This is a genomic window from Hydrogenophaga sp. (genome assembly GCF_018780385.1).
Taxonomy (GTDB): Bacteria; Pseudomonadota; Gammaproteobacteria; order Burkholderiales; family Burkholderiaceae_C; genus Hydrogenophaga.
Genome location: NZ_JADMJO010000041.1, coordinates 56,456 through 112,753, shown reverse-complemented (window position 1 = coordinate 112,753; position 56,298 = coordinate 56,456). Strand labels below are relative to the sequence as shown.

Here is a 56,298-nt window from a genome sequence, read left to right as displayed (position 1 = left end):
AGCTGACCACCGACCCGATGGCTCCCGTACATGGTCCATTCGAACTGGTTCTCAGAGAGGAAGTCGAAGACGTAGAAGCCGTTGGCGGGCGCATCGTATTGCAAGGCGGTGGGGCAACAGAAGGCGCGCATGTGCTCGGAGCGTCCCACCATCGGCGCAGTGGCGGGCGCCGCTGAACCCGGATCTGACAATCGGGTCACCAGGCGCTGATACGGATAGTGCTGATGCCCGAACAGAATCAGCTGCACGCCGCAGTCGGAGCAGCACTCGAGGAACGCGTCGGAGTTCTCCATCGCCATGTTTGCGGCCGTTTTCTCTGCGGTGTACTTCTCCACCGGGTCAAACACCAACGCTTTGAGGCGTTCCCCGAGTGTGGGCGCGGCCGAAGCGGGCTGTGGAAGAACGAACTTGGTCACCGGGTGGTGGTGCAGCAGTGCGATGCGAATGGTCTTCAAAGGGTCAAACTTGAGCGTTCCGCCCCCGATGCGTTCCACTTCTCCCGCTTCCACGGTGGCCTTCATCAGCCTGCGGGCCTCCGTCAATTCGGCGTCCTTCACATCACCTTTGGCCAGCGCGCGAAGCCAAGCTTTGGCATTGAATCTGGAGCCGTCTCTGCCTGCCTGAAGGTTCGAGTCGAAGACCAGGAAGAGCAGCGCAAACGAGTCGTCCCCACGGTCGTGTGGCCTGTAACCGAGCAGGTAGGGGTACAGGCGCGGAGTTTGAAGAACCTCCTCGCAGGTGAAGTCCAGCCGCTGGCCGGGAAAATCCTGCTTTGCATAACGATCGTGGTTTCCTGGCAGCAGGATTCGCTGGGATCTGGATGCGTTCAGACCATAAGCCGCGATCCGCATCGGATTCGCACCGGTGATCGATCCGCTCTGGACGTACTGCAGAACCGTCTCGAACGACCCGCGCGCTCCGTCCGTGGTGAGGTCGCCCGTCGCGACCAGCGCGTCGTAGCGTGGCTGCAATGATGCGACCGCCGACGCCACGTATCGCGCGGCCTCGAAGCTGTGCGTGGGTGTCAGCAGCGGCTTGACCAGCTTTCGACCTGCCTCATCCAGCTCCGCGATCAAGTGCAAATCCGAGACATGGAGCAGTCGGATCCCATCATGAGCCCGTGGTGCCGCGAGCAGGGGTTCGACCAGATGGCGGTCGACGGTGATTCTGTACGGGGCGGCGGTTCGCAGCGTTGCACTGAGTTGAATGGTGTCGACCAGCACGCGTATGCCAGCGGGCTTTCGTTTTTTAGCGAATGCAGACCAGACAGAAGGTTTGTCGTCGGCGGCGCCCCGCATGGCTGGCGCAAGAATCGACCGGCACCAATCAGCGCCATTCGCGGTCTTCTCGTCGGACCCTCGCGAGAATTCGATGCCGGCAATCTTGAAAGACGCGCCACCCTGCAAACGAAGGTCGATCTGTGCCTCGATCAACAGCAAGGCGATCTCGATCAACGTGGTGTCGATTGTGGGATTGCCCTGTGTCAGCTCGACATTCGACTGCAACTGCTGGACCAATGCCGCCCGGGAAAGATCCGAACCAGAGAGCCGGTCTTCGGTCCTGAGCGAAACGGGCTCCAGGTTTCCTGACACCGGGGTTTGACCCAAGGGAGCACCCTGGGGGCGAAGCGCATTCGAGGTCTGCGCACGGCAGTACATCGCCGCCGCATGGACGATGCCGTTCTCAATGCCCTTGACGATGTCCTCCCGAAACAGCGTTCCCGAGCGCTTGACCTCGAAATAGTCAAGGACCTGATCGAACAGCGGAGGAAGAAGATCCGTGTTGGTGACGTACATCCGCAGTCCCTCCAGCTCATCCAAAGTCGGTTGAGGGCGGATTGTCGCCTTCGCCTTTTCTTGTGTCCATCCCGAAGTGACGTTCTGAAAATTGCCCGCGGGCGCGGGGAGAACCTCCGCAGTTTTTTGGATGACAAGCTTCAGGCATCGGCAGATGACGCGCGGCATCGCGGCACTCGAAGCGGGCGTGCACGATTACATCCGCTACTACAACCACGAGCGCATCAAGCTCGGATTGCAAGGGCTCAGCCCGGTGGAATACCGGCTGAGAAACACCGCCTGATTGGCGGGATGGCGATCGTCCAACTTCTGGGGGTCAGTTCAAACCCGGGGCGGTTCAAGCTGTAGACCCTGCACATCTTGCGTCATGGATGCCTCTGCTGTTCATTGGCGCATGCAGGCCAGTTCGCATATGTGAACAGAATGTTTTTTTGCCCTGCCTGATCAGTCCTCCAGCACCCGCACCTTCACACTTTTGCCCTTGATGCGCCCGTCGTTGAGCCGGCTGGCCACCTGCTCGGCAATGTTGCGGTCCACCGCCACATAGGTCGACCATTCGTTCACGTTGATCTTGCCCACCTGTTCACGGGTGTAGCCCAGGTCGGCGGTGAGCGCGCCCAGCACGTCACCGGGACGGATCTTTTCCTTGCGGCCGCCCTGGATGTGCAGCGTGACCATGGGCGGCACGAGCGGGCCTTTGCCGGTGGGCACGAGTTCGCTCAAGGGTTGCCACTTCGACTCGCGGCCCTGCAGCTGCTCGATCTTGCCCACGCTGCCCATCTCGTCCATGCTGACCAGGTTGAGCGCCAGGCCGCTTTCGCCCGCGCGGCCGGTGCGGCCGATGCGGTGGATGTGCACCTCGGCGTCCGGCGTCACGTCCACGTTGATCACGGCGGCCAGGCTGGTGATGTCCAGGCCGCGCGCGGCCACGTCGGTGGCCACCAGCACCGAACAGCTCCGGTTGGCAAAGCGCACCAGCACCTGGTCGCGCTCGCGCTGTTCCAGTTCGCCAAACAGCGCGAGCGCGCTGATGCCCTGGGCTTGCAGCACGGCCACGAGGTCGCGGCACTGCGCCTTGGTGTTGCAGAAGGCCAGCGTGCTCGCAGGGCGAAAGTGGGCGAGCAGCTTGCTCACGGCGTCCAGGCGATCGGTGTCTTTCACCTCGTACCAGCGCTGTTCGATCTGCGCGCCCGCGTGCTGCGCCTCGACCTTCACCGTGACCGGTTCACGCATGAACTGCGCGCTCAGCTTGGCGATGCCTTCGGGATACGTGGCAGAGAACAGCAAGGTCTGCCGTGTCTTCGGGCACTGCTTGGCCACGGTCACGATGTCGTCGAAGAAGCCCATGTCGAGCATGCGGTCGGCTTCGTCGAGCACCAGGGTGTTGAGCGCGTCCAGCGGCAGGCTGCCGCGTTCCAGGTGGTCCATGATGCGGCCCGGTGTGCCCACCACGATGTGCGCACCGTGCTCCAGCGTGGCCAGCTGCCCGCGCAGCGGCACACCGCCACACAGCGTGACGACCTTGATGTTGTCTTCGGCGCGCGCCAGGCGGCGGATTTCGGTGGTCACCTGGTCGGCCAGCTCACGCGTGGGGCACAGCACCAGCGTTTGCACTGCAAAGCGGCGCGCGTTCAGGTTGGCCAGCAGGGTGAGGGCAAACGCGGCGGTCTTGCCGCTGCCGGTCTTGGCCTGGGCAATGATGTCCTTGCCCAGCAGGGCGGGTGGCAAGGCGGCGGCCTGGATCGGCGTCATTTCCAGGTAGCCGAGCTGCTCCAGGTTGGCCAGCGAGGCGGGTGAGAGGGGGAGTGTGCTGAAAGCGGTCGGGGATGCGGAAGTCATCCCCGATTATCGGGGGTCAGGCTTGGTGCATGGCGGTCAGCTCGGCGTCGCTGAAGCCTGCCGCCCGTCGCGCCGGCTCGTTGAACGGTGGCTTCAGGCGCGGCGCCGAATGCTCGCGCGCCAAGCGCCGGTAGTGCGCCAGCGGCTCAATGCCCTGCCGCTCGCACAGCCAGCCGTACCAGCGGTTGCCCACCGCCACATGGCCGATCTCGTCGCGCAGGATCACATCAAGAATTTCCACCGCCCGCAGCGCCGCGGGCGTGCCCACCTTGCGCAGGCGCGCCTGCATCGGCGGCGTGGCGTCCAGGCCGCGCGCCTCCATGGTGCGTGGCACCAGGGCCATGCGGGCCGTCACGTCGTGTTGTGTTCGCAGGCACATCTCCCACAGGCTGTTGTGCGCCGCGAAGTCGCCGTAGTCGTGGCCCAGGCTTTGCAGGTGCGTGCGCAGCAGGCCGAAGTGGATGGCCTCTTCGTGCGCCACCTGCAGCCAGTCGGTGTAGTACTCGGCGGGCATGTCGGGGAAGCGCCAGACGGCATCCAGGGCCAGATCGATTGCGTTGAATTCGATGTGCGCCACCGCGTGCAGCAGCATCGCAAAACCTTCGGGCGTGAACGCCGAGCGTTGCGGTACGTCGACCGGGGCAATGAGCACGGGCCGCGCTGGTCGCCCGGGCAGGGGCCGGGTGGTGTCGGGCGTCAGGCGCTCGGCGGTGTCCAGGTGGGTGTGGCCCGCCCGCAAGGCCTCAAAGAGCGCGTGGGTGGCATGGACCTTGTCATCTGGTTCGCTGGTGCTCAGGGCCTGCAGCGCCTGCGCTCGCAGGGAAACGAAAGGTGCGGGGGACAGGGCGGCGGGGGCTTGCATCCCTACAATTCTAGGAAGCATCCCCAAATCAGCCAACGGAGACAACAGACATGGCCCTTTACGAACTCGACGGCACCGCGCCCCGCGTGGCCGAATCGGCCTGGGTGGCCGACAACGCCCAGGTGATCGGCAACGTGGTGCTGGGTGAAGACAGCAGCGTGTGGTTCGGCGTCACGGTGCGTGGCGACACCGAAACCATCACGATCGGCCGCGGCAGCAACATCCAGGACGGCAGCGTGCTGCACGCCGACGTGGGTCTGCCGCTGAACATCGGCGAAAACGTGACCGTGGGCCATCAGGTGATGCTGCACGGCTGCACCATCGGGGACGGTTCGCTGATCGGCATTGGCGCGGTGGTGCTCAACGGCGCGAAGATCGGCAAACATTGCCTGGTGGGCGCCGGCTCGCTGGTGACCGAAGGCAAGGAATTCCCGGACGGCACCATGATTCTGGGCAGTCCGGCGCGCGTGGCCAAGACGCTCTCGCCCGAGCAGATCGAAGGCCTGCGCATGAGTGCCCAGCATTACACCGACAACGCCGCGCGTTTTCGCAAGACCTTGAAAAAGATCGGCTGACCCCGATCTGCCACGATTGCGTTTTTTCGAACGATCCCTGAAAGCCCCGCTTGTCCGAACTCCACAAATTCGTCTTTGAAGGCATGCCTGTGCGCGGCATGCTGGTGCGCCTGACCGACGCTTGGCAGGAGATCCTGCAGCGCCACCGCGACGGCGGAGGCTACCCCACGGCCGTGACCGAACTGCTGGGCGAAATGACGGCTGCGGCCACGCTGATGCAGGCCAACATCAAGTTCAACGGCGCACTCATCATGCAGATCATGGGCGACGGGCCAGTGAAGCTGGCCGTGGCCGAGGTGCAGCCAGACCTGACCCTGCGCGCCACCGCCACCGTCATGGGTGACGTGGCCCCCGACGCGCCGCTATCGCACATGGTCAACGTGACCAACCAGGGCCGTTGCGCCATCACGCTCGACCCCAAGGACCGCCTGCCCGGCCAGCAGCCCTACCAGGGCGTGGTGCCTTTGTATGGCGACCAGCGCGAGAAACTGGAGAAGCTGAGTGAAGTGATCGAGCACTACATGCTGCAGAGCGAGCAACTCGACACGCGGCTGGTGCTCGCGGCCAACGAACACGTGGCCGCCGGCTTGTTGATCCAGCGCTTGCCGCTGCAGGGCAGTGGCAACCTCGCGGGCCAATCGGGCGCGCGTGACGAAGACCAGATCGGCTTGAACGAGGACTACAACCGCATCGCCATCCTGGCGTCCAGCCTCAAGCGTGAAGAGCTGCTGACACTGGACGCCGACACGATCCTGCACCGCCTGTTCTGGGAAGAAGACGTGCGCCGCTTCGAACCCATGACGGGCGAAAACGGCCCGCGTTTTGCCTGCACCTGCTCGCGCGAACGCGTGGGCAACATGCTGCGCAGCCTGGGTCGCGACGAGATCGATTCCATCCTGAGCGAGCAGGGGCAGGTGGAGGTGGGTTGTGAATTCTGTGGCGCTCAGTACCAGTTCGATCCGGTGGATGCGGCTCAGGTGTTTCTGCAGCCAGCGCAGCAGGCACCTGCGAGCGACCAAAAACACTGATCAACCCGGCCGGTTCGTCACGAGCCGGCTGAACAGCCGCCGTTCGCACTCCGGGTCGCTGCAGTTCTCGCAGGTCCAGCGGCCTGTGCCCGCTTCCAGCTGCGGGTCACGCGCCACCAAGGGGCGGCCCAGCAACACGCCCACCGCGCGCAGCGCGTGCTGCAAACGTGCCGCTGCCGGCCCGTAGACGGTCTGGAATGGAATGCCCGCCGCCTGCAGTTCGCGGCGGAGCACTGTGTCGATGCCGGCCCGTGCCGCCGGGCCCTCGCGAAACAGGCCATCGGCGCGCCAGGGCAAGTCCAGACCCATCAGCAAGGTGAGCTGGATCCGACCTTGTTGCGCCAGCGAAGGCCCGTGCAGCGAGGTGTCGTTGAACACCCGTTCGCTGTAGGCCGAGACCACCAGCGCCGTGGTGTCGGCCACGATCACCTGAGCCGTGCCGTTCGCGGCGGCCTCGATCCATCGGGTTTGTTCTTCGGCGATGCCTGCCTGCTCGTGCGCCAGCGGCGCACGGCCTTCGTGTTCACACCACGCGCGCAGATGCTCGGGCACGAGCGTGGTCGGCACGCCCAGGGAGTTGAGGTGGTCGGTGATGGCCAGGCCCAGTGTGGTCTTGCCGCTGGACTCGCCACCGAGCAGCGCCACCGTGACGGCCGCCATGGCGTCAGCGCTTGTTCTGCGCGATCTGCACGAAGATTTCGTTGGGCTTGACCATGCCCAGTTCCGCGCGGGCGAGTTCCTCGACCATGTCCAGGCCCTCCTGCAGGTCGCGCACCTCGCTCATCAGCTGGTCGTTGCGCTGCTGCGCGTCGCGGTTGGCCTGCTCCTGCGCGACGAACTGCTGCTTCATGCTCGTCACCCGCGGCACACTGCCCCGCCCGAACCACAGCTGGGCGTGCAGCACCAGCAGCAGTGCGATCAGCAGGGCGGGGATGAGGCGGTGGGCCATGGGTCAGAAATCAGCGCAGATTGTAGAAAGCGGCGCGGCCGGGGTACACGGCCACTTCACCCAGATCTTCCTCGATGCGCAGCAACTGGTTGTATTTGGCCATGCGGTCGGAGCGCGAGAGCGAGCCGGTCTTGATCTGGCCGGCGTTGGTGCCCACGGCGATGTCGGCGATGGTGCTGTCTTCGGTTTCACCCGAGCGGTGCGAGATGACGGCGGTGTAGCCCGCGCGCTTGGCCATTTCGATCGCGGCGAAGGTTTCGGTCAACGTGCCGATCTGGTTGATCTTGATCAGGATCGAGTTGCCGATGCGCTTGTCGATGCCTTCTTTCAGGATCTTGGTGTTGGTGACGAACAGGTCGTCGCCCACGATCTGCACCTTCTTGCCCAGGCGGTCGGTCAGCAGCTTCCAGCCGTCCCAGTCGCCTTCGGCCATGCCGTCTTCGATGCTGATGATCGGGTACTTGTCGACCCAGGTGGCGAGGATGTTGGTCCAGTCTTCGGCGCTCAGCACCAGGCCTTCGGCCTCCAGGTGGTACTTGCCGTCCTTGTAGAACTCGCTGGCGGCGCAGTCCAGGCCCAGGGCGATCTGCTCACCGGCGGTGTAGCCGGCGTTGCTGATGGCTTCCAGAATCATCTGGATCGCGGCTTCGTGGTTGGCCACGTTGGGGGCAAAGCCACCTTCGTCGCCCACGGCGATGCTCATGCCCTTGTCGTGGATGATTTTCTTGAGCGCGTGGAACACCTCTGCACCCCAGCGCACGGCTTCGCGGAAGCTCGGTGCGCCCACGGGAATGATCATCAATTCCTGCAGGTCGAGGTTGTTGTTGGCGTGCGCGCCACCGTTGACCACGTTCATCATGGGCACGGGCATCTGCACCGCGCTCATGCCGCCGAAGTAGCGGTACAGCGGCAGGCCGGCTTCTTCGGCCGCGGCGCGGGCCACGGCCATCGAAACGGCGAGCATGGCATTGGCGCCCAGGCGGCCCTTGTTGTCGGTGCCGTCGAGGTCGATCAGCGTCTTGTCCAGGAAGGCCTGCTCGGAGGCGTCCAGGCCCAGCACGGCTTCAGAGATTTCGGTGTTGATGTGCTCCACCGCCTTGAGCACGCCCTTGCCGAGGTAACGGTTTTTGTCGCCGTCGCGCAGCTCGATGGCTTCGCGTGAGCCGGTGGACGCGCCCGAGGGCACGGCCGCGCGGCCCATCACGCCGCTCTCCAGCAGCACGTCGCATTCGACGGTGGGATTGCCGCGGCTGTCCAGGATTTCGCGGCCAACGATGTCAACGATTGCACTCATGGGTTCAATACCTTTGGGTCAGGAACAAGGAAAGAGAAATCAGGCGGTGAAGTGGTCTTCGAGAAAACCGTTCTTCTTCGTCACGGCGTCCAGCGCCAGCAGCGTTTCCAGCAGCGCTTTCATGTGTTTGAGCGGCACGGCGTTGGGGCCGTCGCTCATGGCCTTGGCCGGGTCGGGATGGGTTTCCATGAAGAGGCCGGCCACGCCCACGGCCACAGCCGCGCGCGCCAGCACCGGCACCATCTCGCGCTGGCCGCCACTGCTGGTGCCATGCCCGCCGGGCAACTGCACGCTGTGGGTGGCGTCGAACACCACCGGCGCGCCGGTCTCTCGCATGATCGAGAGCGAACGCATGTCGCTCACAAGGTTGTTGTAGCCAAAGCTCGCTCCGCGCTCGCAGGCCATGAAGTTGTCTTCATTCAGACCCGCTTCTTTGGCGGCTGCCCGCGCCTTGTCGATCACGTTCTTCATGTCGTGCGGTGCAAGAAACTGGCCCTTCTTGATGTTCACGGGCTTGCCGCTTTGCGCCACGGCGCGGATGAAATCGGTCTGGCGGCACAGGAAGGCGGGCGTCTGCAGCACGTCGACCACGCGCGAGGCGTCTGCGATGTCGTCTTCGCTGTGCACGTCGGTGAGCACCGGCACGCCCAGTTCACGCTTGACCTTGGCCAGGATCTCCAGGCCCTTGTCGCGGCCCGGGCCGCGGTAGCTGGTGCCGCTGCTGCGGTTGGCCTTGTCGAAGCTGCTCTTGAAGATGAAGGGGATGCCCAGGCTGCCGGTGATTTCCTTGAGCTGCCCTGCCACGTCCATCTGCAGTTGTTCGGACTCGATCACGCAGGGACCGGCGATCAGGAAGAAGGGCTGATTCAGCCCGATGTCAAAGCCGCAAAGTTTCATGGTGTGTATTCGATCAGGCGGTGGCCACAGCGTCGGCCGTCTGGCCCTGCTGGGTCAGCGCGGCCTTCACGTAGGCGTTGAACAGCGGGTGCCCGTCCCACGGGGTGGACTTGAACTCGGGGTGGAACTGCACGCCGACATACCAGGGGTGCACGCTCTGCGGCAGCTCCACCATTTCGGTCAGCTGCTCGCGCTGGGTGAGCGCCGAGATCACCAGGCCAGCCTTGCGCAGCTGGTCGAGGTAGTTCACGTTGGCCTCATACCGATGGCGGTGGCGCTCGGTGACCACCGGGCCGTAGATCTGGTGGGCCAGGGTGCCGGACGCCACGTCGGAGCTTTGTGCGCCCAGACGCATGGTGCCACCCAGGTCGGAGTTGGCGTCGCGGAGTTTGATGCTGCCGTCGGCGTCTTTCCACTCGGTGATGAGCGCAATGACGGGGTGCGGCGTGTCGGCCTCGAACTCGGTGCTGTTGGCGTCTTTCAGGCCGGCCACATGGCGTGCGTATTCGATGGTGGCCACCTGCATGCCGAGACAGATGCCCAGGTAAGGCACCTTGTGCTCACGCGCGAAACGGGCCGCGCAGATCTTGCCTTCGATGCCGCGCTTGCCGAAGCCGCCGGGCACCAGGATGGCGTCGAAACGGCCCAGCACCTTGTCCACGTTGGCCGGGTTGATGGTTTCCGAGTCGATGTAGTCGATCTGCACCTTGGCGTGGTTCTTCATGCCGGCGTGGCGCAGCGCTTCGTTGAGCGACTTGTAGCTGTCCGACAGGTCGACGTATTTGCCGACCATGGCGATGTGCACCGTGGACTTGGGGTGGTCCACCTCGTAGACCAGATCGTCCCAGCGCTTGAGGCTGGCCGGTGGCGTGTTCAGGCGCAGCTTGTCGCAGATCAGGCCGTCCAGGCCCTGCTCGTGCAGCATGCGCGGCACCTTGTAGATGGTGTCCACGTCCCACATGGAGATCACGCCCCACTCGGGCACGTTGGAGAACAGCGAGATCTTGGCGCGCTCGTCGGGCGGGATCGGGCGGTCGGCGCGGCAGACCAGCGCGTCGGCCTGGATGCCGATCGCGCGCAGCTCCTTGGCGGTGTGCTGCGTGGGCTTGGTTTTCAGCTCGCCGGCGGCGGCGATCCAGGGCACGTAGCTCAGGTGCACGAAGGCCGAGTTGTTCGGGCCCATGCGCAGACTCATCTGGCGCACGGCTTCCAGGAATGGCAGGGACTCGATGTCACCCACGGTGCCGCCGATCTCGACGATGGCCACGTCCACCGCGTCGGGCGTGCCGATACCGGCGCCGCGTTGGATGAACTCCTGGATCTCGTTGGTCACGTGCGGGATCACCTGCACGGTCTTGCCGAGGTAGTCACCCCGGCGCTCCTTCTCCAGCACCGACTGGTAGATCTTGCCGGTGGTGAAGTTGTTGGTCTTCTTCATGCGCGTTTCGATGAAACGCTCATAGTGGCCCAGGTCCAGGTCGGTTTCGGCGCCGTCGTCGGTGACGAAGACCTCGCCGTGCTGGAAGGGGGACATGGTGCCCGGATCCACGTTGATGTACGGGTCGAGCTTGATGAGGGTGACTTTGAGGCCGCGGGACTCAAGAATCGCGGCCAGGGATGCGGAGGCTATGCCTTTGCCCAGAGAGGACACCACACCGCCGGTAACGAACACAAATTTGGTCATGTCTCGGGCGAGCCAGATGCTCGCAGGAGGTGGAAATGGCGATTATAAATGCCGCCCCCATCTGCCATCCGTCCGCCCCACCCGGCGGACCGTGCGGACAGGGCCCAACTGCTACATTGCGCCCATGAACGAACTCACTGGAAAACACATCGTCCTGGGTCTCTCGGGCGGTATTGCCTGCTACAAGGCCGCCGAACTGTGCCGGGCGCTGGTGAAAGAGGGCGCCACGGTGCAGGTCGTCATGACCGAGGCGGCCGAGCAGTTCATGACCGCGGTGACGATGCAGGCGCTCTCGGGCCGCCCGGTCTTCACCTCGCAGTGGGACGCGCGCACCTCGGGCGGCGCCGACAACAACATGCCGCACATCAACCTCAGCCGCGAGGCCGACGCGATCGTGGTCGCCCCGGCCAGCGCCGATTTCATGGCCAAGCTGGTGCACGGCCGGGCCGACGAACTGCTCTCGCTGATGTGCCTGGCGCGCCCCATCGATAGCGTGCCGCTGATCCTGGCGCCCGCCATGAACCGAGAGATGTGGGCGCACCCCGCCACGCAGCGCAACATCGATCAGCTGCGCGCCGACGGCGCCACCGTGCTTGACGTGGGCGCGGGCGATCAGGCCTGCGGCGAAACCGGGGACGGCCGCATGCTGGAGCCCGACGAGCTCCTGTACGACCTGGTCCGCTTCTTCAAGCCCAAGGTGCTCGCGGGCCAACATGTGCTGGTGAGCGCCGGCCCCACCTTCGAAGCCATCGACCCGGTGCGCGGCCTGACCAACCTCTCCAGCGGCAAGATGGGTTTTGCCATCGCCCGCGCCGCGCACGAAGCCGGCGCCCATGTGACGCTGGTGGCCGGCCCGGTGGGACTGCCCACGCCGCGCGGCGTGGGGCGCATCAATGTGAAGTCGGCGTTGAACATGCAGAAAACGCTGGACCACCTGGCCCAGGCCGCCACCGTGTTTGTCTCGGCCGCCGCCGTGGCCGACTGGCGCCCGGCGCAGATGATGGACCAGAAGATCAAGAAAGACGGCTCGGGTGAGGTGCCCACGCTGTCGTTCGTGGAGAACCCCGACATCCTGGCCGGCATCGCCGGTGGGGAGCGCGCGCAGAGCGGCGCGCTGTACTGCGTGGGCTTTGCCGCCGAGAGCCACGATCTGCTGACCCACGCCCAGGCCAAGCGCGCGCGCAAGGGTGTGCCGCTGCTGGTGGGCAACATCGGCCCCGACACGTTTGGGCAGGACGACAACGCGCTGCTGTTGGTGGACGCGCACGGCACGCTTGAGTTGCCGCGGGCGTCGAAGCTGGTGCTGGCGCGTCAGCTGATCGATGAGATTGCTCGGCGGCTCAAGAGCTGAGCGGAAGCAAAGGGAGCAGCGAGGTTTGGGTGAGGCTTCGACAGGCTCAGCCCGAACGGTATTTTTTGTTCAGTCCCACCAAGGGAGCAGGCGCTTCATGGCGGCCACTTCGCCGCAATGGTCGGGCACATAGCCCGGCAGGCCCGCCAACTGGTCGTGCCATGCGCGGCTGCGCAGGCGTTGCAGCAGGCGCTGCACGGCAGGCTGCTCCAGCGCGGTCTTCAGGCACACCAGCAAGTAACGCTCTTCGGTGAGCGGCACAAAGCCCAGACCCTGGGTGCGGGCGGCGTACTCGGTGCCCAGGCCCACATCGGCTGTGCCACTGGCCACCGCCTGGGCCACCGCGGCGTGTGAACTCTCCACATGGTCGAAACCGGTGATGTCTTCCGGCATCAGCAGGGCCTGTGTGAGCAGTTCGTCCATCAGCAAGCGCGTGCCGGTGCCCAGCGCGCGGTTGACGAAGCGAACCTGCAGGCGGGCCACGTCGTTCATGTCTTGCAGCCGCAGCGGGTTGCCGGGGGCCACCATCAGGCCCTGGGCGCGGCGCGCGAAACCGATGATCTTGTGCAGCCCGGGCTTGAGCAGCGGGCGGTAGGTGCGCGCGCTCTGGCTGCCCGAGGCGGCAAACGGCTGGGTGTGAAACCCGGCCAGGGCGCAGCGGCCTTCGTTGAGCGCGCGAATGGCGTCCACGCTGCCGCAGAAGCGGATGTCCAGGTGCAGACGGCCTGAGTCCTTGGCCCCCGGTGTGCGGGTGGAGGCAAATTCCTGCAGGGCGCTCAAGGCGTGGTCGTGGCTCGCGTAAAGCGTCAGCACCTCGCTGTCGCCTTCCTCGCCGGCGTCGTCGAAGGCGCGGGCAAAGGCGTGCTCCAACTCGGCGCGCAAGCTTTCGATCTGCGGCCCCAGCCGGGCCTGGGCCAGCCGCTCGGCCATCAGCAGGCGCTCACCAAACGGCGTCAGGCGCGCTGCCTGGCCGCGTTCCCAGAACACCAGCGCCTGCCCCAGGGCCGTTTCCCAATCCTTGAGCTGCCCCCAGACATGGCGGTAGGACAAGTCCAGTTGACGCGCAGCGGCCGAGATGGAGCCGCTCGTGTGAACCGCTTGCAGCACATCCATCATCGGATTGCGCAGCAGCGCATGGCCGCTGGAGCGGTCCGGCGCGCGAGCGGCAAACGCGTACGACAACTGGATCTGTTTCATGGTCCGCGAGTGTGCCCCAAGCGCGCAATGCCGCCGACCGGCCCGATGCCCAGAGCACGGCACCCTATGCAATGAACTGCCTATGCACGGGGGTTCATACCGCGTCAGTACGTAGTTGTCCCGGGGGGTGTTGCCCCTATGCTTTGCGCCCACATGAACACCTTTACCGATAGCGTCACCACCGCACTGCAACTGGTGGTTTCGGGCGATCCGGGTCTGTGGGCGGTGGTGAGCCGGTCCCTGGCGGTGAGCGCCATGGCGTGTGCGCTGGCATGCAGCCTGGGCCTCGTGCTCGGCGCCTGGCTGGCGGTCTCGCGATTCACGGGGCGCGGTGTCGTGCTCACCCTGCTCAACACCTTCCTGGCCGTGCCATCGGTGGTGGTCGGCCTGGTGATCTATCTCTTGCTGTCACGCTCGGGTCCCTTGGGATTCCTCGGTTGGTTGTTCAGTTTTCAGGCCATGGTGCTGGCGCAGGCCTGCCTGGTGCTGCCCTTGGTCACGGCGCTCACGCGCCAGGTGGTGGAAGACGCCGACCGCAGCCATGGCGAGCAACTCTCGTCCATGGGCGCGGGGCCGGTGTTGCGCAGTCTGCTGCTGGCCTGGGACGACCGCTACGCCCTCATCACCGTGTTGCTCACGGCGTTTGGCCGTGCGGTGTCTGAAGTGGGCGCGGTGATGATCGTGGGCGGCAACATCGAGGGCTTCACCCGCGTGATGACAACCGCGATCGCGCTGGAAACCAGCAAGGGCGATCTGCCGCTGGCGCTGGGTCTGGGCCTGGTGTTGCTGGGTGTGGTGCTGGTGCTCAATGCCCTGGTGTCGCTGCTGAGCCGCTGGCGCGAGCGCACCGACAGCGCTGATGCGACGCGTTTGAAGCTGGTGACCCCATGACCGGCCTGCCCCTGAACGCAGTGGTGCCCGCGGTCTGTTTTGACCTGCGCAACGTGCAGGTGCACCTGGGCCCCGCCGGACGGCTGCATGCCCTGACCGATATTTATCTGCGCATCCAGGCCGGCGAGCGCGTGGCACTGGTGGGCGCCAATGGCAGCGGCAAGAGCACGCTGCTGCGCACCTTGCACAGCCTGCAACGCATCAGCGGCGGCGAACTGCATGCCTCTAGCCAGCAGCGCGTGGCCATGCTGTTCCAGCGGCCCCACATGCTGCGGCTGAGCGTGCGGCTGAACATCCAGCTCGGACTCTGGCTCCAGGGCATCGCCTGGCGCGAGACGCGGGCCCTGGCGCTGGCTGCGCTGGACCGTGTGGAGCTGGGGCATCTCGCCGAGCGCAATGCCCGAGCGCTCTCGGGCGGGCAGCAGCAGCGCGTGGCACTGGCCCGCGCCTGGGCCTTGCGGCCCGACGTGTGGCTGCTCGACGAACCCACCGCCAGCCTGGATCCGCATGCCAAACGCGAGGTGGAGGCGCAGATCGCCGAGTTCACCTTGGGCCATCCCCACCCGGCGGGCGAGCGCCCGCCCACGTTGGTCTTCAGCAGCCACAACCTCGGCCAGGTCAAGCGCCTGGCCAGCCGCGTGATTTACATCGAACAGGGGCGGCTGCTGGCCGACCTGCCGGTGGCCGATTTTTTCAACCACGACCTGCTGCGCGCGTTGTGCCCGCAGGCCCATTTGTTTGTTCAAGGAGAAAGCGTGTGAATGTGTTGCGCCGTCTGACCCTCTCTGCCACCCTCGGCGCCGTCTTGCTGGCCAGCGCCGGCGCCATGGCGCAAAGCATCGTGGTGGCGTCCACCACGTCCACCGAGCAGTCAGGGCTGTTCTCTTACCTGCTGCCCGAATTCAAGAAAACCAGCGGCATCGACGTGAAGGTCGTTGCTCTCGGCACAGGCCAGGCCATCGACATGGCGCGCCGCGGCGATGCCGACGTGCTCTTCGTGCACGACAAGGTGGCCGAAGAGAAGTTTGTCGCTGATGGCTTTGCTGCCAGGCGCCAGGAGGTCATGTACAACGACTTCGTGCTGATCGGCCCCAAGACCGACCCTGTGCAGGCCAAGGGCAACGACATCGTGGCCGCCATGAAGAAGGTCGCCACGGCCAACGCGCCTTTCATCTCGCGCGGCGACAAGAGCGGCACGCACGCGGCCGAGCTGCGCTTCTGGAAGATGACCGACACCGACGCCAACAAGGGCACGGGCTACAAAGAGTGCGGCTGCGGCATGGGCCCGGCACTCAACATCGCGTCCAGCGCCGGCGGCTACGTGTTGGCCGATCGTGGCACCTGGCTCAACTTCAAGAACCGCGCCGATCTCGTGGTGCTGGTGGAGGGCGACAAGCGCCTGTTCAACCAGTACGGCGTGATGCTGGTGAGCGCGGCCAAGCACCCGCAGGTCAAGACCGCCGACGGCCAGAAGTTTGTGGACTGGGTCACCGGCCCGGCCGGGCAGACAGCGATTGCTGGCTACAAGATCGGCGGGGAGCAGCTCTTCTTCCCCAATGCCAGCAAGTGAAGCGCGATGCGCCGCGCCAGCCTGACGGTCATCGCCCTGGCCACGCTGGTCGGCTGCGCATCGCCTGACACGAGCGAGATGAAAGTACCTTTGCAGGTCTACGCCGCGGGCAGCCTGCGCGAGGTGCTCACCGAGATCGCGCGCGATCACGAGGCGAGCACAGGGCAGAAGATCGCGCTGACCTTCGGTGCTTCGGGCCTGCTGCGCGAGCGCATCGAAAAAGGCGAGGGCGCACAGGTGTTTGCCTCGGCCGACACCCAGCACCCGCAGCGCCTGGCCGCTGCCGGGGGATGGGCGCCGCCCACCGTGTTCGCTCGCAACAGCCTGTGTGCGCTCACGCAGGCGAGCGTGAATGCCACGCCGCAGGACTTGCTCGACACCCTGCTCGATCCTGCGGTAAAGCTGGGCACCTCCACACCCCAGGCCGACCCCTCGGGCGACTACGCGTGGGAGCTGTTCCGCAAGGCCGAGATTGTGCGCAGCGGCGCCTACGCCGCGCTCGACGCCAAGGCGCTCAAGCTCACGGGGGGCCCCGATTCACCCAAGCCGCCTGCTGGCCGAGGCACTTACGCGTGGGTCATGGACCAGGGCCAGGCCGACGTGTTTCTCACCTACTGCACCAACGCCGTCGCGTCGCAAAAAGAGGTGCCGCGCCTGAAGGTGGTGCAGGTGCCCGCAGCCTTGCAGGTGGGGGCGTCTTACGGCCTCACTGTGCGGCGCGGTGCGCCTGCGCCGGCCGAGGCCTTCGCAAAGGCATTGCTGACACCCGCCGCACAGACCACGTTTGCGCGCTATGGCTTTGGCCCACCCTGATGATTCGGGTCTGCGTCGGCGCGACCTGCTGATCGCGTCGGGCGCACTCGCTGGACTGCCGGCGTGGGGCCAGGCCCGCAGCATCATCGACGGCGCGGGGCGCCGCGTCACCGTGCCGGCCAGGGCGCAGCGCATCTTCCCCGCCGGCCCGCCCGCCGCCATCTGGCTCTACACGCTCGCACCCGATGCGCTCATCGGCTGGCCGCGCGCCAACCGTGGCCCCGAGCTTGAGTTTTTGTTGCCCGGCATCGGCAGCCGGCCCGAGGTGGGGCGCCTCACCGGGCGCGGCAACACCACCAACCTCGAACAACTGCTGCTCAGCAAGCCCGACCTGATCGTGGACGCGGGCTCGACCCGCCAGACCTTCGCCGAGCTGGCGGACCGCGTGCAGTCACAAACCGGCATTCCGTACGCGCTGCTCGACGGTCGACTGGCCGCCGTGGCGCAGGGCTACACGCTGCTGGGTGAACTCACCGGCCGGCAGGAGCGCGCAGCCGTGCTGGCGCGCTATGCGAGCGACACCTTGCGCACGGTGCGCGAGCGTGCGGCCCGGGCGCCATCGCAGCCTCGTGTGTATTGCGCGCGGGGTCCCGACGGGCTGGAGACCGGGCTGGGCGGTTCGATCAACGTGGAAATTCTTGACGCCATGGGCATCCGCAACGTGGCCGCCGAGCTGCAGGGCGGCCTGGCCACGGTGTCGATGGAGCAGGTGCTGGCCTGGGACCCGGAGGTGATCGTCACCATCGACCAGAGCTTTGCGCAGACCGTGCGCGGCAACCCGCTGTGGCGCAGCGTGAGCGCGGTCAAGAACGGGCGTGTGCACCTCTCGCCCAAGCTGCCGTTCGGCTGGATCGACTTTCCACCCAGCGTCAACCGCCTGCCCGGTCTGTGGTGGCTGGGCAGCAAGGTGCACCCGGCGCTGTTTCCCGAAGACCTCGACACGATCACGCGCGACTTTTACAAGTTGTTCTACCAGGTCGATCTGAATCCGGAACAGGTGCAGCGCGTGCTGGCCGGCAGGGACTGACCCCATGCGCAGCGGTGCCTTCTGGGCGGTGGGCGTGCTGCTCGCGGGTGTTCTGGTGGCCTTCTCCCAGGGTCGCACGCCGCTGGCGCTCTTCGATCTGTGGCAGCTGGCGTGGGCGGTGCTGCAGGGCGCGCCCCCGCCCAACGAGCAGACGCAGACCATCGTGCTGCAGATCCGTGGCCCGCGCGTGCTGGCCGCTATCGCGGTGGGTTCGGCGCTGGCGGTGGCGGGTGCGGCGTTTCAAGGGCTGTTTCGCAACCCGCTCGTGTCGCCCGACATCCTGGGCGCTTCGGCCGGTGCAGCGCTGGGCGCGGTGCTCGGCATCTATTTCTCCATGGGCGTGTTCGGCATCCAGATGGCGGCGTTCGCCGGTGGTCTGCTGGCCGTGGCGCTGGTCTATGGCGTGGGCTCCACCGTGCGCAACAGCGACCCCGTGCTGGTGCTGCTGCTGGCCGGCATCGTGATCGGCTCGCTGCTGGGCGCGGGCATCGGCATGGTGAAGGTGCTGGCCGACCCTTACAACCAGCTGCCCGCCATGACCTTCTGGCTGCTCGGCAGCCTCTCGGCCGCGCACGCGGACGACCTGCCCGCACTCATCGTGCCCGTGGCGCTGGGCACGGTGGTGCTCCTGCTGCTGCGCTGGCGCATGGACGTGATGTCGCTGCCCGAGGAAGAAGCCCGATCGCTGGGCGCGCGCACCACCGCCCTGCGCTTGCTGATCGTGGCCGCGGCCACGTTGGTGACGGCCGCGAGCGTGGCGGCCGCCGGCATCGTGGGCTGGGTCGGGTTGGTGGTGCCGCACCTGGCGCGCTTTCTGGTGGGGCCTTCGTTCGTGCGCCTGCTGCCCACGTCGGCCGTGCTCGGCGGCGGGCTGCTGCTGTTCATCGACACGCTCGCGCGCACCGTGGCGCCGGTGGAGATTCCGCTGGGCATCCTCACCGCGCTCATCGGCTCGCCGTTTTTCATCTTTCTGCTGCGTCGCGCTTCCAGAGGATGGACATGACGGCCATGTTGGAAGCCACCGACCTGAGCGTGGGCTATCCGGGCCGCGTGGTGGGTTCGGGCCTCTCTCTCACGTTGCCGGCTGGCGAAGTGCTTGCGCTGCTCGGCCCCAACGGCTGCGGCAAGACCACGCTGCTCAAGACCCTGCTCGGCCTGCTGCCCGCGCTCGGTGGTGCGGTGCATCTGCAGGGCAAGCCGCTGGCGCAATGGCCGCTGGCCGAGCGCGCGCGAGAGCTGGCGTATGTGCCGCAGGGTCAGGCCAGCACCTTCGGCTTCACCTCGCTGGAGATGGTGCTCATGGGCCGCACCGCGCACCAGGGGCTGATCGCCCGCCCCACCGCGCACGACCGCGATGTTGCCCACGGCGCCCTGCATCGCGTGGGCATGGTGCAGTTGGCTGATCGGTCGGTGCACCACATCAGCGGCGGCGAGCGCCAACTGGTGTTGATCGCCAGGGCGCTGGCGCAGCAGCCGCGCGCTGTGCTGCTCGACGAGCCCACCGCCAGCCTCGACTTTGGCAACCAGGGGCTGGTGATGCGGGCCATCCGCACGCTGGCCGCGGAGGGCTTGGGCGTGCTGTTCACCACGCACGACCCCAACCAGGCGCTGCGCTGCGCCGACCGCGCCGTGCTCATGCGCGAAGGCCGCGTGCTGGCCGAGGGCGCGGTGCATGAGGTGATCGAGGCCGAGGGCCTGCGGGCGTTGTACAGCGCCGGTGTGATGCAGCTCCACGATGCTGCGGGTGGCCCGCCGGCTTTCCTGCCCGATTTCGTCGGGTGAGCATCTGTTACCTGTCGCACATACGCATGTGCGACCATATTGGCTCGCATTTGAATTCCAACCGTCACCACCTCAAGGAGCATCTCATGGGTCTCTTCAGCAACATCCTCGAAAAACTCGGCATGGGTTCCCCCAAGGTGGTGCCACAGCCACCGGCTGCAGCACCCGCGCCTTCGGCTGCACCGGCACCCGCAGCGGCGCCAGCGCCCGCACCTGTGGCCTCCATCACCATGGTCGACGTGGTCGCCCTGATGGAGCAGAAGGCTGCGGCCAACCCGCAAAAACTCAACTGGCGCACCTCCATCGTTGACCTGCTCAAGTTGCTCGACATGGACAGCAGCCTTGACGCGCGCAAAGCGCTGGCCAAAGAGCTCTACTGCCCCGACGAACTCATGAGCGACTCGGCCAAGATGAACGTGTGGCTGCACAAGAACGTGTTGGCGCACATCGCGGCCAATGGCGGCAACATCCCCAAAGAACTGCTCGATTGATACTTTCGATGCTGGGATGAACCCGAGGCAGGGCCTGAAACCCGCCTCGGCGCATTGACAGTGTTTGCCTGCTGACCTTCAATGAATTTTTTCATTCATGGAGATCTGCATGCGCACCATCTGGTTGGGTTCCTGGGCCCTGGCGGCCCTGCTGCCTCTGACTTCGTTCGCCGAAGGCGCGAGTTGCACGGCATCCGCCACCGAGAAAAAACTCGCCGGCGCGGCCAAGACTTCGTTCATGAAAAAGTGCGAGAAAGACGCCACCGCCACCTGCGATGCCGCCGCCGTCGAGAAAAAGATCTTTGGCGCTGCCAAGACCAGCTTCACCAAAAAATGCGTGAAGGACTCCGTGGGCGCGGTGGGTTGACCTTCTGGTGTCAACGCACCATTGCCACACCCTTGATCTGCGCAAACACCGCCTGACCCGGCGTTATGCCCAGGCGGCGCGCCGAGAGCTGGCTGATGCGTGACAGCAGGCGCACCGGCCTCGGGCCGTGGCCCAGCTGCAGCCCCACCAGCACCTGACCAGGTGTGTCGTCCATCACATCGACCACCGTGGCGCTCAACACGTTGAGCACGCTGCTGTGCTCGGGTGCCTGCAGCGACAGGCTCACGTCGCGCGCCTGAATGCGCACGCGCACCGGCGTGCCCTTCGGCAGAGCGGCGCTGCTGGCTTGCGGCAGCAGCAGGCGCCCGCCATCAAACTCCAGCTCACTCAGACTGTCGGCGGTTGAGTGGGCGAGCGTGCGCGCTTCGATCAAGGCGGCGGCCGCGTCGCCGCGCGCCAGCGGCATGTCCAGCCGCGTCATGAGCTCCGTCACCGGCCCGCTGCACAGTGCGCGGCCATCACTGAGCAGCACCACGTGATCGGCCAGGCGCGCCAGCTCGTCGCTGGAATGGGTCACGTACACCACGGGGGTGTCCAGCCGCGCGTGCAATTGCTCCAGCCACGGCAGGATCTCGTTCTTGCGCGCCGCGTCGATGGCCGCCAGCGGCTCGTCCATCAGCAGCACGCGCGGGCTCGTGGCCAGCGCCCGCGCGATCGCCACGCGCTGGCGCTCACCGCCCGAGAGCTCGTGTGGCCTGCGGTGCAGCAGGTGGGCAATGCCCAGCAGCTCCAGCCCGTGGTCCCAGGCGTGGCGGCGCTGGGCGGGCGGTGTGCGCTTGAAGCCGAACATCAGGTTGTCGCGCACGCTCAGGTGCTCGAACAGGCTGGCCTCCTGGAACACATAGCCCAGCGCGCGCTGGTGCACCGGCAGCATCACTTGCTGCGCGCTGTCCTGCCACAGCTCGCCATCCACGCGCACCACGCCTTGGGCCATGGGCTCCAGGCCCGCGAGCACGCGCAGGCATGAAGTTTTGCCCGAACCCGACGGGCCGAAGAGCACCGAGACGCCGCGGGCGGGCAGGCGCAAGTCCACGTCGAGCAGGAAGCCGGAGCGCTGCAGGCGTGCGGTGAGTTGCAGATCCCCGCTCATCGAAGGCCCCTGCGCTGGCGGTGGTTGTAGAACTGCAGCGCCAGCAACACCACGAAAGAGAAGCCCAGCATCACCGCCGCCAAGCGGTGCGCATCGCTGTACTCCAGCGCCTCCACGTGGTCGTAGATCTGCACCGACACCACGCGCGTCACACCGGGGATGTTGCCGCCCACCATGAGCACCACGCCGAACTCGCCCACCGTGTGCGCAAAACTCATGATGACGCCGGTGACCAGGCCCGGCCGGCACAGCGGCAGCACCACCGAGAAGAAGGTGTCCAGCTTCGAGGCGCGCAGGCTGGCCGCGGCCTCCAGCGGGCGCTCACCGAGCGCCTGCATGGAGTTCAGCACCGGCTGCACCATGAACGGCAGCGAATAGAACACCGAGGCGATCACGAGGCCCGCGAAGCTGAAGGTGAGCACGCCCAGGCCAATCGCTTGCGTGAGCCCGCCCACCGGGCCGTTGGGCCCCATCAGCACCAGCAAATAGAAGCCCAGCACCGAAGGCGGCAGCACCAGCGGCACCGACACCAGCGCGCCCACCGGCCGGCTCCACACCGAGCGGCTGCGCGCCAGCCACCAGGCCAGCGGCACCCCCAGCACCAGCAGGATGGCGGTGGTGAGCGCGGCGACTTGCAGCGTGAGGCCGATGGCCTGGAGATCGGAAGGTGTCAGGAGCACGGGTTAAAGGTCGTATCCGTAGGAACGGATGAGTGTCTTGATATTTGGGCTCTGAAGCAATTTCATCAGCGCCTGCGCAGCTTCGTTGCTGGCGCCGGTTTTCAGCAGCACCGCGTCTTGCCGGATGGGTGCGTACAAGTTTTGCGGCACCACCCACATCGAGCCGCTCTTGAGCCGACCACCTTCAAGCACCTGCGACATCGCCACGAACGCGATCTCGGCGTTGCCGGTGTAGGCGAAGTTGTAGGCCTGGCCGATGCTCTCGCCCTGCACCAGTTTCGGCGTGAGCGTGGACGAAAGGCCGAGCTTGTCGATCACCTCCACCGCCGCCGCGCCATACGGCGCCGTCTTGGGATTGGCGATGGCCAGCTTGCGAAAGCCATCGGTCTTGAGCACCGCGCCCTGGCCGTCCACCTTGGCCGCATCCGCCGACCACAGCACCAGCTTGCCGGTGGCGTAGGTGAAGCGGCTGCCGGGCTGCGCCAGGCCATCGGCCTCCATCTGCGCGGGCGCATGGGTGTCGGCCGAGAGCAGCACGTCAAACGGCGCGCCGTTCCTGATCTGCGCAGTCAGCCGGCCAGTGGAACCCACGGTGATCCTGAGCTTGTGGCCGGTGGTCTTTTCCAGCACCGCGGCAATGGCCTTGATGGGCTCGGCGAAGTTGGCCGCCACCGCCACCTGGGTCTCGGCGGCGTGCAGCGCGCCGACCATGAAAAACAGCCATGCGAACAGCAGTGAACGTGCGAACATCGGAGCGATCCTCTCAAAAATATCGCTATTCCAATTCAGAATAGCGGTGAGTATAGACGGCACCTCAAAACCCTATGGCTTCCAGAAAAGACACCCCTCGTGCGCCCAACGCTCTGCCCCAGGCCCTGGCTGATGCCAGCGCCGACAAGCGCCTGGACGTGTTGCGCCACGTGGCCGCCGGTTGCTCCATCTCGCAGGCGGCGCGCCAGGTCGGCATCAGCTACAAGGCAGCTTGGCAGGCCATCGACACGCTGAGCAACCTCAGCGGTGTGCCGCTGGTGGAGCGCACCGTGGGCGGCGTGGGCGGCGGCGGCGCGCGCATCACCGCCGACGGCCTGCAACTGCTCGCGCTCGCTGCCGAGCTGGCGCGCGCACGCCAGCAGGTGCTGGCCCGCTTTGCCGTCGGCGCCATCGGAGAAGGCGGTCTGGGCCTGCGCACCAGCATGCGCAATCAGTTGCGCTGCCGCGTGCTGCGTTGCGCACCGCTGGCCCCGGGCGATCCGACGGTGGAGGTGACGCTGGTCACACCGGGCGGTGCACAACTGGTGTCCAGCATCACACAGGAGAGTGCGGACCTGCTGGGCCTGGTGCCGGGGCTGGCCGTGCTGGCCTTGTGCAAGGCGACGGCGGTGGAGGTGTCACTCGCTGCTTCAAACGCTGCCGCTGGCGCACTCACCGGCCGCATCGAGCGCTGTTCGCCCGGTGCCCGGCAAGACGAGGTGGTGTTGGCGCTCGATGGCGGCGGGCATTGGGTGGGGTTTGCGCGGCATCCGTTCAAGGGGCGGGCGGGGGATGCGGCTGTGGCTGCTTTGTTGCCGGCGGCTTTGGTGATTGGACTTGCGGGTTGAGATGACCGTGCTGCTGGGAAGAATGGTTTCTTGTTCCCAATGCCCTCAGTAGAAGCGCTACCAGGTATGGACCATCTCAGCGCACTCCACCGGCTCGGCAAAGCCTTTCAAAGCGAGCGAAGGCAGGGGCCGGACCTGGAGGACCTTGGCGATGTTGCTCGCCACCACACTGCAAATGATGGTTTGCCCGCCCTGGGCCTGCGAGCAGAGCCGTGCGGCCAGGTTTGTCACATTGCCGATGGCGGCGTAATCACGCCGCCCTTCGAAGCCGATGGCGCCAATGGTCGCCACGCCCTGGGCAATGCCCACACCCAGGGACAGGCTGTAACTGCGCGTCTCCCAAGCGGTTTGCAAATTCGCAAAGCGCGACTGCATTTCCGTTGCCATGCGGCAGGCCTTGACGGCTGGGTCCACCACCTCGACCGGGTCGTTGAAAAAGATCATCATTCCGTCCCCTGCAAAACGCTCCAGCGTGGCGCCGTGCGCCGCGATGAGTTCCCCCATCACCGCATGGAACTCGGCCAGCATCCGCATCACTTCGTCGGCGCCATGCTTCTGGGTGAAGCTGGTGTAGCCGCGCAGATCCAGAAACAGCACCACGATCTCGCGTTGGTGCGGGCGGTACAGATCCTCATTGGGTGCCGAGAGCAGCCGGTCGGCCACGGCGGGGGAGAAGAAGCGCCGCAAACGCTCCAGACGGTTGACCCGTGAGATGCGTTCGGCCAGCGCCAGCGACAGCATGATGGCGTCCACCAGCATGCCAAAGTCAACGGCGCGGAAGGTGGCGAAGGTGTAAGGCAGGATGCCAAGCACCGTCAGCGCCGTGGTGGCGGAACCCACCAGGCCGGCCAAGGTGGCCGCCAGATAGTATTTGGCAGCACCGTTGCCTTGCTTCATGGAAATGAAGCCGAGACACAGGACGAAGACAGAGTAGATGACGATCCAGTAGACCGCATTGCGCGCATGCAAGCCGTAACCGAAGGGAAGCGTCGCCAGACAGCCCAGCACAAACACGATCAGGAATCCCTGCCATGCTTTGTAGGCGCGCGGAAGCTTGTTTTTCAGGTCCAGGAACACGCTGGCAAACACCAGCCCTGACAGAGCAAAGAGGTAGGAAAACGTGGAATGCGCCCAGTTGGACAGCTCGGGCCACTCCCGATACAGCAGGCCGAAGGCGTGGCCGTTGTACACCGAGTGCAGTGCCACAAATGCACCCACATAGGCACAGTACGCCAGGTACATCGGCTCTCGCACCGAGAGGTACAGCATGAGGTTGAAGGCGATCAGCGCAAGCAACGCGCCATAGAAAAAACCAAAATAAGCCGCTTCACCAGAAGCCAATGGATTGAACGCGCTCCGGTCCAGCAAGGACATGACCACAAACAAGGTGTCCCGGCTGGTGACGCGCACGACCAGCGTGCTTGGGCCGGGCGGCAACACCAGGTTGAAGTTGATCTGCCGGCGCTGTTCCGCGCGCTGAGCAAAAGGCAGGGTGTCGCCGCCGATCTGGGTCTGCAGATGCCCGTTGGCATCGACCAGGGTGACCTGCACTTCGTCGAGCCAGGTGGGCTCGAACAGCAGCAGGCGTTCCAGCGGGTTCTTGTCGGGGTTGTCCACGGGGACAACCAGCCAATAAGCCGCATCCGTGAAACCAAAATTGATCGCGCCACTGCCAGGGCCCGACGGCGCCCCCAAGGGCGACTTCAGGATTTGCTCGACGGTCTTGTTCTTGTCGGCGTCCTCGACAACGTGCACCCACGGGTTCAAGGCCACTTCTTTTGTGCTGGACGACACGATGAGCCTTGCGTCTTGTGCCGCGGCGGGTGGCGCGCACCAGGGCAAAACCAACAGGGCGATCCAGAGAACGCGGGCGAGCAGGGCAGCCATGGGATTGGAAGGAAGGCTGAAACGCCTACTTTAAGGGCAAGGGCAGCTCAGGCTCACCAAAGAGATCGGGCAGCCTGCCTTCAGGGTATGCTCGGCAACCGATCGCCAAACCGCCGGGGTCACTCATTGAAACTTTGAGGAGACTCCGTATGGACAAGACCTTGTGTGGCCAGCCCGAGCTGCCCGCCGATCAGTTTCTCTACGAGCGCCGCGGCCCCTGGCCCCAGCCCAGCCCCTCGTACCCCCTGGCGAATGCACCGGAAATCCTGAACGTCCCGCCGGTCGAAACCATGATCTGGACACAGGCCATCGGTTCGCGCTACTTCCAGACAGAGATTGGCTTCCCCGGCGCGGCGGCGGCCAACGCGGTGGTGGGCGGCCAGCTGGAGATCCCGTCCGATGCCGAGTTCGTCCGCATGATGACCAATTCGGTGTTCGCGCGCTCGCTCAGGCCGGTGGCGGGCAGCAACACCTGGATCTCCAACTTCCATGCCATGGAGTTGATGGAAGGCGACACGGTGCCCGGCACCTTTGTACGGCGGGTCAGTTGTGTGTTCGAGCGCAACGCCGGCCAGTTTTCCTGCACGAGGATCGACGTGGCGAACCCGACCGGGAGGCCGCTCGAAGTGTCGCCTTCCGATCCGGCCTGGAACCTGGCCAAGGCCTATGCCCTGCAAGGGGCCTCCTACGTCGGCATGTTCGTGGTGCACCCGGCCCTGCATTTTCCGATGGACACCGTGAACGCGATCACCAAGACCGCTGTGCCACGCAACCACCCGCTGTTCCAGCTGCTGCATCCGCACAGCGCTTATGCATTGGCCGTGAACAACGCTGTTCTTGAAACGGAAGACGGCGTCCTCAGCAGCAACCCGCAAGGCACCTGGTTCGACCCGCTCACCGCCACGGGTCTGGTGATCAAACGTCTGTTCGGCGCCGGCTACGCGGGTCTTCCGAATCCCCCGGGCCTGTACCCGCAATACGACTACATGAACCCATGGATGGATGGCAGCCTGCCCTACGGACACTGCCTGCGTCTGTATTTCGATGCGTTCCTGGGCTTCTGCGAAACAGTGGAGAAAGAGATCCTGGGAGCCTGTCCAAACGACATCTACGTGGAGCGTTGGGCGAACTACATCAGCGCACAGCTTCACGGATTTCCCGATGGAAAGGCGATTTTCCAGCCCGGTGTCCTGACCAGGGCGCTGGCGGTCTACATGTGGGACGTGACGGTATCGCACGCCGCCGATCACTACAGCTATACCCACGACGTCACCCCCGCAAAGCCCCCAACGCCCCCCGTTGTAGGCACCACCCTGGCGGCCTGGAAGTTCCTCCGGCTGCGGGTGCCACCGCCCCAACACCTGTCCGATGGCGCTGCCGTGAAACTGGTGGGTGACGTGTGCCCCCCCGATGATCTGTACCGGGCCGAGATGACGCAGGAACTGTTCTTGAAGCCCGCAACGATCTATCCGAACCTGGTGCAGACCACGTACGCTTTCACCTCGCTGCCGTTGCTGCAGGCGCAAGAGAAGTTCCATGCGGATTTGCGCCTGGTCGCGGCCAAGGTCGCTGCCGTGATGCCCAACTTCATGCCGCTTGAGGTTTCGGACACCATGAAAGACTATTCCCGCACCATCTCGGCCAGCGTCCAGTACTAGCGCACAAGGCGATTTGCGCAAGCCCCTGGCACAAGCAGATGCTGAAACCTTTCACCACCGGGCTTGAAACCCTGGGCAGCAGCCTCCCCGTGACCCTGGGTGCGCTGGGATTCATGGCCTACAAGATCGGTCCCGAGATGACGGCGCCCCTGATGCTGGCGATGTTCGGGGCGATCGCGATCACCAACCTGTGCGCCGCTTTCTCGCAGCGTCCCCTGACGTACTACACGCGCTTCTTCGAGGTTTCGCTGCTGGCGGGCTTCATCGACAGCTTTGTGCCGCGGCTGGAGGCATGGGGCTTGGCCGACACACCGGTGACCCGCCTCACGCTGGTGGTGATGGTCTGCATTGGTGCGGCAGTGCTGCAGCCCGTGTTCTACGCGTTCCGGCTCCAACGCATGACGCGCTTCATACCGGCGCCGGTGTTCGCTGGATTCCTCAACGCCACCGCGCTGATCCTGCTCCTCACGCAGGGAGGGCTGATCCTGGCCTTGCTTGCCGGCCCGTACGGCGCGGCCTGGCCTTCGCTGGTGATCGCCGCGGTGTGTTTCGGTGTCGCTTACGCGGCGCGCAGCTTCAACCGCAAGCTGCCCGCCGGTGTGCTGGGCCTGGCGGCGGCCAGCGCAGTGGCCTACGTGCTCACGCGATGGGGGCATCCGTTGCCATCCATCCTCCCTTCCGACACGCAATGGGTCTTGCCTGTCGCCTTGCTGGACTGGAGCGTTCTGGATCCGTCCCGGGGCGCCCTCGGTTCCGTGCTCCTGCACATGGTGGTGGCGAGCACCTTGCTGGGGGTGGTGGTGTTCCTGAACACCATCACGGCCGTCGAGACAGTTTCACAGGCGGACGACAAGCCGCTGCCGGACAGGCGGCAGCTGATGCTCCTGTCCGCGGGACAAATCGTCAGTGCCTGCCTGGGTTCCGCGCCCATGAGCGGCACCCCGAGCGCGGCCATGGTCGCCATGCGGTCGGGCGGACTGAGCACAGGATCACTGTTCGTGTTTTCGGTGCTGGCACTGCTGTTTTATGGCCTCGGCTTTCTTTCGTGGGTGCCCGCCGCGGCTGTGATCGGCTTGCTGCTGTTTCTCGTCCAGGACTTGGTGGACGCACCCAGTGTGGCGCTGGCTTGGCGCTATCTGTTTCAGCCCCGCGCGCGCCAGGCCATCGGTGCCCTGCAGCGTGAAGACCTGTTGATCGTCGTTCTGGTCACGCTTTTGGGTGCGATGGTCAACATGGTGGCTGCCTTGCTGGCCGGCATGGTGCTGGGCCTCATTTTGTTTGCCAGGCGCAACGGGAAAAGCCCGATCAAGGAGGTGAAGGATGGCCGGGCCTGGCGCTCCAACTGCGCGCGCTCTGCCAGTGACTCCGCGTTGCTGATGCAGCATGGCGAGCGCATCCTGTGCCTGCGGCTGCAGGGGGCGCTGTATTTTGGTGTGGCGCGAAGCCTGCGCGCTGAAATCGAGGCCCTGTTGCCGCACCGGGCGCAGCCGCAGTGGCTGATCCTGGACTGGCGTGCCGTGGTCTCGCACGACACCACGCTGGCGCTCATGCTGGAGCGCTTCGAGAAATCCGTGGCGCTGCGAGGCGTTCGTGTGCTCCACTGTGCCCGCGCGGGCGACAACAGGGCGTATGCCGACATGGATCGCGCCCTGGAAGTTTGCGAGAACCAGCTGCTGGACGAACAGCGCCCCAGCGCGGATGCGCAGGACAGCGATGTTTCGCACCTGCACGCCCTGGTCGGCGACCTGGACCCCACTGCGCAGGCCTTGGTGCTGGACTGTTTTGCGCGCCGCCACTACGCAGCCGGTGAGCATGTGTTGACCATGGGGGAGACAACGCGTGATCTGCATGTGGTGGCCAGCGGCCGGGCCGATGTGCTGATACAGGGCGGCACGATTCGCCTGGCTGGTGTGAACAGCGGCGCCATTCTCGGCGAAATGGGGTTTCTGGATGCCACGCCCCGCGCTGCCGATGTGGTGGCTGTCGAGCCCCTGGTCTCGCTGGCGATGAGTCGGGAAAGGTTCGAAGTTCTCAGCCAGCAGCACCCTGAAGTGGCGCAGCAAATCATGCAGAGCCTTTGCACCGAATTGGCCAGCCGCCTGCGTCTGCTGCACCAGCTTATCTCGCGTGAGCGCGCGTAACGCGACGTCGCGCACTACGCAGCAGGGAACGTCCACGCCCACTCCCTCCCACTGCCATCACCCGAACACGGTCATGTCCGTCGCCATTCTTTACAGCGGGCATGGTGTTCAAAGTTGAAGTTGGAACGGGAACGTTGAATACGCAAGCAATTTTCCCATTGGCATCCAAGTTGCTCGCGTTCCAGAATCTTCAATCAGAACAAGGATGATCTTCATGAAACGTACCCTCACGACCTTGATGTTGCTGCTCGGCCTGTGTACCGGCGCCCAGGCGGCTCTGGTCTATTCGTTCACCTCGAACCCGGTCGAGTTCAAGTTCACGACAACCGATTTCCTGACCTCCCCCACAGTCCTGCAGTCCGCAGACTTGTTCGATGTGATCAACAACCTGGCGGATGAAACGCTGGACTCGGTGAACTTCATGTCCCCAGGATTTGTGGTGTCAGGCATCGAGATGAATTTCCCCGGAGGATCGCCGCTCATCTCGATCATTTATTCATTCGTTGGCCCCTTCGACCATCTGGGCACTTACATCAGTTATGGGTTGACCGGCCCCAGCGATGCGATATTGACGATCACCGAAGCAGCGGTGGAAGTGCCCGAGCCCGGCTCGCTGTTGCTGTTGGCCGCTGCACTCGCCGCGCTCTCACTCACTTTGCATCGGAAGCCCGCTCGGCAGCGCGCGGGCTCGTGAAGACCGGGGTGGCTGGCTGAAGCGTGGTATCCACGCGGTGGCGCGCACACGGGGCCTGTGCTTGCCAGACCCCCGTTTCACGCATCTGTCATCGCTTTGCCAAGGCAGTTTCATCTTGGGCTTGCAGCATGTTCTCCAACCAACGGAGAACAGCCATGAAGATCGCAGTGGTGGGTGCAGGGTATGTGGGTCTGGTCACCGCGACCTGCCTGGCGGAGCTGGGCAATGACGTCATCTGCGTGGATCGCGACCACGGACGTGTCGCGGTGCTGCAGGCCGGCGGTGTGCCGATATTCGAGCCCGGTCTTGAGGATCTGTTGCAGCGAAACTGCAACGCCGAACGTCTGCGCTTCACCACGTCCATCGCGGTTGCGGTGCGGCATGCCGAGGTGATCTTCATCGCGGTGGGAACGCCACCGCAGGAAGACGGATCGGCAGATCTGCAGCATGTGCTGGCTGTGGCCGCGCAGATCGGTCAACACATGACCGACTTCAAGGTGGTGGTCAACAAATCGACCGTCCCGGTGGGCACCGGAGGGCGTGTGGAGCAGGTCCTGCGCAGCGCGCTGGCAGCCAGGGGCCTGGATGCGCTGGATTTCGCTGTTGTGTCCAACCCGGAGTTTCTCAAGGAGGGTGCTGCGCTGGACGACTTCATGCGCCCGGACCGCATCGTCATCGGTCTGCCCCCCGGAGAGGCCGGCGAAGCGGCCCGGCGCCTGATGACCCGGCTCTATGCCCCGTTCAACCGCCATCACGAGCGCAGTCTGTGGATGGATGTGGCGAGTGCTGAAATGACCAAGTACGCCGCCAACGCCATGCTGGCGACGCGGATCTCGTTCATGAACGAAATGGCGCATCTGGCCGACGCCCTGGGCGCCGACATCGACTCCGTGCGCCGGGGCATCGGATCCGACAGCAGGATCGGCCACGGCTTCCTGTACGCCGGCACGGGCTATGGGGGCAGCTGCTTTCCCAAGGACACCCGCGCGCTGATCCACGAAGCGGCCGCGCATGGCTTGCGCATGCGCGTGGTCGAGGCCACCGAGTCGGTGAACCATGAGCAGAAGCAGGTTCTGGTGGATCGGGTCTGCGCGCACTTCGGCTCGGATTTGCGCGGGCTGCGCCTGGGTGTGTGGGGGCTGGCCTTCAAGCCCAACACCGACGACATGCGCGACGCGCCCAGCCGCATCGTGATCCCCGAGCTGCTGAGTCTGGGTGCCGAGGTTCTGGTGCACGACCCGGTGGCTTCGAGCGAGGCACAGCGCGCGCTCAGCGCCGATCTGGGGCGACCGGTGGGCGAGATGGATGGCCTCAAATTTGTCGATTCCCCACTCGAAGCTGTGGCCGACGTCGATGCCCTGCTGGTGCTGACGGAGTGGAAGTGTTTCCACAACCCGGACTTCGATGCCATGGCCCGCAGCATGCGCGGACGTGTCATCTTCGACGGCCGAAACCTCTACGACCCGGCCCTGATGGATGCGCTCGGCTTCGTTTACCAGGGCATCGGGCGGCGCGGTCTCCTCAAGCCCGCGCAGCCGAGTGACGCGCGGCCACCATGTGGTGCCACACACCCTCAACCTGGCGCACGATCTGCTCCCAGTCTTGCGTGAGCGTGGTGGCGCGGCCGCGCTCGCGCAGTTGCCGGACAAGCCCGGGGTTGCTCATCAGTTCAACAGCGTTCCGAAGGAATGCCGCCTCATCGCCACGGGGGGCCAGCAAGCCGTTGTCGCCATGCCGGATCAGTTCGGCCGCGGCGGCATAGTCGAAGGCCAGCACCGCCAATCCGCTGGCGAGTGCCTCGGGTGTGACATTGCCGTAGGTCTCGGTCACGCTGGGGAAGACGAACAGGTCGGCGCTGGCGTAGTGTCGAGCCAGCCCGTCGCCACTCTGCGCTCCCACCATCAATGCGTCGGGGCAGGCTTGTGCCAGGGCGTTGCGTGAGGGTCCGTCACCCACCACCACCAGCTTGAGATCGGGCCGCACGGCGCGCATCGCGTTCCAGCTGCGCGCCAGCAGATCGAGGTTCTTTTCGCGGGCGAGCCGGCCCACCGAGAGCAGCACCGGCTGATCGGGCGTGACGCCCCACTGCGCGCGCAGGGCCTCGCTGCGGTGCACGGGTGAGAATCTGGCGGCGTCCACACCTCGGGCCACCACCATCAGCCGCTCGAAGCCTTGGGCCGACAGGTCTTGCAGCAGGTCGCTCGACGGCACCATCGTGCAATCCGCCAGGTTGTGAAATTTGCGAAGGTAGGCGGCGATCGGCTTGCGAAGCCAACCGATGCCGTAGTGCTGGCTGTAAGCGTGGAAGTTGGTCCGGAAGTCGGTGCTCAGCGGCAGCCGGAGCTTGCGAGCGGCCTGCACGGCCGACCAGCCCAGAGGACCTTCCGTGGCCACATGCACCAGGTCGGGCCGTTGCCGCGTCCATTGCGCGAGCAGTGCGCGCTTGATCGGCATGCCCAGGCGAAGCTGCGGATACCGGGGAATCTCCAGCCCCCGAACCAGCAGTTCATCCGAGGTGGCATCGCGATCCTTGTCGGTCAGGGGCTGGCGTGGTCGGATCAACTGGATCTGGTGGTTGCTGGCCTGCAGCCGCTGCACCAGTTGCTGCAACGTGACAGCCACACCATTGACCTCGGGCGGATACGTCTCGGTGACCACGGCAACCCGCAGGCTGGGTCGTGGCACAGGCAGGTGTTCGACCAGCAGGGCGTCGCAGACGTCGGATGTGTTCATGGGGAAGATGTTCATCGCTTGCGATAACAGTTGCGTGACAGACTGCGGCCAAACAACAACCTGAGAAGTCATCGGAATGTCTCGGTTGATGTCACCGTCGTTTCATTTAGACGCCCGACCATCCAATGCAGGTTCGTTCATTGTGATCGGGCCTCTCCGTGACTGAACAAGAGGAATTGAATGAACACGTTTTTCAAAGAGCTCGAGACACAGCGCTGGGACGACCACCGCTATTACCACCACAGCCGCATCAACCAGAGCCTGCACCTGCTCAGCGCGTTGAGCTTCCTGGTGGCCTACGCCTTGTTGTTCACCGATCCAGCGTTGGCCGCCTTGGTGGCCTGGCTGGTGTCCATGGTGAGCCGCCAGGCGGGCCACTTCTTTTTCGAACCCAAGGGTTACGACGAGATCAACCAGGCCACGCATGCGTACAAAGAGGCCGTCAAGGTGGGCTACAACCTCCAGCGCAAGGTGGTGTTGATGGTGATCTGGGCAGCGTCGCCGCTGCTCCTGGTGGCGCAGCCTGACCTCTTCGGCCTGATGGAGCCCCACACCGACTTGTTTGGCCTCGCGCACAACGTCGGCTGGATGTGGCTCTGGGTGGGTGTTGGTGGTCTGGCATTCCGCGTCATGCAGCTGTGGGTGTTGAAGGATCTGCGCACGGGTCTGGTGTGGGCCAGCAAGATCGTGACCGACCCGTTTCACGACATCATGCTGTACCACCGCGCGCCGCTGCAGTTGTTGCGCGGTGAGTGGATGGAGCCGGGACCGCGGGCCAGCTGAATCCCTCAGGCGCGTCCGCTCCAGCGGGCGCGCCACATTTCCTTGACCACCTGCCGCTGCAGGTCCCGGGCCGTTGCCCCGGTGGGGTTGGCCCACCAGCCGTCCTCGGTCATCCGCTGGCAGGCCAGCACAAAGCGCCGAAGCACCTCGGCCATGTCCTGGTCGCTGTAGTTCAGGCTGAAGACCATGCGGCCGGTGCCAACCCAGCTCAGCGCCAGCCCCTGCTCGCGCAGGTAGAACTGCAGCATCCAGTGGTAGCGCGAAGGTGCCGTGAAGTTCACGGTCCAGATGCTGGAGAGCCCGGCCACCCGAACCGGCACATCGGCCTGCTGCAGCGCGTGGTTGAAACGGGTGAGGTGGTTCTGCCAGCGTTCGTCCAGTCCGTCGTAAATGGCTTGGACTTCAGGCGTCTCCAACCGTCGCAGGAAGGCGTTCATCGCGCCCATGACGTAGGGGTGCGCATTGAAGGTGCCGCGGGCGAAGCAGATGTCGGCCGGGCGTTCGGGGCGAAACCGCTGCATCCAGCCGGCCTTGCCACAGACCACGCCCACCGGCAGGCCGCCACCGAGCGTCTTGCCATAGGTGACCAGATCGGCCTGCACGCCATAGTGTTCCTGGGCCCCGCCGCGCGCGAGCCGGAATCCCACGAAGACCTCGTCGAAGATCAGCGCAATGCCGCGTTCGGTGCAGACCTCGCGCAAACGCGCCAGCCACTGTGCATAGGCCTTCTGATCGGCGGGATCGCTCTGGCGTGCGGTCATCACCGTCGAGTCGCCCGGTGCATTGCGGTTCGGGTGCAATGCCTGAAGCGGGTTCACCAGCACGCAGGCAATGTCCTTTCGGGTCCGCAGCACGTTCAGGCTGCGTTCGTCCATGTCTTTCAGCGTGTAGGTGTGGCCCGGCGGCATCGGGTTGCCGGGGCCAGGCTGCACGTCGTCCCACCAGCCGTGGTACGCGCCGCAAAAGCGCACCAGCTTCTTGCGGCCGGTGTGAAAACGCGCCAGACGCACCGCCTGCATCACCGCTTCGGTGCCGGACATGTGGAACGACACGGCATCCAGGCCCGAGATGGCTTTCAGCCGCTCGACGTTGTCGGCCACGCAGGGGTGGTAACCGCCCAGCACCGGCCCCAGCGCGGCGCCCAGTTCGGCGCCTTCGGCCATGGTGGCCTTGTAGAAGTCGACACCGAAGACGTTGACGCCGTAGGAGCCGGTCAGGTCGAAGCAGTGGTTGCCGTCGATGTCGGTCAGACCAACGCCGGCGGCCTGCGCCCAGAACGCGGGCAGCGCCAGGTGTTGACGCACCAGTTCGCTGAACTGGAACGGCACGCGGTACCGGCCGGTGAACTGCAGGTCCGGCAGTCCACTGCGAAGCTGTGCGGTGAGTGCCAGCCCCTGCGGAGCCTTTGCGTTCAGCTGAGCCGACAGCCGATAGAAGGCCGCCTTGCGCTGGGCCGCCACACCGGGCGGTGCACCGTCGGCCGCGAAGAAGCGGTCCTCGGCGTAGCTGTAGCCGGGCAACCAGCGCGCCAGGCGCTTGGCCATGAGCGAATGCCCCGCCAGCGAGCGGTGCTTTGCCCGCGACAGCTGGATGCGCTGGTGCACGAAAGGAAAGGAAGCTGCCAGTGCGCTGGCTGAAAGAACCCATGCGGTGGACATCTGACACACACCTGAAAAGTGAAGGTGTGACATTTGTAGATCATTCCTTTGACAGAACCATGAACAAAAACGTCTGGCGCGAAAAATTCCTTCTCAACGAAGATCTCAACTTCCTCCTCACCAACCGGATACCGCGCGTGGCGGCCACCCGTTTCATGGGCTGGTTCAGCCGCATCCAGAGCCCTGTGCTCACGCGGCTCTCCATCGCGGTGTGGCGGCTGTTCACCGACCTCGACCTGAGCGAGGCCAAACAGCAGCGGTTTCAGAGCCTGCGCGAGTGCTTCACGCGGGAACTCAAACCCGGCCTGCGCCCCTTTGATCCCGACCCAGCCGTGGTGTGCAGCCCCAGTGACGCCATCGTGGGCGCCTGCGGGCCGATCGATGGCACCGACGTGCTGCAGGCCAAGGGCTTCCCCTACCCGTTGCGCGAGTTGCTGCGCTCCGAAGACATGGCGCAGCGCATGCAGGGCGGGCGCTACACCACCTTGCGCCTCACCTCGGCCATGTACCACCGCTTCCATGCCCCGCATGCGCTGGCCGTGGACCGGGTGACCTACATCAGCGGTGACACCTGGAACGTCAACCCCATCGCGCTCAAACGCGTGGAGCGCCTGTTCTGCAAGAACGAGCGCGCTGTCATCGAATGCCGCTTGCCCGCGCTGGGCGATGCCCCGCTGATCCTGGTGCCGGTGGCCGCGGTGCTGGTGGCGAGCATCCGCCTGCATTGGCTCAACATCCTGCTGCACCTGCGCTGGCCCGGCCCGAACGTGATCCCCTGCGCCGCCCGCATGGCCAAGGGCGAGGAGATGGGCTGGTTCGAACACGGCTCAACCATCATCGTGCTCTCACCGCCCGGCCTGGACCCGGTGCCCGGTATCGAGAGCGGGGCGCGCATCAAGGCGGGCCAGGCCTTGCTCCGGCAACGAGCCGATGGATCGTAGGCAGGCCAGAGCGAAGCCGTTTAGTTTCTCTTCACAGCCAGCAGTTGCACCTGGAACACCAGAACGCTGTTGCCCGGGATCACGCCGGGAATGCCCCGCTCGCCGTAGGCCGTGGCCGGTGGGCAGGTCACGTCAGCCGTGTCGCCCACTTTCATTTCCTGCAACGCTTGTGTCCAGCAGGGCACGACGCGGTTGAGCGGGAAGGTGGCGGGCTCGCCGCGTTTGAATGAGCTGTCGAACTCTTTCCCGTCGGTCAATGTGCCGCGGTAGTGCACCTGCACGGTATCGGTGGCCAAGGGCTTTTCACCCGTTCCGGCCGTGGTCCATTTCAAAGCGACGCCTGAAGGGAGGACTTTGTTGGCTGGGAGGGCAGCCGTCGTTTGCGCATGAACAGAAGAGATGACCGACAGGGTGGCCAGGAAGGCGGCGATTTGAAGACGTGTTTTCATGGGGCAAAGGGTGGGGAAAGAAGAGAGTGCACAGGCACTGTTGGGTGATCGGTCCGACTTTAGCCGCAGCGATTGCTGCACGGCAGAACTTCGACGCATAAGCCAGCTTCAGACTGAACCTAGTCACTGGCGACCGGGGTCCCGAAAGACAGCTGCGTTGACCACCGGGCATTCGACGGCAAGCGCTCCGGAGGACCGCTGTGCCTCCTAGACCAGGAACTCGACAAGGTGTTGCCGCAGTCCGTTTCCAAATGACCGGGTGATCACGAGGTGAACTGGATCTGCCGATCCATTGCGGCCGGTGTGTGAGCCTCAAAACAGGCGCATACTCCGCCCGATATCAAGGCTCAGCCTTCGAAAGGCCTTGAACTGCGCGAGACTTGTTTGTCAAGTCGGCCATTGATAAGCGCGAACAGAGCTTCAAACCCACAAAGGCTCTGGTCCGGCAGCACCTTTTCTGGCTCGGACGCCATTTTCTTGAGAAACAGTCGCGTCGGGCGAGTCTTGTGAAAGGCGATCTCCAAATCTGCAAGTCCAGCTTCCACACGTTTGGCGATTCGTGGGATGTTCGAGTTGAGCTTCAACGTCTTTCCCTTGAGTTCAGTGGCGTAGCTTTCCCGAACCAATGCCTCGTAGACCCCTGGGTCTAGCAGATCTTCAATGTCCGCCTCTTTCGGTGGCGAGGCAAACGCTTCTGAGACGAAAACGACGTTCTGATCGCGAATAAGCCTCGCCTTCAAAAGCTCGTCCTTGGTCGCCTTCGAATCGCGCTCTGTGTCAAGTAGCACCAACACATTGAGAGACTCGGACGTCAAAAGCGCCACCATGTACGAAACTTTCTGCGCACCACCCGCCGGCGTCATGGTGAGTGCTTGGTTCAAGGTGGTCCGACCCTTCTCCGCAGCAAATGCGCTGATGGCGCTCAAGATCCAATAGTCAGTGACTCCCTCGACGACAAGGTTGTTGGGGCCGACAAATAGACTCTGTGCGAGGTCATAGCCGAGCGCAGCCTGCAATGGAAACAGCGTTCGCGCATCCCCTGTGGGGTCGTTGGTCACAGTCGTCCCATATTCCTCTGTGATGTTGACTGTCCGCACCGAATCCAGCGCATGGGTAGGGACCATGAACGGCGAGTGCGTGGAGTAAAGAATCTGATTGGAGTAATCCACATCCAGATGGCGCAGGAGGTCGGACTGTGACTTCGCGTGCAAATACAAGCCGGGCTCGTCAAGCAAAATGATTGCATCCTCTGCGTGACCACCGTTGGTGTCAGCCGAAAATGTGATGTAAAAGGCAAAAAACCACTGAAATCCGCGGCTTCGTTCGTTGAGGTTGACCTCGACGTCATAGGTACTTGTAGGATCGGAAATGATCGTGTCTAGGTGGTTGGCGTCCAAGTTGAATCGGATCTTGAGCGCGCGGTCTTTCCATAGTCGCTTTATTTCACCTGTGACAACTGCACTTGCACGGTTCGCAAGTTGATTCCGTGTCTCGTGATCACCCTGGCTAAGAAGGGTTTGAAGCCCGTCGGGTTTTAGTCCGGCGACTTTGCATAGCTTCTCGAAGTTCCTATCTGAATCACCGACTCGACCCTGTGATGTACGCTGAACATAGGCTGCGATGTCTTGGTGACCATCGAGTTCCGGATACTCATCCACGTAGATGAACTTTGGAATGGCACCGACAACCCAACTGCGTGCCTTCTGCTGGGCATCCTTGTCACTTGCGATACTGTCGGCTAAGTCTTCCAACTCTGAAAGCACCTCCTCCTGCTTTTCAGTCAATTCAACGTCCACACCTGCCAGCGCGGTCCGCAGGGTTTTAGCTGCTGCAACCGCTTTTGCTGCCCATGAGTCGCGGGACTTCGTTGCCTGCGCTTCAGTCTCGTAGGCTTCAGCTGCTGCGTCCAATGCAGCGGGCGACTCCTGCTTCTGCGCCAATGCGCGCACTGCCGCTGCAACCTTTTTCACCTTGATTTTGACGTCGTTTTCGTCAAATGGAATGACCTTTAACTCGGGGAATCCGACGGATCTTGTTTTTCCATACTGGCGACTGACAGTCACTTTCGTCACCTCTGTGGCGCGAGGGAGCTCCTCCAACAAAGCTGTTTTGTCGTCATCATCGAGAGCCCATGTTGTTGACAACACAGGCGTGTTGTCTGTGCACTCCTCTAGCCGTCTATGTCGGGGGAAATCTTTGATCGGTGTCAGGGGAGCGAACCCCTCTATCGGATTCAAACTGTGAAGTGCCCGCAAAAGATTTGACTTCCCACTCTCGTTTCTTCCCAACAGGGCGGTCATCCGAGAAACAGCGATCTCACCACTGTCATTGATGGATCGGTAGTTTTGAACCTGAAACGAAACGAGCTTCACGGCTTCTCCTGTGTGTTTATCTTGAACAATGATATGCGTGCCGTTCCGCACAGGCCGCGCACCCGCTTCTTGGGTGCCCACAAGAACGGACCTGTCCAGACGGTCCCTTGGCGTTGTTGTCAATTGAAAGTATGACGAGTAAAGGACCAACAGCCAATCTGAAGCACAACTCCAAGATTCCGAAATTACCTGTCCGCTACAGCGAGCACACTTGAACTCACTGAGCGTGCGCAACCGTTCCCTGACTTAGCAAGTTGTCTATAACCCGCCTGCGCCACTGATGATCGACTTCAACCCGACCACCTTCGAATCCCACTTCCGCGCCCTCGTGGCAGACGAGGAGTCCGATTTCGAGCTCGACGAAATAGACGACACGTTTCACCGTACGATTCAGGACTCCGATGACGCAAGGATTTGCTCGCATCTTGCCGTCCAGATCCTGCGCGCCGCAGAGAGGCCATGGTCCTTCGCCGATGCGTTGAATACTGCTCTCTGCGCAAGCTGCTTGTCCGGTGATGTCGAACAAGCCAGGATGTACCTTGAGGAACTCATCACGGTGACGGCCGAGCATGGCACGACGCACGCATCTCGCGGGGCCGCCGAAAACATCAGCCGCCTATTGCCCGGCCGTGCCAATCCCGACTATGTCTTGCATCTCCTGCGCCTGATCGTTTGCTTGTACACGCACTTGGGCATGCCTGATAAGGTGATCGAAACACAGATCACCGCGGCGCACCTCTTCGCTGATTTCGGCGCGTACCCGGCGGCAATCCGGACGCTGACTGACGCGCAGGTGTTGGCGCGCGATCAGAGGCTCACGAGGCAGTATCTGGACGCCGTATCTGCTCTTCATGGCATTTACCTGCAAAAGGAGGCCCACGCCAGCGCGGATCACGTCTGGACGACGGTCAGGCAGAACTGCGCCGACGCCGGGATTGCGATGCCGATGTCGATGATGGTCAACCGCGCGACCACGCTGTTTCAGACGGGAGATCTCGGTGCGGCAAGAGGCGGCTTTGAGGAAGCCCTGGCCGTCATGGAGGAGGACGGCTCAATGCGCATTGCCGTACTGATCAACCTTTCAGCCTGCCTTCGCGAGCTAGGCGATCGCTCGCAGTCGGAACTGCGCATGGCTGAAGCCCGTGAAATCCTCTCAACGCTCACCACGCTGGACCCCGAACATCCATTGGAGTTGGAGCTCATCGCCGCAAAGAGTGCCGTGCATCACGGCAATCTCGATGAGGCTGCCACGTGCCTGCGGAACGCAGTTAAGAATCTCGACGCCGCAGTCGGACTTGTGGAGAAGCTGCACTACCGGCGCGGCATCAGGGAGCGGTACGTGCCGCGCATCGAAGGCATCCTTACAGGGTTGGCCCCGTCTGGAAAATCTGAGGATGTCGTCACGGTGATCGCGGCAACTCGAGCTAATCGCATGTCGGATTGGCTGCACTTCCTCGAATGGACGCGAGCCATCGCGATGAAGCTCTCGGTCCTTGAAAGGGACCAACTGGACCGGCTGGTCTCGCGGCTCGCGAACCACGGCGCGCCCCATCTCTACGGCTTGCGCGAGAGGGCCGACGACCCCATGTCGTCGGCTAGCTTTCCTGACCCGTGGCGCGATCTCGCCGAGTACGCAGACAAGGTCTGCCTTGACCACGGCTTCAGCAGGCCGTTTGAACAAGCCTCGTCGCGAAGTGCGGCAGAACTCATCAGTAGGCGCTTGGCAGAAGGCTACGCAATCCTTGTGAACATGCTCACTGGAGGACGGAAAGTACTGCTCCTCATCGGTGACAGGTACATGTTCGGTGACCTTCCGGGAGCCGACACGAAGGCGTTCTCCGAGATGTTGTTGCGGCACCGGTTTGAGCCGCAACAAAAAGCAGCGCTGGCCAAGGCCGCTGCCACGTATCAGGCCGCACTGCTGGCCTCGCTCCGCCCGATCCTCGGCGAACTTGCAGGTGAAGGCTGCAAGGGCGTGATCTTCGTTCCGGACAAGATGGACTTGACGCCGATCGGCCTGATAGCGCTGGGGAATCCAGCCATTCGGGCGAAGATGGCCGCAGGTCAATTCGAGGTTCGCACGTGCCTCGCGCTATTTCCTGCACGACGCCACACCGGAGCGCCCCGTACGTGCCTGGGAATCATCGAGCCTGGCTCGAACCTGTCCTTTGATCGAGCGGACGTGGAGAGCTTTTTCGAGGGCTCCGGTGCCGCCGGAACGCTGCTTGAGAAGCCGACCTGGGAGGAGTTTTCCGAGCGCATGGCGTCGGTCGATTCGCTCGTCCTCGCACACCACGGGATGTCTGTAGCGCTGTTCAGGGATCCCTATTTCGCAGACATGGCAGGCGTTGGAGACCACAGCAGCATGAGTTTGGCGGCGATCCAGGAAGTCGCATTCCGTTGGCCTCATCGCTTGGTCGTTCTGGGCACCTGCCACAGCGGCGGTCTGGTCAATCACAATTTTCAAAGTGCGTTCCGCACCCACGATCTCATCGGGTTCCCCACCGTGTTCCTGGTCAACGGGGAGTGCGAAGTCGTCGCCGCCTCGTGGGAAATCCTCGATCGCTTCAACCTCGTATTCACGACGCTCCTCGCGCAGCGACTCGATGGCGTGACCGCGTCGCAAGCGGTTAGCACGGCACTCGCCATGTTGCACGAGATGCCGTCAAGCGAGCTGGCCGAGTTGCTCCTTCATTCGCTTCCCGCCGACGTCGAATTGTCCGCAGCCGCGCTGAGTCAGATCGACGTGATGCGTCGCCAGCCCTTCTGCTACGGCGCCTATCAGACGTACACGCTGCTTTAGCGCCTGCGCTGCCTAGCAGTGCGTGAGATGTGCTGAACGCCAGCGGGACGCCCTGTTCGGCACAGGTATCAAGTCAAGTCTGCGGTTCATGCCCAACAGCGCTTGAACGGTGCCAATGCAGCGGGTGTCGCCGGTCGCCGGCCGCAGATCTCAACGGCAGGTTCCGAGCAATTTGTTTGAATCTTCGATTGACTCCTTGGGGTCGGCAGCGTGAGTTCGGCCCTTCATTCTGCTGACACTCAACCGCGAGTTGGCGGGGCAAATTGCGGCCTGCCATGCTGCATGACTGCAGCTCCTTCGATACCGGTCATTAATGCTGACGCACTGGCAAGTGGGCCGATGACAGCTTCGTGCCAGGCTCCGTGAACCCAGCTCCCGGCCGCGACCGACGGCAATCGCTGCAATACCGCCATCCACAAACCGACGTCGGACGCCCGAAACGGGTCGGGCGTCCAGTGTCAATAAGCACCCATGTAGTCGCGTTTACCGATCTCAATGCCGCTGTGGCGCAAGATGGCATAGGCGGTGGTCACGTGGAAGAAAAACTGCGGCAGACCGTAGTGCAGTAGATAAGCGGTGGCCATCAGCTTCTTTTCCTTGGGGGTGCCGGGGCGCAATACGATCTCGCGGCTCTCACTTGAATCAAATTGATCAGGCTTGAAGGAGCCGATATGGGCCAAAGCCTTGGTGATCAATGCTTGCAGGTCCGCGAAGCTGACCTCGGTGTCGGGCCAGGACGGCACCTCGGCACCCGCCAGGCGGGAGGCAATCCCCTTGGAGAAGTCTGCGGCGATCTGTACCTGACGTATCAGCGGCAACATGTCGGGAAACAGCCGCGCCTGGAGCAGAGCATTGGGATCGATATTCTTTTGCGTGGCGTGGTCTTCGGCTTTCTTGAGCACATCCGATAGGGCGTGCAGCATCTGCTGCAAGACGGGAACGGAGGCGGTGTACAGCGGGCTGGTCATGATGAATTCACTTGTAAATGGGGCGCGATTGCCGACCATGTGAGGCTAACAGCATTGGTCCAACCATCGCGTGTGCCCACTCTCCCTCAAACCGTCCCTCGCCCCAACTGCTTCAACACCTCCGCCTGAAAATCCCCGCCCTCGCTCTGCGCCATGAACTCGGCGGTGGAGCCCTCAAACCGCACTGCTCCCTGGTGCAGCAGCATCAGCCGGTCGGCGTGCCGGGTTTCTTCAATCAGGTGGGTGGCCCACAGCACGCCCATGCCTCGGCTCTGGCACAGGCCGCGCACGGTGTCCAGCAGTTGCTGGCGTGAGGCCGGGTCCAGGCCCACGGTGGCTTCGTCCATGAGCAGCACGCGGGGCTCGTGCAGCAGCGCGCGGATCAGTTCGATCTTGCGGCGTGTGCCGCCCGAGAGGCTGCGCACCACGGCCTTGCCCTGGTCGGCCAGGCCCATGGTGTCCAGCAGCGTGGCGATGCGTGCGTTGGCCAGCTTGCGAGGCATGCCGTGCAGGTCGGTGTGGAAGTGCAGGTTGGCCATCACGCTCAGGTCCATGTCGAGCGCGCTTTGTTGAAACACCACGCCCAGGCCGGCGAGCGCGCGGCTGGGGTGCTGGCGCATGTCGTGGCCCAGCACTTCGATGCTGCCCTGGTCGGGCGTGAAGAGGCCGGTGAGCAACTGCAGCAGGGTGGACTTGCCCGCGCCGTTGGGGCCGAGCAGGGCCACCATTTCGCCGGCGCGCAGGGTCACGTCCACACCTTTGAGCGCGGGCTTGGCGCCGTAGGCCTTGTGCAGCTGGTGGGCGTGGAGCAGGGTGGCGGGTTCGGTCATCGGGATCAGGCGCCGTGGGTTCTGGCCAGCAGATTCATGCGCTGCAGCAGTCGCTTCTCGCGCTCCACCGTGTCCAACACAGCCTGGCGGTAGTCGCGGGTGTTGAGGTAGTCCAGCGTCTGGTCGTAGCGGGCCAGCTCCTGCAGGTGGCGCTCGCTCTGCATGGCTTTGGCAAACGCGTCGTGCAGGCGCTGCACCACGGGCTCGGGTGTGCCGTGCGGCGCGGCCAGGCCCCAGGGCGAGGTGTAGACGGACTGTTCGTAACCCAGCTCGCGCAGCGTGGGCGCGTCGGGCCAGCGTGGGCTGCGCTGCGCGCTGAAGATGGCGAGCAAGCGGAGCTTGCCCTGGTCCACCCAGGGCGCGAAGCCGGTGGAGTTCACGCCCGCCATCACCTGGCCGCCGGCCACGCCGAGCATCTGGTCGGCCGTGCCGCGGTAGGGCACGTGCACGTAGCGGATGTTGTTTCGCAGCAGGATTTCTTCGGTGGCCAGGTGGGCGGTGGTGCCGATGCCGGTGGAGCCGAGGATGAGTTCACCCGGGTGCGCCCTGGCCCAGACCAGCAGGTCGTTGAAGCTCTTCCACGCGCTGCTGGCCGGCACCAGCACGCCGAAGGTGGTGCCCGAGACCTGCACGATGGGGCTGAGGTCGGTCACCGGGTCCCAGGGCACCTTGTTCATGAGCGCATGGCGGTACACGGTGATGGGCACCTGGCCGATGGTGTGGCCGTCGGGCTCGGCGGCCTTGAGCAGCGGCGCCACCTGGGTGCCCGCTGCGCCGGGCTTGTTGATGACCACGATGGGCTGGCCCAGCAGCGGCGCGGCTTCGTCGCAGAGGATGCGCAGCGTGAGGTCGGTCGCGCCACCGGCGGGCCAGGGCACGATCAGCTGGATGGGCCGCTGCGCAAACGCGCCACCGGCCTGCGCGATGGCGCCGTGTGCGAGGCCTGAAACACCGAGCGCAGAGCCGACCCCCCACGCCAGGAACTGTCTGCGCGAAGCAAGTGGCTGCGCGAGGCGGGGTGGTGTGGAGCGGTGTGTCATCGGGTGTGCCGTTTTGTCTCAGGGTTTGTCTCTAGAAGGGGTCGGGTTGCGCTGGAACCCCGCTTTTTCAGGGGTTGGCAGGCAATTTCCACGCCTGTTGCGCTGGCACTGTTTTTGCAGACGAGAAGCGTTCACCCAAGAAATTCAAGGAGACAAACCCATGAGCCGTTCCGTACCTTCAGCACCTGTACCGCAGGGCCTGCGTCGCCTGGCCTGGGCCGCCGTGCTCGGCTGCGCGCTGGGCTCACCGCTGGCCGCGCAGGCGCAGGGCAAGGTGTACGTCTCCAGTGAGAAGGACAACAAGATCCACGTGTTCGACGCCAAGGGCGAGCGCCTCTCGGCCATCGACACCTGCGAGCGGCCACGCCACATGATGTTCAACGCCAACCGCAGCCAGATCTATGTGTGCTGCGGCGACAGCAACCAGCTCGGCGTGGTGGACACGGCCACCGGCAAGATGACCGGGACTGTTCCATTGGGGGACAGTCCGGAGATTTTTGACCTCAGCCCCGACGGCAAGATCGTCTATGTGTCGATCGAGGACGAAAACGTGATGGCCGCCTACGACCTGGCCACGAAGAAGCCGCTGTTCGAGGTGAAGACCGGTGGTGAGCCCGAAGGCGTGCTGGTCACAGCCGACGGCAAGTTCGCCTACGTCACCTCCGAGGTGGCCAACGTGGTTCATGTCATCGACCTCGGTCAGAAGAAGGTGCTCAAGAACATCAAGGTCGGCAAACGCCCGCGCCGCTTCGTGCTGGCCGAGGGCGGCACCGAGCTCTGGGTCACCAACGAGCTCGACGCCACCGTGAGCGTGGTCAACACCAAGGACCACAGCGTGAAGGCCACGGTGAAGTTTGCGGTGAAGGGCATGCGCGAGGCCGACATCACGCCCGTGGGCATGACGCTCAGCGCTGATGGCAAGACCATGTGGGTCGGCCTGGGCAAGGCCAACCACGTGGCCGAGGTGGACGTGGCCAGCAAGAAGGTGGGCCGCCAGGTGCTGGTGGGCAAACGCGCCTGGGGCCTCACGATGCATCCCGATGGCAAGACGCTGTATGTGACCAACGGCCTGTCGGACGACATGACGCTGATCGACACGGCGAGCGCCAAGGCTGTGCGGACCGTGGCCGTGGGCCGCGTGCCGCACAGCGTGCTGGTGCAGCCCTGATGCGCATGCGCTCGCTCAGCGGTGCGATGGCGGCGCTCGCGCTGTCCGCCGCGCTGGCCTGGCCCGCAGCGCAGGCCGCCACCACGCCGATGACCTTGGCGGTGATCTCGCTGGCCGGTGACGCGCGCTACGCCAACCGCCGCATGGAGCGCGGCTACCCCGGCCATGCGCAGGGCAGGGCGCTGCAGGGCGTGCAACTCGCTTTGGATGAGGCCGCGTTCGAGCTCGACACGGCCGGCATAAAGCTGACCGTGCGTGACGTGGTGCTGCCCGACATAGCGGCCCTGCCCAAGGCGCTGGCCGATTTGAAAGCCGCCAAGGTGCAGCACCTGGTGGCCGACCTGCCGCTGGCCGAGCTGCGCCAGCTGGTGCAAGCCGCACCCGCCGCACTCGGCGGCGCGGTGGTGTTCAACACCGGCCTGGACGACGACAGCCTGCGCGCGCAGCACTGCGCTGCGCACCTGCTGCACACGCTGCCCAGCGCCAGCATGCGCGCCGACACGCTCGCGCAGTACCTGGCCGCGCGCAACTGGCGCAAGGTGCTGCTGCTGCAAGGCCCCGAGCCGGGCGACGTGTTGATGGGCGAGGCCTTCAACCGCGCGGCCAAACGCTACGGCCTGAAGATCACACAGACCAAGGCCTTCAAGCTCAGCGGCGATCCGCGCGAGCGCGACCTGGCCAACACGCGCCTGCTCACGGGTGAGCGCGAGCACGAGGTGGTGGCGGTGATGGATGCCAACGGCGAGTTCGCCCGCACGCTGCCTTACGCCACCCAATGGCCGCGCCCGGTGGTGGGCGCCAGCGGCCTGGTGGCGCAGGCCTGGCACCCGCAGTGGGAGCGCAACGGTGGACCGCAACTCACGCGGCGTTTCCTGAAACTCGCGCAGCGCCCCATGCAGAGCCACGACTGGGCCGCCTGGGCCGCAGGCAAGGCGGTGGCCGCGGTGCTGGTGGACGATGCCAAGGCGGGCGTGCCGCAGCAGCTCAAGAAGCTGCGCTCGGGCGCGGTGGTGATCGACGGCTTCAAGGGCCCGCGCCTGACCTTCCGTGCGTGGGACGGCCAGCTGCGCCAGCCCATGTTCGTGAGCCATGTGGACGGTGTGGTGGGCCTGGCCCCGCTCGACGGCGTGCTGCATCCCAAAGAAGTGCTGGACACGCTGGGCGTGGACGAACAGGAAAGCGCATGCAGACAACGACCCTGATCCCGCCGGCCGGCCAGCCCTCCATGCCCATGCACCTGGCGCGCGCGCTGCGTGCGGTGGTGGGCCGCGAGATCGGGCGCTTCCTGCGCCAGCCCTCGCGCCTGGGTTCGGCGCTGGTGCGCCCGCTGCTGTGGTTCGTGGTGTTCGCGGCGGGTTTCCACAACGTGTTCGGCGTGGCCATCATCCCGCCTTACGAGACCTACATCGAATACAAGGTCTACATGGTGCCGGGCCTGCTGGGCATGGTGGCGTTGTTCAACGGCATGCAGAGTTCACTCTCCATGGTGTACGACCGCGAGATGGGCGTGATGCGCCTGCTGCTCACCGCGCCGCTGGCGCGTGGCTGGCTGCTGGCCTTCAAGCTGCTCGCGGGCACTTGTCTCTCGGTACTGCAGATGGTGGTGTTCCTCGCCATTGCCTGGGTGTTCGGGGTGGATGTTCCCTTGCTGTACCTGCCGGGCCTGCTGGTGGCCATGGCGTGTGGCGCCACGCTGCTGGCCGCGCTGGGCCTGATGCTCTCGGTGTATGTGAAACAGCTGGAGAACTTTGCCGGCACCATGAACTTCGTGATCTTCCCGATGTTCTTCATCAGCCCCGCGCTGTACCCGTTGTGGAAGTTGGAGGAGTCGGGTGCTTACTGGCTGCTCAAGCTTGCGGAGTTCAACCCCTTCACCCACGCGGTGGAGGCCATGCGCTTTGCGATGGTCGGGCAGTTCAACGCCACGGCCTGGGCGGTGGTGCTGGTGTGCAGCGTCACCTTCTTCGTGCTCGCACTGTGGGGCTACGACCCGCAGCGCGGCTGGATCCGCCAACGAGGTTCCTGAAAGGCTTTCATGACACCTGTCGACATGCAGCGTCGCTTGTTCGTGGGCGCTGCCCTGGGCGGGGCCAGTGCGCCGCTGTGGGCCGCCGTGGACCACACCGGCGGCGATCCGCTGGGCTCCATGCAGTGGCCCGGCCTGCGCAAGCAGTACCTGGGCGACGCACCCATGCGCTTTTCCACCGCGGTGGTGGTGAACGGTCCGGCCTTTGCCGACGACGCCATGAACGTGCCGCTGCTGGTGGACGCGCGAGGCCTCGGCACCACCGGTGGTGGCGTGAAGCGCATCCAGGTGGTGGTGGACCGCAACCCGGTCCGCGAGGTGCTCACGTTCGAGCCGCTCAAGGCCTTGCCGATGCTGGCGTTTCGCATCCGCATGGAGCAGGCTTCACCGGTTCGTGCGCTGGTGCAGACGCGCGATGGTGCCTGGCACGTGGGCAGCACCTGGGTGCAGGCGGCCGGTGGTGGCTGCACGGTGCCAGGCGCCACGCGCGCCGACGGTTCGTGGAGCCGCACGCTCAACCAGGTGCAGGCGCGTTTCTTCAACAACGTGCTCGAAGGCAGCCGCCGACTGCGCGTGCGCGTGATGCACCCCATGGACACCGGGCTGGTTGCCGGCATCCCGGCCTTCTACGTCGAGCAGTTGCAGCTGGTGGACGGCGCGGGTGTGCCGTGGTGGCGCCTGGCGCTGCACGAGCCGGTGTCGGAAAACCCGCTCATCACGGTCGAGCTGCCACCGCAGACCGCTGGCGGCTTCCGGCTCGTGGGACGCGACAACAACGGCAACCGCATCGACGCCGAGGTGAGCGCTTGAGGCGGTTGTGGCTTTGGCTGGCCGCGGCGTGGGCCAGCGCCGCGATGGCGCAGCCCGTGCCCGACATGGCCCGTCTCGACTACGACCTGCGCCCGCGTCAGATCGCCGAGGGCACCTGGGTCATTGAAGGCGCGGTGGATGACTTCTCGCGCGCCAACGGTTGCAACATCATCAACACCGCGTTCATCGTCACCGGGGCGGGCGTGGTGGTGGTCAACACCGGACCCTCACGCCTGTACGGCGAGCAGCAGCGCCGGGCCATCGAACGCGTCACGCGCGAGCCGGTGGCGCGCGTGCTCAGCCTCAACCTGCACCCCGATTACTTCTTCGGCAACCAGGCCTGGGCCGACCGGCCCACGCAGGCGCTGCAGGGCAGCATCAACGGCATGCAGGCCGAGGGCCGCGCCTACGCCGACAACCTCTACCGCCTGTGTGGCGACTGGATGAAGGGCTCCGAGTCCACCCCCTCGCGCGAGCCCATCGAGGCCCGCGTGTTTCAACTCGGCCGCCACAAGCTGGAGCTGCGCCGCCTGAGCGGGCACACCAGCGACGATCTCGTGCTGATCGACCACACCACCGGCGTTCTGTTTGCCGGTGGTCTGGTGTTTGCCCAGCGCGTGCCCACCACGCCGCACGCCAACTTTGAAGCGTGGCAGGCCAGTCTGGTGAAGCTCTCGCAGTGGATCGCCGACGACCGCATCAGGCAGGTGGTGCCCAGCCACGGCCCGGTGCACAGCGGCCTGGGCGGTGTGGACCAGACGCGCGACTGGTTGCGCTGGCTCACCACGCACCTGCGCGAGAGCGCCGAGCGAGGGTTGGACCTGAGCGAAGTGCTGCGCCTGCCGGTGCCCCCACGATTCCTGGCCTGGGCCGCACAGCCTGCCGAGTTGCACCGCACCATCACGCAGTGGTATCCGCGCTACGAGCAGCAGGTGCTCAGCGGCCCCGCGGCCCGGCGCTGAACACCGACTGTTGCAGGCTTGCCGGCCTGTGATTCATTTTTGAACACTGTCACCGCGACGTGACAACCGCCACCGGCGGCATGGCGCAGTTGCACCGCCTTTCGTTGCATCAGGTGCTCGAAAACCCTTGGAAAAACCGCTGCATGAGACGCCGCGAACGTTGGCACAGATGTTGCCATTCAAGTCCCGTGCAGCCCACGACTGACCTGTCGCGCAGGGCATCACAAGCGGCCGGGCATGTTGCACGGCAGCAGCCATCCAACCCACGAACGAGCAGGAGACACACTGTGAAACGCACCCTACTGAGCCTCATGATCATGGCCGCCACGGCCCACGCAGGCGCCCAGGGCGTCACCGACGCCATGATCGCCGACGACGCCAGGTCGCCCGAGAACGTGTTGAGCTGGGGACTCGGTACCCAGGGTCAGCGCCACTCGGACCTCAACGGCATCACCGCCCGCAACATCAACAAGCTGGTGCCGGTGTGGTCCATGTCGTTCGGTGGTGAGAAGCAGCGCGGCCAGCAGTCGCAGCCACTGGTCAACAAGGGCAAGATGTTCGTGACGGCGTCGTACTCGCGCATCTACGCGGTGGACACCAAGACCGGCCAGAAGCTCTGGAAATACGAGCACCGCCTGCCCGAAGGCATCATGCCCTGCTGCGACGTGATCAACCGGGGCGCCGCGCTCTACGACAACCTGGTGATCTTCGGCACGCTCGATGCGCAGCTGGTGGCCCTGGACCAGGACACCGGCAAGGTGGTGTGGCGCGAGAAGATCGACGACTACGCCGCCGGCTACAGCTACACGGCCGCACCGCTGATTGCGCAGGGCCTGCTCATGACCGGTGTCTCCGGCGGTGAGTTCGGCGTGGTCGGCCGCGTGGAAGCGCGCGACCCGCGCACCGGCAAGATGGTCTGGTCGCGTCCCGTGGTCGAAGGCCACATGGGCTACAAGGACGGCAAGGAAAACGGCGTCAGCGGCACGACCAACGCGAGCTGGCCTGGTGAGACGTGGAAGACCGGTGGTTCGGCCCCCTGGCTGGGCGGCACCTACGACGAAAAGACCGGCCTGGCCTACTTCGGCACCGGCAACCCCGGCCCGTGGAACAGCCACGTGCGCAAGGGCGACAACCTGTACTCGGCCTCCACCGTGGCGATCGATCCCAAGACCGGCAAGATCGTGTGGCACTACCAGAACACCCCGAACGACGGTTGGGACTACGACGGTGTGAACGAGTTCGTCACCTTCGACATGGACGGCAAGCGCATGGGCGCCAAGGCGGACCGCAACGGCTTCTTCTATGTGAACGACGCCACCACCGGCAAGCTGGTCAACGCCTTCCCGTTCGTGAAGAAGGTGACCTGGGCGACCAGCATCGATCTGAAGACCGGCCGCCCCAACTTTGACGACGCCAACCGCCCTGGCGACCCGACCGCTGCCGCTGCCAGCGGCGACGGCGGCAAAGGCAAGTCGGTGTTCTCCGCGCCCGGCTTCCTGGGTGGCAAGAACCAGATGCCCATGGCCTACAGCCCGCGCACCGGTCTGTTCTACGTGCCCACCAACGAATGGGGCATGGAGATCTGGAACGAGCCGATCACCTACAAGAAGGGCGCTGCCTTCCTGGGTGCGGGCTTCACCATCAAGCCGCTGTTCGAAGACCACATCGGCTCACTGCGCGCGATCGATCCCAAGACCGGCAAGGTGGCCTGGGAAGTCAAGAACAACGCGCCGCTGTGGGGTGGTGTGCTGACCGCAGGCGACCTGGTGTTCTGGGGCACGCCCGAGGGTTACCTCAAGGCCGCCGATGCCAAGACCGGCAAGGTCGTGTGGCAGTTCCAGACCGGCTCCGGCGTGGTGGCTCCTCCCATCACCTGGACCGAAGGTGGCGAGCAGTACGTGAGCGTGGTCTCCGGCTGGGGTGGTGCCGTGCCGCTGTGGGGTGGTGAGGTGGCCAAGAAGGTCAACTTCCTCGAACAGGGCGGCTCCGTCTGGACCTTCAAGCTCGCGAAGTGATCCCCCGAGGTGCTGGCCAGGTGCGGTGCACGCGCCGGGCCGGCACCTTTTTCTTTGTGCCTTTCCCTTTTCAGGTGGACCAGCCATGCGCTCGACCTTCTTCATCGCGACCTTGATCACCAGCGCCAGCGCGTTTGCACAAGCCGACCTGGCCGGCGCCCCCGATCTGGCCAAGGCCAGCGGTTGTTACTCCTGCCATGCCAATGGCGAAAAAGTGGTGGGCCCGGCCTTTGCCGCCATCGCCGACAAATACGCGACCGAGAAAGACGCGGCTGCGTCGCTCGCGCAATCGATTCAAAACGGCTCCAAGGGCAAGTGGGGCCGCATTCCCATGCCCGCACACCCGAGCCTGAGCACCGCCGACCTCAAGACCCTGTCGACCTGGGTGCTGACCGTCAAGCCTTGACGGTGCTCACCGAGCTGCGCATGGAATCCCCGTGACCCCGACTGGAGACATCGACATGATCCACCCGCGCACTCTTCTCGGCGCGGCGTTGGTGGTGCTCACCAGCACTTCACAGGCGCAGGACAGCCACCGTGGCGACTGGTTGCGCAACCCCGCCATGGGCAACTACAAGGCCTACGCCGAGTTCAAGATGGCCCACTACGCCGAGGCGCGCGAGGTGTGGGAGACGCTGGCCGAGGTGGGCAACGGCGATGCGCTGTTCAACCTCGGCATCCTGGCCGAAGACGGCCTGGGCGAGCCGAAGAACATGAAGAAGGCCGAGACGCTCTACACCAGCTCCGCGCATGCCGGCAACTTCAAGGCCCAGTACCGACTGGGCATGCTCTACAGCGCGGGCACCTTGCTGCCGCGCGACGTAGAAAGGGCGCGCATCTTCCTCACGCTGGCCGCGCAGGGCGGTGACAAGGACGCCACCGCCACGCTGGTCGCACTGGGCCAGCCCACTGCCAGCCTCACGCCCTACCAGCGTGCCGAGTTCCTGAGCGCCACCGGCGAGCACACGCAGGCCGCCGCGCTCTACCGCCAGCTCGCCGAGGGCGGCGACCGCCGCGCGCAGACGCGACTGGCCTGGATGTATGAAGCTGGTCGCGGTGTGGAGCGCGACCTGGCGGAAGCAGCACGCCGCTTCGAGAGTGCGGCCGTGGACGGCGAAGCGGAAGCGCAGTACGCGCTGGCCGTGATGTACCGCACCGGCAAGGGCCGCGAACACGATGTGGCGCAAAGCCTGGTGTGGTTGCGCAAGGCGGCTGGGCAGAGCTATCCGCCCGCGTTGGCGGCTCTGGGGTCGAGCGAGAGCGCTGGTGTGAAGTGATCAGTGTGCGCTGGCACACGCACGGTTGACGTCTGGTAGCTCAAAGCTACCGCTGGTAACCATTGAGTGTGCTCCCAGGTACATGGCTGCCCTAGCATGGGCCGTGACACAACAACCCCAGGAGCCTTCCATGAAATTCACCCATCCACGCTTGCTCAAGACCGGCTTGTGCGTCGCGTTGTTCGCGGCCACCGGAGCATTCGCTCAGACGACCGTTGGCGTGACGGTGACCACCACCACGCCGACCACCACGACCGCGGCCGCGCCAAAGCAGGACTTTGCGACCAACATCGCCAAGGCCGACCTCGCCAAGCAAGGCATCACCAACCCCACCAACGCGCAGCTGGGCATGGCAACCAGCAACGTGCAGGGTCTGCGCGACAGCGGCATGGGCTGGGGCGCGATCGCCAATTCGCTGGGCTTGCGCCTGGGCGATGTGGTGAGTGACGCCAACAAGGCAAAGAACGCGGATGAAGCCCGCGCTGTTGCGTCAGCGAAGTCGCAGAAGACCACCAAGTCTTCCACCGCTGACAAGAGCCGTTCGACGGTTGCGTCGGCTTCCGTCGGTACCGGCTTGTCCCTGGGCGCTCAGGGCAGCGACGGCGCTGGGAAGGGCGGTGGCAAAGGTGGAGGCAACGGCGGCGGTGGTGGCAATGGGGGTGGAAACGGTGGTGGCAAGCGCTGACCCACCCGCTGCACCATTTCCCCAATGCAATCAGCCGCCCTCGGGCGGCTGATGCGTTTGTGGGCTGGCCGCGCCGTCTGCGTCAGTGCCCGCGCCGGGTCGTTTTATCGATCGCCAACCCCTGGTTGCCAGAGAGACGGAACACCGCCACTGCCTGCACCAGGTCGGTTGCCTGGGTGCGCAAGCTGCTGGCCGCAGCGGCCATTTCTTCGACCAGCGCGGCGTTCTGCTGCGTGGCCTGGTCCATCTGGGTCACGGCATCGCCGATCTGGCCCACACCATTGCTCTGCTCTTTGCTGGCTGAGCTGATCTCACCCATGATGTCGGTGACGCGCTTCACGCTGTCCACCACCTCGTTCATGGTGGCACCGGCCTTGTCCACCAGTGCTGTGCCGCTCCCCACGCGCTCCACGCTGTCGTTGATGAGCTGCTTGATTTCTTTGGCGGCAGCCGCGCTGCGTTGCGCCAGGTTGCGCACCTCACCGGCCACCACCGCAAAGCCTCTGCCCTGTTCACCGGCGCGCGCGGCTTCCACCGCGGCGTTGAGCGCCAGGATGTTGGTCTGGAACGCGATGCCGTCAATCACGCTGATGATGTCGCTGATCTTGCGACTGCTTTCGTTGATGCCCTTCATCGTGTCCACCACCTGGCTCATCACCTGACCGCCTTCGACCGCGACCTTGGACGCGCTCTGCGCCAACTGGTTGGCCTGCATGGCGTTGTCGGCGTTCTGGCGCACGGTGGAGGAGAGCTCCTCCATCGACGCGGCGGTTTCTTCCAGTGCGCTGGCCTGGCTCTCGGTGCGTGAGCTCAGGTCCTGGTTGCCCTGGGCGATCTGTTCGCTGGCACTGGACACCGATTCGGAGCCGTTGCGCACGCGACCCACCACCTGCACCAGGCCGGTCTGCATGTCGGCCAACGCCTGCATCAGCACGCCGGTTTCGTCTGTGGATTTCACCTCGACCACGCGGGTCAAGTCGCCGGCGGCCACGGCGCGGGCGAGTTCAATGGCGCTGTTGATGGGGCCAGTGATGGATCGGATGATCCACACGGCCACCATCGTCGCGACGGCAGCGGCGAGCAGCACGGCGGTCACGATCATGATGATCAGGCTCTTGACCGTGTCTTGAGCCGCCTGGCTGGCGGCCTGCGCTCCCTGAGTCTCGGAGGCCACGGCGTCGTCGATGTTCTTGAAATACGCGAGCTGGGTCGGCAGGACCGTGCCGAACAGGAAAGCAACGGCCGGTTCCCGATCACCGGCGTCGATCATGGCAATGAACTTGTCCGCCGCCTCGCGGAACGGCTTGCGGCTTTCTTGCAACTTGATCTGAAATTCACGGCCTTTGTCCGAGGTGATCAGGGCATCCACCTTGGTCGCGCTGTCATTGATTCTGCTGCGAGATTCGGCCATGGCCTTCTTTTCCTGCGCCACTTTGGCAGGGTCGGTGAACAGGGCGATGTTGCGGATGGCGCGGGCTTGAAAGTTGCCTTCATCGCGCAGGATTTCCATCCCTGCAATGATCGTCATGCGCCGCTCGGTAATGTCCACCAGGTCATGTTCTACCGACATCGTTCGCACGACGCTGAGCGCGCCGATCACCAACAACATCGCCACCAGAAGGGTGAATGCGCCGATCAGACGCGTTGATATCTTGAGGTTCTTGAACATGCTGGTCCTAGGGTGGGCCAGACCCGAAATGGATGCAGCTTGTTTGGTATATCGACGGCGTCTGCGGTTAGTTAAGACTTCGCTGCCGACCGCCAAGCCCCCAGCAGCGCTGCATCTCAACGGCCTTTCGATCGGTTGCCCTAGACCACGTAGGCCAGTGCCACCAGGTGCTCACCCGGACCGCCGGCCAGGGCCTTGGTCACGCGCACCTTCAGCTCGGGCAGGCTCATGCGCTCGCGCCCGCTCCAGCAGGTGTTGTCCTGTGCCAGCACCACCGACTGCTCAGGGTGCCCCGGCGTCTGGAAGACCAGCAAGGTGCAGGCGTATTGCCGCAGCGCGAGGTCCACGTCGGCGGCCTTGGGTGCGAGGATCACGCGCGATTTTTCGTGCGGCGCCAGCGTCTTGAAAAGATCGTCGAGCAGCGCGACCGGCCACATCACCCACACCTCTTCCCGGCGCAAGGCCAGGTCGCGTCGCGTGAGGTCGATGAGGCGGTCGATCGGCTGTTTGATCACGCCACTGGCCAGCCAGGCCGCCTCTTGTGCGTGATGGGCCATCAACTGCCGTTCGATCAGCGGCTGCAAGGTGTCGTGCCAGTGGGTGCCGATCAACCCGGGCACGTCCACACTGGCATCGATGCACTGGATCGCGCCGAGCAACAGCGGTACCTGCCAGTCGCCGCTGGAAAGCCGCACGGGGCCGCTGGAGGTCTGCAGATCGTGCAGCGGCGCGGGGCGCGCCTGGCGCAAGGTCTGGATCACCGCAGCCGGCGTGGGGCCTGTGGGGTCGTTCGGCAACTGCACATGCGGCATGTCCAGGCGCATGTGGGACCAGCGCCGCGTCCTGTGCGAAAGCATCGCCGCCACGAACGGCCCGTTGTTGGCTGTCACGTCCATCATTCCGATGAAGAAGGTCTGGAACATGCTG

51 protein-coding genes and 1 pseudogene (2 of these 52 only partly in view) are annotated in these 56,298 nt (G+C 64.8%); 30 read left to right on the top strand and 22 right to left on the bottom strand.

What is annotated here, in order from left to right; translation table 11 throughout:
• Window positions 1–1,964 carry the 5' portion of a metallophosphoesterase gene (locus IV113_RS15245; protein WP_291086637.1) on the bottom strand. It extends 100 nt beyond the left edge of the window, so only the first 1,964 of its 2,064 coding nucleotides appear in the window; it begins with the start codon at window positions 1,962–1,964; the stop codon falls past the left edge of the window.
• 7 nt (window positions 1,965–1,971) lie between these two features.
• On the opposite strand from IV113_RS15245, the pseudogene IV113_RS15240 reads away from it, so the two are divergent.
• Window positions 1,972–2,079, top strand: a pseudogene (locus tag IV113_RS15240) (IS3 family transposase); the annotation flags it as partial.
• Between the two features lie 161 nt (window positions 2,080–2,240).
• On the opposite strand, the gene dbpA reads toward IV113_RS15240, so the two are convergent.
• Complete coding sequence (gene dbpA, locus IV113_RS15235) at window positions 2,241–3,635, bottom strand: ATP-dependent RNA helicase DbpA (RefSeq protein WP_291086635.1); 1,395 nt, start codon at window positions 3,633–3,635, stop codon at window positions 2,241–2,243.
• A 16-nt stretch (window positions 3,636–3,651) separates the two neighbouring features.
• Window positions 3,652–4,497: a ferritin-like domain-containing protein gene (locus tag IV113_RS15230; protein WP_291086633.1), complete on the bottom strand. Its 846-nt coding sequence runs from the start codon at window positions 4,495–4,497 to the stop codon at window positions 3,652–3,654.
• A 50-nt stretch (window positions 4,498–4,547) separates the two neighbouring features.
• On the opposite strand from IV113_RS15230, the gene IV113_RS15225 reads away from it, so the two are divergent.
• The gene (locus IV113_RS15225; RefSeq protein WP_291086631.1) at window positions 4,548–5,072 is read left to right on the top strand and encodes a gamma carbonic anhydrase family protein; all 525 of its coding nucleotides are present in this window, start codon (window positions 4,548–4,550) and stop codon (window positions 5,070–5,072) included.
• Between the two features lie 50 nt (window positions 5,073–5,122).
• On the top strand, window positions 5,123–6,100 hold the full coding sequence (locus IV113_RS15220; protein WP_291086629.1) for an Hsp33 family molecular chaperone HslO: 978 nt from the start codon (window positions 5,123–5,125) through the stop codon (window positions 6,098–6,100).
• Here IV113_RS15220 and IV113_RS15215 read toward each other — a convergent pair whose 3' ends face one another.
• From IV113_RS15215 to IV113_RS15195, 5 genes are read right to left on the bottom strand one after another with little or no spacing between them, the layout of a single operon-like run.
• A complete protein-coding gene (locus IV113_RS15215; RefSeq protein ID WP_291086627.1) occupies window positions 6,101–6,760 on the bottom strand; it encodes an ATP-binding protein in 660 nt (219 codons plus the stop codon). It lies immediately after the preceding gene.
• 4 nt (window positions 6,761–6,764) lie between these two features.
• Window positions 6,765–7,049 (bottom strand): cell division protein FtsB, encoded by a 285-nt coding sequence (ftsB, locus tag IV113_RS15210; protein WP_291086625.1) that lies wholly within the window; start codon window positions 7,047–7,049, stop codon window positions 6,765–6,767.
• A 10-nt stretch (window positions 7,050–7,059) separates the two neighbouring features.
• Window positions 7,060–8,343, bottom strand: a complete 1,284-nt coding sequence (gene eno, locus IV113_RS15205; protein WP_291086623.1) for a phosphopyruvate hydratase — start codon at window positions 8,341–8,343, stop codon at window positions 7,060–7,062.
• A 39-nt stretch (window positions 8,344–8,382) separates the two neighbouring features.
• On the bottom strand, window positions 8,383–9,240 hold the full coding sequence (gene kdsA / locus IV113_RS15200; protein WP_291086621.1) for a 3-deoxy-8-phosphooctulonate synthase: 858 nt from the start codon (window positions 9,238–9,240) through the stop codon (window positions 8,383–8,385).
• Between the two features lie 13 nt (window positions 9,241–9,253).
• On the bottom strand, window positions 9,254–10,924 hold the full coding sequence (locus IV113_RS15195) for a CTP synthase (protein WP_291086619.1): 1,671 nt from the start codon (window positions 10,922–10,924) through the stop codon (window positions 9,254–9,256).
• Between the two features lie 124 nt (window positions 10,925–11,048).
• On the opposite strand from IV113_RS15195, the gene coaBC reads away from it, so the two are divergent.
• A complete protein-coding gene (gene coaBC, locus IV113_RS15190) occupies window positions 11,049–12,275 on the top strand; it encodes a bifunctional phosphopantothenoylcysteine decarboxylase/phosphopantothenate--cysteine ligase CoaBC (RefSeq protein WP_291086617.1) in 1,227 nt (408 codons plus the stop codon).
• A gap of 69 nt (window positions 12,276–12,344) precedes the next feature.
• On the opposite strand, the gene IV113_RS15185 is transcribed toward coaBC, so the two are convergent.
• Complete coding sequence (locus tag IV113_RS15185) at window positions 12,345–13,472, bottom strand: substrate-binding domain-containing protein (RefSeq protein WP_291086615.1); 1,128 nt, start codon at window positions 13,470–13,472, stop codon at window positions 12,345–12,347.
• Between the two features lie 153 nt (window positions 13,473–13,625).
• On the opposite strand from IV113_RS15185, the gene IV113_RS15180 reads away from it, so the two are divergent.
• The 9 genes from IV113_RS15180 to IV113_RS15140 all read left to right on the top strand — a co-directional run bounded on the left by IV113_RS15180 (window position 13,626) and on the right by IV113_RS15140 (window position 20,413).
• Window positions 13,626–14,363 carry an ABC transporter permease gene (locus IV113_RS15180; RefSeq protein ID WP_291086613.1) on the top strand — a complete coding sequence of 246 codons (738 nt, stop codon included), beginning with the start codon at window positions 13,626–13,628 and terminating at the stop codon, window positions 14,361–14,363.
• On the top strand, window positions 14,360–15,124 hold the full coding sequence (locus IV113_RS15175; protein WP_291086611.1) for an ATP-binding cassette domain-containing protein: 765 nt from the start codon (window positions 14,360–14,362) through the stop codon (window positions 15,122–15,124). Before IV113_RS15180 ends, IV113_RS15175 begins: the two co-directional genes overlap by 4 nt.
• Window positions 15,125–15,189: 65 nt before the next feature.
• On the top strand, window positions 15,190–15,933 hold the full coding sequence (locus IV113_RS15170; RefSeq protein WP_291086686.1) for a substrate-binding domain-containing protein: 744 nt from the start codon (window positions 15,190–15,192) through the stop codon (window positions 15,931–15,933).
• A gap of 6 nt (window positions 15,934–15,939) precedes the next feature.
• Entirely contained in the window at window positions 15,940–16,746 is an 807-nt protein-coding gene (locus IV113_RS15165) for a molybdate ABC transporter substrate-binding protein (RefSeq protein WP_291086609.1), read from the top strand.
• Window positions 16,727–17,773 (top strand): iron ABC transporter substrate-binding protein, encoded by a 1,047-nt coding sequence (locus tag IV113_RS15160; protein ID WP_291086607.1) that lies wholly within the window; start codon window positions 16,727–16,729, stop codon window positions 17,771–17,773. The genes IV113_RS15165 and IV113_RS15160 overlap by 20 nt, the downstream gene beginning before the upstream one ends.
• Before the next feature lie 4 nt (window positions 17,774–17,777).
• Window positions 17,778–18,776 (top strand): iron ABC transporter permease, encoded by a 999-nt coding sequence (locus tag IV113_RS15155; RefSeq protein ID WP_291086605.1) that lies wholly within the window; start codon window positions 17,778–17,780, stop codon window positions 18,774–18,776.
• Window positions 18,773–19,555, top strand: coding sequence for an ABC transporter ATP-binding protein (locus IV113_RS15150; RefSeq protein WP_291086603.1), 783 nt, complete (start codon window positions 18,773–18,775; stop codon window positions 19,553–19,555). Before IV113_RS15155 ends, IV113_RS15150 begins: the two co-directional genes overlap by 4 nt.
• A gap of 86 nt (window positions 19,556–19,641) precedes the next feature.
• Entirely contained in the window at window positions 19,642–20,046 is a 405-nt protein-coding gene (locus IV113_RS15145) for a DUF3597 domain-containing protein (RefSeq protein ID WP_291086601.1), read from the top strand.
• A 109-nt stretch (window positions 20,047–20,155) separates the two neighbouring features.
• Window positions 20,156–20,413: a PsiF family protein gene (locus IV113_RS15140; RefSeq protein ID WP_291086599.1), complete on the top strand. Its 258-nt coding sequence runs from the start codon at window positions 20,156–20,158 to the stop codon at window positions 20,411–20,413.
• A 10-nt stretch (window positions 20,414–20,423) separates the two neighbouring features.
• Here the strand turns inward: IV113_RS15140 and modC are convergent, their stop codons facing one another.
• From modC to modA, 3 genes are read right to left on the bottom strand one after another with little or no spacing between them, the layout of a single operon-like run.
• Window positions 20,424–21,524, bottom strand: coding sequence for a molybdenum ABC transporter ATP-binding protein (modC, locus tag IV113_RS15135; protein ID WP_291086597.1), 1,101 nt, complete (start codon window positions 21,522–21,524; stop codon window positions 20,424–20,426).
• On the bottom strand, window positions 21,521–22,204 hold the full coding sequence (gene modB, locus IV113_RS15130) for a molybdate ABC transporter permease subunit (RefSeq protein WP_291086595.1): 684 nt from the start codon (window positions 22,202–22,204) through the stop codon (window positions 21,521–21,523). The genes modC and modB overlap by 4 nt, the downstream gene beginning before the upstream one ends.
• A 3-nt stretch (window positions 22,205–22,207) precedes the next feature.
• Window positions 22,208–22,954, bottom strand: coding sequence for a molybdate ABC transporter substrate-binding protein (gene modA / locus IV113_RS15125; protein WP_291086593.1), 747 nt, complete (start codon window positions 22,952–22,954; stop codon window positions 22,208–22,210).
• Between the two features lie 74 nt (window positions 22,955–23,028).
• Here modA and IV113_RS15120 point away from each other — a divergent pair, with 74 nt between their 5' ends.
• Window positions 23,029–23,802 carry a TOBE domain-containing protein gene (locus tag IV113_RS15120; protein ID WP_291086592.1) on the top strand — a complete coding sequence of 258 codons (774 nt, stop codon included), beginning with the start codon at window positions 23,029–23,031 and terminating at the stop codon, window positions 23,800–23,802.
• Between the two features lie 57 nt (window positions 23,803–23,859).
• Here the strand turns inward: IV113_RS15120 and IV113_RS15115 are convergent, their stop codons facing one another.
• Window positions 23,860–25,689, bottom strand: coding sequence for a 7TM diverse intracellular signaling domain-containing protein (locus tag IV113_RS15115; RefSeq protein ID WP_291086590.1), 1,830 nt, complete (start codon window positions 25,687–25,689; stop codon window positions 23,860–23,862).
• A 149-nt stretch (window positions 25,690–25,838) separates the two neighbouring features.
• Between IV113_RS15115 and IV113_RS15110 the strand changes: the two genes are divergently transcribed.
• The 4 genes from IV113_RS15110 (at window position 25,839) to IV113_RS15095 (ending at window position 31,792) form a co-directional block, all read left to right on the top strand.
• Window positions 25,839–27,347, top strand: coding sequence for a hypothetical protein (locus IV113_RS15110; RefSeq protein WP_291086588.1), 1,509 nt, complete (start codon window positions 25,839–25,841; stop codon window positions 27,345–27,347).
• A 38-nt stretch (window positions 27,348–27,385) separates the two neighbouring features.
• Complete coding sequence (locus IV113_RS15105; RefSeq protein ID WP_291086586.1) at window positions 27,386–29,488, top strand: cyclic nucleotide-binding domain-containing protein; 2,103 nt, start codon at window positions 27,386–27,388, stop codon at window positions 29,486–29,488.
• A gap of 214 nt (window positions 29,489–29,702) precedes the next feature.
• Entirely contained in the window at window positions 29,703–30,182 is a 480-nt protein-coding gene (locus tag IV113_RS15100; protein ID WP_291086584.1) for a PEP-CTERM sorting domain-containing protein, read from the top strand.
• A gap of 155 nt (window positions 30,183–30,337) precedes the next feature.
• Window positions 30,338–31,792 (top strand): UDP-glucose/GDP-mannose dehydrogenase family protein, encoded by a 1,455-nt coding sequence (locus IV113_RS15095; RefSeq protein ID WP_291086582.1) that lies wholly within the window; start codon window positions 30,338–30,340, stop codon window positions 31,790–31,792.
• On the opposite strand, the gene IV113_RS15090 is transcribed toward IV113_RS15095, so the two are convergent.
• On the bottom strand, window positions 31,704–32,915 hold the full coding sequence (locus IV113_RS15090; RefSeq protein ID WP_291086580.1) for a glycosyltransferase family 1 protein: 1,212 nt from the start codon (window positions 32,913–32,915) through the stop codon (window positions 31,704–31,706). The genes IV113_RS15095 and IV113_RS15090 overlap by 89 nt on opposite strands.
• A 180-nt stretch (window positions 32,916–33,095) precedes the next feature.
• Here IV113_RS15090 and IV113_RS15085 point away from each other — a divergent pair, with 180 nt between their 5' ends.
• Window positions 33,096–33,698 carry a hypothetical protein gene (locus IV113_RS15085; protein WP_291086578.1) on the top strand — a complete coding sequence of 201 codons (603 nt, stop codon included), beginning with the start codon at window positions 33,096–33,098 and terminating at the stop codon, window positions 33,696–33,698.
• 5 nt (window positions 33,699–33,703) lie between these two features.
• Here IV113_RS15085 and IV113_RS15080 read toward each other — a convergent pair whose 3' ends face one another.
• Window positions 33,704–35,356, bottom strand: coding sequence for an aminotransferase class III-fold pyridoxal phosphate-dependent enzyme (locus IV113_RS15080; RefSeq protein ID WP_291086576.1), 1,653 nt, complete (start codon window positions 35,354–35,356; stop codon window positions 33,704–33,706).
• 59 nt (window positions 35,357–35,415) lie between these two features.
• On the opposite strand from IV113_RS15080, the gene asd reads away from it, so the two are divergent.
• Complete coding sequence (gene asd / locus IV113_RS15075; protein WP_291086574.1) at window positions 35,416–36,297, top strand: archaetidylserine decarboxylase; 882 nt, start codon at window positions 35,416–35,418, stop codon at window positions 36,295–36,297.
• 20 nt (window positions 36,298–36,317) lie between these two features.
• On the opposite strand, the gene IV113_RS15070 is transcribed toward asd, so the two are convergent.
• Both IV113_RS15070 and IV113_RS15065 read right to left on the bottom strand, forming a co-directional pair.
• Window positions 36,318–36,746 carry an FKBP-type peptidyl-prolyl cis-trans isomerase gene (locus IV113_RS15070; RefSeq protein ID WP_291086572.1) on the bottom strand — a complete coding sequence of 143 codons (429 nt, stop codon included), beginning with the start codon at window positions 36,744–36,746 and terminating at the stop codon, window positions 36,318–36,320.
• Window positions 36,747–37,093: 347 nt separating this feature from the next.
• Window positions 37,094–39,118, bottom strand: a complete 2,025-nt coding sequence (locus tag IV113_RS15065) for an AAA family ATPase (protein ID WP_291086570.1) — start codon at window positions 39,116–39,118, stop codon at window positions 37,094–37,096.
• 280 nt (window positions 39,119–39,398) lie between these two features.
• On the opposite strand from IV113_RS15065, the gene IV113_RS15060 reads away from it, so the two are divergent.
• Window positions 39,399–41,921, top strand: a complete 2,523-nt coding sequence (locus IV113_RS15060) for a CHAT domain-containing protein (protein WP_291086568.1) — start codon at window positions 39,399–39,401, stop codon at window positions 41,919–41,921.
• Between the two features lie 458 nt (window positions 41,922–42,379).
• On the opposite strand, the gene IV113_RS15055 is transcribed toward IV113_RS15060, so the two are convergent.
• The 3 genes from IV113_RS15055 to IV113_RS15045 all read right to left on the bottom strand — a co-directional run bounded on the left by IV113_RS15055 (window position 42,380) and on the right by IV113_RS15045 (window position 44,759).
• On the bottom strand, window positions 42,380–42,889 hold the full coding sequence (locus IV113_RS15055) for a DUF1993 domain-containing protein (protein WP_291086566.1): 510 nt from the start codon (window positions 42,887–42,889) through the stop codon (window positions 42,380–42,382).
• Between the two features lie 86 nt (window positions 42,890–42,975).
• Window positions 42,976–43,719 (bottom strand): ABC transporter ATP-binding protein, encoded by a 744-nt coding sequence (locus tag IV113_RS15050; RefSeq protein WP_291086564.1) that lies wholly within the window; start codon window positions 43,717–43,719, stop codon window positions 42,976–42,978.
• 5 nt (window positions 43,720–43,724) lie between these two features.
• The gene (locus IV113_RS15045; RefSeq protein WP_291086562.1) at window positions 43,725–44,759 is read right to left on the bottom strand and encodes a tripartite tricarboxylate transporter substrate binding protein; all 1,035 of its coding nucleotides are present in this window, start codon (window positions 44,757–44,759) and stop codon (window positions 43,725–43,727) included.
• Between the two features lie 160 nt (window positions 44,760–44,919).
• Here IV113_RS15045 and IV113_RS15040 point away from each other — a divergent pair, with 160 nt between their 5' ends.
• From IV113_RS15040 to IV113_RS15000, 9 genes are all read left to right on the top strand, one after another.
• Window positions 44,920–45,927 carry a PQQ-dependent catabolism-associated beta-propeller protein gene (locus IV113_RS15040; protein ID WP_291086560.1) on the top strand — a complete coding sequence of 336 codons (1,008 nt, stop codon included), beginning with the start codon at window positions 44,920–44,922 and terminating at the stop codon, window positions 45,925–45,927.
• Complete coding sequence (locus IV113_RS15035; RefSeq protein WP_291086558.1) at window positions 45,927–47,129, top strand: branched-chain amino acid ABC transporter substrate-binding protein; 1,203 nt, start codon at window positions 45,927–45,929, stop codon at window positions 47,127–47,129. The genes IV113_RS15040 and IV113_RS15035 overlap by 1 nt, the downstream gene beginning before the upstream one ends.
• The gene (locus IV113_RS15030) at window positions 47,111–47,953 is read left to right on the top strand and encodes an ABC transporter permease (protein WP_291086556.1); all 843 of its coding nucleotides are present in this window, start codon (window positions 47,111–47,113) and stop codon (window positions 47,951–47,953) included. Before IV113_RS15035 ends, IV113_RS15030 begins: the two co-directional genes overlap by 19 nt.
• Window positions 47,954–47,962: 9 nt before the next feature.
• Window positions 47,963–48,763: a quinoprotein dehydrogenase-associated SoxYZ-like carrier gene (locus IV113_RS15025; RefSeq protein WP_291086554.1), complete on the top strand. Its 801-nt coding sequence runs from the start codon at window positions 47,963–47,965 to the stop codon at window positions 48,761–48,763.
• Complete coding sequence (locus tag IV113_RS15020; protein WP_291086552.1) at window positions 48,760–49,725, top strand: quinoprotein relay system zinc metallohydrolase 1; 966 nt, start codon at window positions 48,760–48,762, stop codon at window positions 49,723–49,725. The genes IV113_RS15025 and IV113_RS15020 overlap by 4 nt, the downstream gene beginning before the upstream one ends.
• Window positions 49,726–50,036: 311 nt before the next feature.
• Window positions 50,037–51,740, top strand: coding sequence for a PQQ-dependent methanol/ethanol family dehydrogenase (locus IV113_RS15015; protein WP_291086684.1), 1,704 nt, complete (start codon window positions 50,037–50,039; stop codon window positions 51,738–51,740).
• Between the two features lie 85 nt (window positions 51,741–51,825).
• A complete protein-coding gene (locus tag IV113_RS15010; protein WP_291086550.1) occupies window positions 51,826–52,146 on the top strand; it encodes a c-type cytochrome in 321 nt (106 codons plus the stop codon).
• 31 nt (window positions 52,147–52,177) lie between these two features.
• A complete protein-coding gene (locus IV113_RS15005) occupies window positions 52,178–53,017 on the top strand; it encodes a tetratricopeptide repeat protein (RefSeq protein ID WP_291086548.1) in 840 nt (279 codons plus the stop codon).
• A 130-nt stretch (window positions 53,018–53,147) separates the two neighbouring features.
• Window positions 53,148–53,702 (top strand): hypothetical protein, encoded by a 555-nt coding sequence (locus IV113_RS15000; RefSeq protein WP_291086546.1) that lies wholly within the window; start codon window positions 53,148–53,150, stop codon window positions 53,700–53,702.
• A gap of 82 nt (window positions 53,703–53,784) precedes the next feature.
• Here IV113_RS15000 and IV113_RS14995 read toward each other — a convergent pair whose 3' ends face one another.
• Both IV113_RS14995 and IV113_RS14990 read right to left on the bottom strand, forming a co-directional pair.
• Window positions 53,785–55,371, bottom strand: coding sequence for a methyl-accepting chemotaxis protein (locus tag IV113_RS14995; RefSeq protein ID WP_291086544.1), 1,587 nt, complete (start codon window positions 55,369–55,371; stop codon window positions 53,785–53,787).
• A gap of 140 nt (window positions 55,372–55,511) precedes the next feature.
• Window positions 55,512–56,298, bottom strand: partial view of a hypothetical protein gene (locus tag IV113_RS14990; protein ID WP_291086542.1) — the end only. Its footprint extends 920 nt past the window's final position; only the last 787 of its 1,707 coding nucleotides appear in the window; the start codon falls outside the window, past its right edge — the gene reads right to left on this strand; the stop codon is at window positions 55,512–55,514.

Bases quoted from the DNA above. Each gene is read 5' to 3' on its own strand.
- dbpA (WP_291086635.1), bottom strand. From the start codon at position 3,635: ATGACTTCCGCATCCCCGACCGCTTTCAGCACACTCCCCCTCTCACCC.
- IV113_RS15230 (WP_291086633.1), bottom strand. From the start codon at position 4,497: ATGCAAGCCCCCGCCGCCCTGTCCCCCGCACCTTTCGTTTCCCTGCGA.
- IV113_RS15225 (WP_291086631.1), top strand. From the start codon at position 4,548: ATGGCCCTTTACGAACTCGACGGCACCGCGCCCCGCGTGGCCGAATCG.
- IV113_RS15215 (WP_291086627.1), bottom strand. From the start codon at position 6,760: ATGGCGGCCGTCACGGTGGCGCTGCTCGGTGGCGAGTCCAGCGGCAAG.
- ftsB (WP_291086625.1), bottom strand. From the start codon at position 7,049: ATGGCCCACCGCCTCATCCCCGCCCTGCTGATCGCACTGCTGCTGGTG.
- eno (WP_291086623.1), bottom strand. From the start codon at position 8,343: ATGAGTGCAATCGTTGACATCGTTGGCCGCGAAATCCTGGACAGCCGC.
- kdsA (WP_291086621.1), bottom strand. From the start codon at position 9,240: ATGAAACTTTGCGGCTTTGACATCGGGCTGAATCAGCCCTTCTTCCTG.
- IV113_RS15195 (WP_291086619.1), bottom strand. From the start codon at position 10,924: ATGACCAAATTTGTGTTCGTTACCGGCGGTGTGGTGTCCTCTCTGGGC.
- coaBC (WP_291086617.1), top strand. From the start codon at position 11,049: ATGAACGAACTCACTGGAAAACACATCGTCCTGGGTCTCTCGGGCGGT.
- IV113_RS15185 (WP_291086615.1), bottom strand. From the start codon at position 13,472: ATGAAACAGATCCAGTTGTCGTACGCGTTTGCCGCTCGCGCGCCGGAC.
- IV113_RS15180 (WP_291086613.1), top strand. From the start codon at position 13,626: ATGAACACCTTTACCGATAGCGTCACCACCGCACTGCAACTGGTGGTT.
- IV113_RS15175 (WP_291086611.1), top strand. From the start codon at position 14,360: ATGACCGGCCTGCCCCTGAACGCAGTGGTGCCCGCGGTCTGTTTTGAC.
- IV113_RS15170 (WP_291086686.1), top strand. From the start codon at position 15,190: ATGGCGCAAAGCATCGTGGTGGCGTCCACCACGTCCACCGAGCAGTCA.
- IV113_RS15165 (WP_291086609.1), top strand. From the start codon at position 15,940: ATGCGCCGCGCCAGCCTGACGGTCATCGCCCTGGCCACGCTGGTCGGC.
- IV113_RS15160 (WP_291086607.1), top strand. From the start codon at position 16,727: ATGGCTTTGGCCCACCCTGATGATTCGGGTCTGCGTCGGCGCGACCTG.
- IV113_RS15155 (WP_291086605.1), top strand. From the start codon at position 17,778: ATGCGCAGCGGTGCCTTCTGGGCGGTGGGCGTGCTGCTCGCGGGTGTT.
- IV113_RS15150 (WP_291086603.1), top strand. From the start codon at position 18,773: ATGACGGCCATGTTGGAAGCCACCGACCTGAGCGTGGGCTATCCGGGC.
- IV113_RS15145 (WP_291086601.1), top strand. From the start codon at position 19,642: ATGGGTCTCTTCAGCAACATCCTCGAAAAACTCGGCATGGGTTCCCCC.
- IV113_RS15140 (WP_291086599.1), top strand. From the start codon at position 20,156: ATGCGCACCATCTGGTTGGGTTCCTGGGCCCTGGCGGCCCTGCTGCCT.
- modC (WP_291086597.1), bottom strand. From the start codon at position 21,524: ATGAGCGGGGATCTGCAACTCACCGCACGCCTGCAGCGCTCCGGCTTC.
- modA (WP_291086593.1), bottom strand. From the start codon at position 22,954: ATGTTCGCACGTTCACTGCTGTTCGCATGGCTGTTTTTCATGGTCGGC.
- IV113_RS15120 (WP_291086592.1), top strand. From the start codon at position 23,029: ATGGCTTCCAGAAAAGACACCCCTCGTGCGCCCAACGCTCTGCCCCAG.
- IV113_RS15115 (WP_291086590.1), bottom strand. From the start codon at position 25,689: ATGGCTGCCCTGCTCGCCCGCGTTCTCTGGATCGCCCTGTTGGTTTTG.
- IV113_RS15110 (WP_291086588.1), top strand. From the start codon at position 25,839: ATGGACAAGACCTTGTGTGGCCAGCCCGAGCTGCCCGCCGATCAGTTT.
- IV113_RS15105 (WP_291086586.1), top strand. From the start codon at position 27,386: ATGCTGAAACCTTTCACCACCGGGCTTGAAACCCTGGGCAGCAGCCTC.
- IV113_RS15100 (WP_291086584.1), top strand. From the start codon at position 29,703: ATGAAACGTACCCTCACGACCTTGATGTTGCTGCTCGGCCTGTGTACC.
- IV113_RS15095 (WP_291086582.1), top strand. From the start codon at position 30,338: ATGAAGATCGCAGTGGTGGGTGCAGGGTATGTGGGTCTGGTCACCGCG.
- IV113_RS15090 (WP_291086580.1), bottom strand. From the start codon at position 32,915: ATGAACACATCCGACGTCTGCGACGCCCTGCTGGTCGAACACCTGCCT.
- IV113_RS15085 (WP_291086578.1), top strand. From the start codon at position 33,096: ATGAACACGTTTTTCAAAGAGCTCGAGACACAGCGCTGGGACGACCAC.
- IV113_RS15080 (WP_291086576.1), bottom strand. From the start codon at position 35,356: ATGTCCACCGCATGGGTTCTTTCAGCCAGCGCACTGGCAGCTTCCTTT.
- asd (WP_291086574.1), top strand. From the start codon at position 35,416: ATGAACAAAAACGTCTGGCGCGAAAAATTCCTTCTCAACGAAGATCTC.
- IV113_RS15070 (WP_291086572.1), bottom strand. From the start codon at position 36,746: ATGAAAACACGTCTTCAAATCGCCGCCTTCCTGGCCACCCTGTCGGTC.
- IV113_RS15060 (WP_291086568.1), top strand. From the start codon at position 39,399: ATGATCGACTTCAACCCGACCACCTTCGAATCCCACTTCCGCGCCCTC.
- IV113_RS15055 (WP_291086566.1), bottom strand. From the start codon at position 42,889: ATGACCAGCCCGCTGTACACCGCCTCCGTTCCCGTCTTGCAGCAGATG.
- IV113_RS15050 (WP_291086564.1), bottom strand. From the start codon at position 43,719: ATGACCGAACCCGCCACCCTGCTCCACGCCCACCAGCTGCACAAGGCC.
- IV113_RS15045 (WP_291086562.1), bottom strand. From the start codon at position 44,759: ATGACACACCGCTCCACACCACCCCGCCTCGCGCAGCCACTTGCTTCG.
- IV113_RS15040 (WP_291086560.1), top strand. From the start codon at position 44,920: ATGAGCCGTTCCGTACCTTCAGCACCTGTACCGCAGGGCCTGCGTCGC.
- IV113_RS15035 (WP_291086558.1), top strand. From the start codon at position 45,927: ATGCGCATGCGCTCGCTCAGCGGTGCGATGGCGGCGCTCGCGCTGTCC.
- IV113_RS15030 (WP_291086556.1), top strand. From the start codon at position 47,111: ATGCAGACAACGACCCTGATCCCGCCGGCCGGCCAGCCCTCCATGCCC.
- IV113_RS15025 (WP_291086554.1), top strand. From the start codon at position 47,963: ATGACACCTGTCGACATGCAGCGTCGCTTGTTCGTGGGCGCTGCCCTG.
- IV113_RS15015 (WP_291086684.1), top strand. From the start codon at position 50,037: ATGATCATGGCCGCCACGGCCCACGCAGGCGCCCAGGGCGTCACCGAC.
- IV113_RS15010 (WP_291086550.1), top strand. From the start codon at position 51,826: ATGCGCTCGACCTTCTTCATCGCGACCTTGATCACCAGCGCCAGCGCG.
- IV113_RS15000 (WP_291086546.1), top strand. From the start codon at position 53,148: ATGAAATTCACCCATCCACGCTTGCTCAAGACCGGCTTGTGCGTCGCG.
- IV113_RS14995 (WP_291086544.1), bottom strand. From the start codon at position 55,371: ATGTTCAAGAACCTCAAGATATCAACGCGTCTGATCGGCGCATTCACC.